This window comes from Roseicella sp. DB1501 (assembly GCF_013112485.1).
Lineage (GTDB): Bacteria > Pseudomonadota > Alphaproteobacteria > Acetobacterales > Acetobacteraceae > Paracraurococcus.
Genome location: NZ_JABFHG010000003.1, coordinates 223,117 through 279,300, shown reverse-complemented (window position 1 = coordinate 279,300; position 56,184 = coordinate 223,117). Strand labels below are relative to the sequence as shown.

The 56,184-nt window shown below is 70.3% G+C and carries 50 protein-coding genes, 1 tRNA gene, 1 pseudogene and 2 riboswitches (2 of these 54 cut by a window edge); of the genes and pseudogenes, 32 read left to right on the top strand and 20 right to left on the bottom strand.

Annotated features, from left to right (window positions below):
- From HJG45_RS07605 to HJG45_RS07570, 8 genes are all read left to right on the top strand, one after another.
- Nucleotides 1–3: the 3' portion of a histidine kinase dimerization/phospho-acceptor domain-containing protein gene (locus tag HJG45_RS07605; RefSeq protein WP_171611498.1), read on the top strand. It extends 624 nt beyond the left edge of the window; only the last 3 of its 627 coding nucleotides appear in the window; the start codon falls outside the window, past its left edge; the stop codon is at nt 1–3.
- A 272-nt stretch (nt 4–275) separates the two neighbouring features.
- Nucleotides 276–1,328, top strand: a complete 1,053-nt coding sequence (locus HJG45_RS07600; protein WP_171611497.1) for an amino acid ABC transporter substrate-binding protein — start codon at nt 276–278, stop codon at nt 1,326–1,328.
- 110 nt (nt 1,329–1,438) lie between these two features.
- Nucleotides 1,439–2,641: an amino acid ABC transporter permease gene (locus HJG45_RS07595; protein WP_171611496.1), complete on the top strand. Its 1,203-nt coding sequence runs from the start codon at nt 1,439–1,441 to the stop codon at nt 2,639–2,641.
- 84 nt (nt 2,642–2,725) lie between these two features.
- Nucleotides 2,726–3,859 carry an amino acid ABC transporter permease gene (locus HJG45_RS07590; protein ID WP_171611495.1) on the top strand — a complete coding sequence of 378 codons (1,134 nt, stop codon included), beginning with the start codon at nt 2,726–2,728 and terminating at the stop codon, nt 3,857–3,859.
- A gap of 13 nt (nt 3,860–3,872) precedes the next feature.
- On the top strand, nt 3,873–4,658 hold the full coding sequence (locus HJG45_RS07585) for an amino acid ABC transporter ATP-binding protein (RefSeq protein ID WP_171611494.1): 786 nt from the start codon (nt 3,873–3,875) through the stop codon (nt 4,656–4,658).
- Between the two features lie 106 nt (nt 4,659–4,764).
- Nucleotides 4,765–6,651, top strand: coding sequence for a potassium transporter Kup (locus tag HJG45_RS07580; protein ID WP_254452342.1), 1,887 nt, complete (start codon nt 4,765–4,767; stop codon nt 6,649–6,651).
- A gap of 66 nt (nt 6,652–6,717) precedes the next feature.
- On the top strand, nt 6,718–7,086 hold the full coding sequence (locus HJG45_RS07575; RefSeq protein WP_171611493.1) for a hypothetical protein: 369 nt from the start codon (nt 6,718–6,720) through the stop codon (nt 7,084–7,086).
- A 97-nt stretch (nt 7,087–7,183) separates the two neighbouring features.
- Nucleotides 7,184–8,581, top strand: coding sequence for an amidase (locus HJG45_RS07570; RefSeq protein WP_171611492.1), 1,398 nt, complete (start codon nt 7,184–7,186; stop codon nt 8,579–8,581).
- A 61-nt stretch (nt 8,582–8,642) separates the two neighbouring features.
- Here HJG45_RS07570 and HJG45_RS07565 read toward each other — a convergent pair.
- A tRNA-Ala gene (locus HJG45_RS07565) sits at nt 8,643–8,718 on the bottom strand.
- Between the two features lie 155 nt (nt 8,719–8,873).
- Between HJG45_RS07565 and HJG45_RS07560 the strand changes: the two genes are divergently transcribed.
- Together HJG45_RS07560 and HJG45_RS07555 are read left to right on the top strand one after the other, a co-directional pair.
- Nucleotides 8,874–9,617, top strand: a complete 744-nt coding sequence (locus HJG45_RS07560) for a CoA transferase subunit A (RefSeq protein WP_171611491.1) — start codon at nt 8,874–8,876, stop codon at nt 9,615–9,617.
- 3 nt (nt 9,618–9,620) lie between these two features.
- Nucleotides 9,621–10,268, top strand: coding sequence for a CoA transferase subunit B (locus HJG45_RS07555; RefSeq protein WP_171611490.1), 648 nt, complete (start codon nt 9,621–9,623; stop codon nt 10,266–10,268).
- A 60-nt stretch (nt 10,269–10,328) separates the two neighbouring features.
- Here HJG45_RS07555 and HJG45_RS07550 read toward each other — a convergent pair whose 3' ends face one another.
- Nucleotides 10,329–10,781, bottom strand: coding sequence for an Lrp/AsnC ligand binding domain-containing protein (locus HJG45_RS07550; protein ID WP_171611489.1), 453 nt, complete (start codon nt 10,779–10,781; stop codon nt 10,329–10,331).
- 129 nt (nt 10,782–10,910) lie between these two features.
- Between HJG45_RS07550 and putA the strand changes: the two genes are divergently transcribed.
- Complete coding sequence (gene putA / locus HJG45_RS07545; protein WP_171611488.1) at nt 10,911–14,546, top strand: trifunctional transcriptional regulator/proline dehydrogenase/L-glutamate gamma-semialdehyde dehydrogenase; 3,636 nt, start codon at nt 10,911–10,913, stop codon at nt 14,544–14,546.
- Nucleotides 14,547–14,558: 12 nt separating this feature from the next.
- Here the strand turns inward: putA and mnhG are convergent, their stop codons facing one another.
- The 8 genes from mnhG to HJG45_RS07505 all read right to left on the bottom strand — a co-directional run bounded on the left by mnhG (nt 14,559) and on the right by HJG45_RS07505 (nt 22,737).
- Complete coding sequence (gene mnhG / locus HJG45_RS07540) at nt 14,559–14,915, bottom strand: monovalent cation/H(+) antiporter subunit G (protein WP_171611487.1); 357 nt, start codon at nt 14,913–14,915, stop codon at nt 14,559–14,561.
- Nucleotides 14,912–15,193 (bottom strand): K+/H+ antiporter subunit F, encoded by a 282-nt coding sequence (locus tag HJG45_RS07535; RefSeq protein ID WP_171611486.1) that lies wholly within the window; start codon nt 15,191–15,193, stop codon nt 14,912–14,914. Before HJG45_RS07535 ends, mnhG begins: the two co-directional genes overlap by 4 nt.
- Entirely contained in the window at nt 15,190–15,675 is a 486-nt protein-coding gene (locus HJG45_RS07530; RefSeq protein ID WP_171611485.1) for a Na+/H+ antiporter subunit E, read from the bottom strand. Before HJG45_RS07530 ends, HJG45_RS07535 begins: the two co-directional genes overlap by 4 nt.
- Complete coding sequence (locus HJG45_RS07525; RefSeq protein ID WP_171611484.1) at nt 15,672–17,279, bottom strand: monovalent cation/H+ antiporter subunit D; 1,608 nt, start codon at nt 17,277–17,279, stop codon at nt 15,672–15,674. Before HJG45_RS07525 ends, HJG45_RS07530 begins: the two co-directional genes overlap by 4 nt.
- Entirely contained in the window at nt 17,276–17,617 is a 342-nt protein-coding gene (locus HJG45_RS07520) for a Na+/H+ antiporter subunit C (protein WP_171611483.1), read from the bottom strand. Before HJG45_RS07520 ends, HJG45_RS07525 begins: the two co-directional genes overlap by 4 nt.
- On the bottom strand, nt 17,617–20,505 hold the full coding sequence (locus tag HJG45_RS07515; RefSeq protein ID WP_171611482.1) for a monovalent cation/H+ antiporter subunit A: 2,889 nt from the start codon (nt 20,503–20,505) through the stop codon (nt 17,617–17,619). Before HJG45_RS07515 ends, HJG45_RS07520 begins: the two co-directional genes overlap by 1 nt.
- Before the next feature lie 105 nt (nt 20,506–20,610).
- Nucleotides 20,611–21,072 carry a PTS sugar transporter subunit IIA gene (locus HJG45_RS07510; RefSeq protein WP_171611481.1) on the bottom strand — a complete coding sequence of 154 codons (462 nt, stop codon included), beginning with the start codon at nt 21,070–21,072 and terminating at the stop codon, nt 20,611–20,613.
- Nucleotides 21,073–21,207: 135 nt separating this feature from the next.
- A complete protein-coding gene (locus HJG45_RS07505; RefSeq protein ID WP_408902013.1) occupies nt 21,208–22,737 on the bottom strand; it encodes a CoA-acylating methylmalonate-semialdehyde dehydrogenase in 1,530 nt (509 codons plus the stop codon).
- 290 nt (nt 22,738–23,027) lie between these two features.
- Here HJG45_RS07505 and HJG45_RS07500 point away from each other — a divergent pair, with 290 nt between their 5' ends.
- From HJG45_RS07500 to HJG45_RS07490, 3 genes are all read left to right on the top strand, one after another.
- A complete protein-coding gene (locus tag HJG45_RS07500; RefSeq protein WP_171611480.1) occupies nt 23,028–25,340 on the top strand; it encodes a DUF3141 domain-containing protein in 2,313 nt (770 codons plus the stop codon).
- Nucleotides 25,341–25,490: 150 nt separating this feature from the next.
- A riboswitch (glycine riboswitch) is annotated at nt 25,491–25,594 on the top strand.
- 3 nt (nt 25,595–25,597) lie between these two features.
- Nucleotides 25,598–25,693, top strand: a riboswitch (glycine riboswitch).
- 57 nt (nt 25,694–25,750) lie between these two features.
- On the top strand, nt 25,751–27,019 hold the full coding sequence (locus HJG45_RS07495; protein ID WP_171611479.1) for a D-amino acid dehydrogenase: 1,269 nt from the start codon (nt 25,751–25,753) through the stop codon (nt 27,017–27,019).
- A 130-nt stretch (nt 27,020–27,149) separates the two neighbouring features.
- Complete coding sequence (locus tag HJG45_RS07490) at nt 27,150–28,340, top strand: M20 aminoacylase family protein (RefSeq protein ID WP_171611478.1); 1,191 nt, start codon at nt 27,150–27,152, stop codon at nt 28,338–28,340.
- 90 nt (nt 28,341–28,430) lie between these two features.
- Here HJG45_RS07490 and ahcY read toward each other — a convergent pair whose 3' ends face one another.
- Nucleotides 28,431–29,834, bottom strand: a complete 1,404-nt coding sequence (ahcY, locus tag HJG45_RS07485) for an adenosylhomocysteinase (RefSeq protein WP_171611477.1) — start codon at nt 29,832–29,834, stop codon at nt 28,431–28,433.
- 318 nt (nt 29,835–30,152) lie between these two features.
- Here ahcY and HJG45_RS07480 point away from each other — a divergent pair, with 318 nt between their 5' ends.
- Nucleotides 30,153–31,340, top strand: a complete 1,188-nt coding sequence (locus tag HJG45_RS07480) for a sorbosone dehydrogenase family protein (protein ID WP_368040537.1) — start codon at nt 30,153–30,155, stop codon at nt 31,338–31,340.
- On the top strand, nt 31,337–31,927 hold the full coding sequence (locus HJG45_RS07475) for a c-type cytochrome (RefSeq protein ID WP_171611475.1): 591 nt from the start codon (nt 31,337–31,339) through the stop codon (nt 31,925–31,927). The genes HJG45_RS07480 and HJG45_RS07475 overlap by 4 nt, the downstream gene beginning before the upstream one ends.
- A gap of 155 nt (nt 31,928–32,082) precedes the next feature.
- On the opposite strand, the gene HJG45_RS07470 is transcribed toward HJG45_RS07475, so the two are convergent.
- The gene (locus HJG45_RS07470; RefSeq protein WP_217362858.1) at nt 32,083–32,724 is read right to left on the bottom strand and encodes a 2OG-Fe(II) oxygenase; all 642 of its coding nucleotides are present in this window, start codon (nt 32,722–32,724) and stop codon (nt 32,083–32,085) included.
- A 207-nt stretch (nt 32,725–32,931) separates the two neighbouring features.
- On the opposite strand from HJG45_RS07470, the gene zapE reads away from it, so the two are divergent.
- Complete coding sequence (zapE, locus tag HJG45_RS07465; RefSeq protein WP_171611474.1) at nt 32,932–34,104, top strand: cell division protein ZapE; 1,173 nt, start codon at nt 32,932–32,934, stop codon at nt 34,102–34,104.
- A 61-nt stretch (nt 34,105–34,165) separates the two neighbouring features.
- Here the strand turns inward: zapE and HJG45_RS07460 are convergent, their stop codons facing one another.
- Nucleotides 34,166–34,480, bottom strand: a complete 315-nt coding sequence (locus tag HJG45_RS07460) for a hypothetical protein (RefSeq protein ID WP_171611473.1) — start codon at nt 34,478–34,480, stop codon at nt 34,166–34,168.
- Nucleotides 34,481–34,531: 51 nt separating this feature from the next.
- Between HJG45_RS07460 and HJG45_RS07455 the strand changes: the two genes are divergently transcribed.
- The 12 genes and pseudogenes from HJG45_RS07455 (at nt 34,532) to HJG45_RS07400 (ending at nt 49,166) form a co-directional block, all read left to right on the top strand.
- Nucleotides 34,532–36,415 carry a sulfatase-like hydrolase/transferase gene (locus HJG45_RS07455; RefSeq protein WP_171611472.1) on the top strand — a complete coding sequence of 628 codons (1,884 nt, stop codon included), beginning with the start codon at nt 34,532–34,534 and terminating at the stop codon, nt 36,413–36,415.
- Between the two features lie 471 nt (nt 36,416–36,886).
- On the top strand, nt 36,887–37,840 hold the full coding sequence (gene mdh, locus HJG45_RS07450; protein WP_171611471.1) for a malate dehydrogenase: 954 nt from the start codon (nt 36,887–36,889) through the stop codon (nt 37,838–37,840).
- An 88-nt stretch (nt 37,841–37,928) separates the two neighbouring features.
- A pseudogene (sucC, locus tag HJG45_RS07445) lies at nt 37,929–39,128 on the top strand (ADP-forming succinate--CoA ligase subunit beta); the annotation flags it as partial.
- Nucleotides 39,129–39,131: 3 nt separating this feature from the next.
- A complete protein-coding gene (gene sucD / locus HJG45_RS07440; RefSeq protein WP_171611469.1) occupies nt 39,132–40,016 on the top strand; it encodes a succinate--CoA ligase subunit alpha in 885 nt (294 codons plus the stop codon).
- A 217-nt stretch (nt 40,017–40,233) separates the two neighbouring features.
- On the top strand, nt 40,234–43,101 hold the full coding sequence (locus HJG45_RS07435; protein ID WP_171611468.1) for a 2-oxoglutarate dehydrogenase E1 component: 2,868 nt from the start codon (nt 40,234–40,236) through the stop codon (nt 43,099–43,101).
- A 77-nt stretch (nt 43,102–43,178) separates the two neighbouring features.
- Nucleotides 43,179–44,450, top strand: a complete 1,272-nt coding sequence (odhB, locus tag HJG45_RS07430) for a 2-oxoglutarate dehydrogenase complex dihydrolipoyllysine-residue succinyltransferase (RefSeq protein ID WP_171611467.1) — start codon at nt 43,179–43,181, stop codon at nt 44,448–44,450.
- 294 nt (nt 44,451–44,744) lie between these two features.
- The gene (locus HJG45_RS07425; protein WP_171611274.1) at nt 44,745–45,029 is read left to right on the top strand and encodes a hypothetical protein; all 285 of its coding nucleotides are present in this window, start codon (nt 44,745–44,747) and stop codon (nt 45,027–45,029) included.
- Between the two features lie 126 nt (nt 45,030–45,155).
- Entirely contained in the window at nt 45,156–45,947 is a 792-nt protein-coding gene (locus HJG45_RS07420) for an SDR family NAD(P)-dependent oxidoreductase (RefSeq protein ID WP_171611466.1), read from the top strand.
- 258 nt (nt 45,948–46,205) lie between these two features.
- Nucleotides 46,206–46,472 carry a hypothetical protein gene (locus HJG45_RS07415; protein ID WP_171611465.1) on the top strand — a complete coding sequence of 89 codons (267 nt, stop codon included), beginning with the start codon at nt 46,206–46,208 and terminating at the stop codon, nt 46,470–46,472.
- Nucleotides 46,473–46,578: 106 nt separating this feature from the next.
- Nucleotides 46,579–48,015, top strand: a complete 1,437-nt coding sequence (locus tag HJG45_RS07410) for a cytochrome ubiquinol oxidase subunit I (RefSeq protein WP_171611464.1) — start codon at nt 46,579–46,581, stop codon at nt 48,013–48,015.
- A gap of 3 nt (nt 48,016–48,018) precedes the next feature.
- Entirely contained in the window at nt 48,019–49,065 is a 1,047-nt protein-coding gene (gene cydB / locus HJG45_RS07405) for a cytochrome d ubiquinol oxidase subunit II (protein ID WP_171611463.1), read from the top strand.
- Between the two features lie 2 nt (nt 49,066–49,067).
- Nucleotides 49,068–49,166: a DUF2474 family protein gene (locus HJG45_RS07400; protein WP_171611462.1), complete on the top strand. Its 99-nt coding sequence runs from the start codon at nt 49,068–49,070 to the stop codon at nt 49,164–49,166.
- A 27-nt stretch (nt 49,167–49,193) separates the two neighbouring features.
- Here the strand turns inward: HJG45_RS07400 and HJG45_RS07395 are convergent, their stop codons facing one another.
- Nucleotides 49,194–50,009, bottom strand: a complete 816-nt coding sequence (locus tag HJG45_RS07395; RefSeq protein ID WP_171611461.1) for an EcsC family protein — start codon at nt 50,007–50,009, stop codon at nt 49,194–49,196.
- A gap of 51 nt (nt 50,010–50,060) precedes the next feature.
- Between HJG45_RS07395 and HJG45_RS29360 the strand changes: the two genes are divergently transcribed.
- Together HJG45_RS29360 and HJG45_RS07385 are read left to right on the top strand one after the other, a co-directional pair.
- Nucleotides 50,061–50,486 carry a hypothetical protein gene (locus HJG45_RS29360; RefSeq protein WP_368040536.1) on the top strand — a complete coding sequence of 142 codons (426 nt, stop codon included), beginning with the start codon at nt 50,061–50,063 and terminating at the stop codon, nt 50,484–50,486.
- The gene (locus tag HJG45_RS07385; RefSeq protein ID WP_171611459.1) at nt 50,420–50,803 is read left to right on the top strand and encodes a molybdopterin dinucleotide binding domain-containing protein; all 384 of its coding nucleotides are present in this window, start codon (nt 50,420–50,422) and stop codon (nt 50,801–50,803) included. Before HJG45_RS29360 ends, HJG45_RS07385 begins: the two co-directional genes overlap by 67 nt.
- Nucleotides 50,804–50,812: 9 nt before the next feature.
- On the opposite strand, the gene HJG45_RS07380 is transcribed toward HJG45_RS07385, so the two are convergent.
- The 6 genes from HJG45_RS07380 to HJG45_RS07355 form a co-directional block, all read right to left on the bottom strand.
- Nucleotides 50,813–51,202 carry a type II toxin-antitoxin system death-on-curing family toxin gene (locus HJG45_RS07380; protein ID WP_171611458.1) on the bottom strand — a complete coding sequence of 130 codons (390 nt, stop codon included), beginning with the start codon at nt 51,200–51,202 and terminating at the stop codon, nt 50,813–50,815.
- Nucleotides 51,199–51,423, bottom strand: a complete 225-nt coding sequence (locus tag HJG45_RS07375) for an AbrB/MazE/SpoVT family DNA-binding domain-containing protein (RefSeq protein ID WP_171611457.1) — start codon at nt 51,421–51,423, stop codon at nt 51,199–51,201. Before HJG45_RS07375 ends, HJG45_RS07380 begins: the two co-directional genes overlap by 4 nt.
- Before the next feature lie 92 nt (nt 51,424–51,515).
- A complete protein-coding gene (gene hslU, locus HJG45_RS07370) occupies nt 51,516–52,832 on the bottom strand; it encodes an ATP-dependent protease ATPase subunit HslU (protein WP_368040549.1) in 1,317 nt (438 codons plus the stop codon).
- A 10-nt stretch (nt 52,833–52,842) separates the two neighbouring features.
- Entirely contained in the window at nt 52,843–53,418 is a 576-nt protein-coding gene (hslV, locus tag HJG45_RS07365) for an ATP-dependent protease subunit HslV (protein ID WP_171611455.1), read from the bottom strand.
- A 61-nt stretch (nt 53,419–53,479) separates the two neighbouring features.
- Complete coding sequence (locus HJG45_RS07360) at nt 53,480–55,042, bottom strand: DUF5666 domain-containing protein (RefSeq protein ID WP_171611454.1); 1,563 nt, start codon at nt 55,040–55,042, stop codon at nt 53,480–53,482.
- Entirely contained in the window at nt 55,014–55,904 is an 891-nt protein-coding gene (locus HJG45_RS07355) for a DUF6502 family protein (protein WP_368040535.1), read from the bottom strand. The genes HJG45_RS07360 and HJG45_RS07355 overlap by 29 nt, the downstream gene beginning before the upstream one ends.
- Before the next feature lie 108 nt (nt 55,905–56,012).
- On the opposite strand from HJG45_RS07355, the gene HJG45_RS07350 reads away from it, so the two are divergent.
- Nucleotides 56,013–56,184, top strand: partial view of a sensor histidine kinase gene (locus HJG45_RS07350; RefSeq protein ID WP_171611453.1) — the start only. The gene runs 521 nt beyond the window's last position; the window shows 172 of its 693 coding nt (coding positions 1–172); its start codon is at nt 56,013–56,015; its stop codon lies off the right edge, out of view.

Here is a 56,184-nt window from a genome sequence, read left to right as displayed (position 1 = left end):
TGACGCAACGCCTCGCGCCTGCCCCACTTCCCCCGGTAGAGGCGCCGGTGCCGCCGGCGTGGCGCGGCTTGCCGGCATCGGCCGGGCACGGCTCACGGCGGCGTGCGTCGCCGGATCGCGGTCATTCCGGTATCGGCCATGGGGTCCGGTGGATGCGCCTCGGCGGGAACGCATCGATGCGCATTGCGCTTCCCAGCTCTGCTGGCGCAGCATTTGCTGGGCATAACGACAGGGAACGCCGCCCCCAGGGCGGCAGGAACGGGAGACGTGGTTTGATGCAGCCCTTTGGGCTTTCCCTTGCGCGCGCCTGCCTGCAAACCCTGGGCGTCGCGGTGATCGGCCTCGGCGTGACGCTGGGCGGACCGGCGCGGGCGCAGCAGGCGCCGGCGAATACGTTGGATGCGGTCAAGGCGCGCGGCCAGCTCATCTGCGGCGTGAACACCGGCCTGGCCGGCTTCGGCCAGCCGGACAGCCAGGGCGTCTGGCGCGGCTTCGACGTGGACTACTGCCGCGCCGTCGCCACCGCCATCTTCGGCGACCCGAACAAGGTCCGCTACGTCCCGACCACGGCGCAGAATCGATTCACCGCGCTGCAGTCCGGCGAGGTGGACATGATGGCGCGCAACACGACCTGGACGCTGTCGCGCGACACCTCGCTCGGCCTCGATTTTCCGGCGGTGAATTTCTACGACGGCCAGGGCTTCATGGTGAAGACCAGCCTCGGCGTGAAATCGGCGAAGGAGCTGGACGGCGCCACCATCTGCGTGCAGCCCGGCACCACCACCGAGCAGAACCTGAGCGACTGGGCGCGGGCGAACAAGATCCGCTTCACGCCGGTGGTGATCGAGCGGCTGGAGGAGCTGGTCAGCGCCTATGTCTCCGGCCGCTGCGACGCCTATACCACGGACGTCTCCGGCCTGGCCGCCACGCGCAGCGCCCAGCCCAAGCCCGACGACCACAGCATCCTGCCGGAAGTGATCAGCAAGGAGCCGCTGGCCCTCGGCGTGCGGCAGGGTGATTCCCGCTTCGCCGACATCCTCCGCTGGACGCATTACCTGCTGCTCTCCGCCGAGGAATTCGGCATTACCCAGGCCAATGTCGACAAGTTGGGCAATGATCCGCGGCCGGAGGTGCAGCGCATCCTCGGCAAGAATGGTGGCCTCGGCCCGATGCTCGGTCTGAGCGACGACTGGGCGGTGAAGGTGATCAAGGTGGTCGGCAATTATGGCGAGCTCTTCGACCGCACCCTGACGCCGATCGGCATCAAGCGCGGGCCGAACGCGCTCTGGAACAATGGCGGGCTGCAATTCTCGCCGCCCTTCCGGTGACCTCCGCGGCCGGCCCCCGCCCCGGGACCGGCGCATCCATGGCGGCGCCGGCCCCTACCCGGCGCCGCCGGCTCTCCGCCTGACAACCCTTGCCGAGGAAGAGGGCGCCCATGTCCCAGTCCACCACCGATCCGCGGATGCTCCGGGCGCCGCCGAAACGCCCGCTGCGCCTGTCCTGGTCGGATGAACGGGTCCGCGGCATCGTCTGGCAGGTGCTCGTCGTCGGCCTGCTGGGCGCCGTCGTGTGGTGGCTCTGGTCGAACACGGTGCACAACCTTGAGGTGCGGCGCATCGCCACCGGCTTCGGCTTCCTCCGTCGCGAAGCCGGGCTGCCGATCGCCGAGAGCCTGATCGAGTACAACCCGACCGACACCTATCTGCGCGCCCTGATGGTCGGCCTGCTGAACACGCTGAAGGTGGCGGTGGTCGGCATCGTGCTGGCCACCCTGCTCGGCACGCTGGTCGGCATCGCCCGGCTCTCGCGCAACTGGCTGCTGGCCAAGCTCGCCGCGGTCTATGTCGAGGTGATCCGCGACCTGCCGCTGCTGCTGCAGCTGCTCTTCTGGTACGCCATTCTGCAGAGCCTGCCCGGGCCGCGCCAGGCGATGCAGCCCCTCTCCGGCATCTTCCTCTCCAATCGCGGCCTGAAGCTGCCCTGGGTGGAGTGGCAGGATGCGCATTCCTTCGCCCTTCTCGCCTTCCTCCTCGGCGCGGTGGGCACCTGGCTGTATCGCCGGACGGCGCTGCGGAAGCAGATGCAGGACGGCCAGCCGCGGCGGGTCTGGCCGGTCGCACTCGGCGCGATGGTGGCGCTGCCGGTGCTGGTCTGGGCGGCGCTCGGCGCCCCCTGGACAGTGGACTGGCCGGAGCTGCGCGGCTTCAACTTCCGGGGCGGCATGACGATCTCGCCCGAGTATTTCGCGCTGCTGCTCGGCCTCACCCTCTACACGGCGGGCTTCATCGCCGAGATCGTGCGCGCCGGCATCCTGGCCGTGCCGCAGGGGCAGTGGGAGGCGGCGCAGGCGCTCGGCCTGCATCCCGGCCAGGTGCTGAACCGCATCGTGCTGCCGCAGGCGCTGCGCGTCATCGTGCCGCCGATGACCAGCCAGTACCTGAACATCACCAAGAACAGCTCTCTCGCGGTCGCCATCGGCTATCAGGACATCGTCTCCATCGCCAACACGACGCTGAACCAGACCGGCCAGGCGATCGAGGGCATCGCCATCATCATGCTCGTCTATCTGACGATCAGCCTGAGCATCAGCCTCTTCATGAACTGGTACAATGCGCGCATCGCGCTGGTGGAGAGATAAGGCCATGCGCGCATTGCCTGCTGTCGGCTTCGCTGGCCTGCGGCCAGCTACGGGCGCGCATCACGCTGGTGGAGAGATAAGGCCATGAGTGACCTGACGCTCGAAACCTCCGTCGCCAAGGTGCCCGAGGCGGCGCCGCGCAGCCCGCCGGCCAGCCAGATCGGCCTCGTCGGCTGGCTGCGGGCGAACCTCTTCTCCTCCTGGCTGAACAGCGCGGTGACGCTGCTGGTGGCCTATCTGGTGATCCGCTGGATCATCGGCTTCGTCGAATGGGGCATCGTCAACGCCGTCTGGTCGGTGCCGGACAACCAGACCCAGGCCTGCCGCGACCTGAAGGGCATCGGCGCCTGCTGGGCGGTAGTGACGGAAAAGCACCGCTTCATCCTCTTCGGCACCTACCCTTATGAGGAGCACTGGCGGCCGGCGTTGTGCATCCTGCTCTTCATCGGCCTCTACGTCGTCTCCGCCATGCGCCGCTTCTGGCGGAAGGAGCTGGCGCTGGTCTGGGTCGTGGTGCTCGCCGCCATCGGCGTGCTGATGTGGGGTGGCGTCCTTGGCCTCTCCTACGTGCCGCAGGAGCGGTGGGGCGGCCTGGTCATTACCCTGATCCTGGCGACCTTCGGCCTCGCCTTCGCCTTCCCGCTGGCGATCCTGGTGGCGCTCGGCCGCCGCTCGAAGCTGCCGGCGATCAAGGCGATCTGCGTGCTGTACGTGGAGCTGATCCGCGGCGTGCCGCTGATCAGCCTGCTCTTCATGGCCAGCGTGATGTTCCCGCTCTTCCTGCCGGAGGGGATGAACATCGACAAGCTGCTGCGGGCGCAGATCGCCATCATCCTCTTCGCCGGCGCCTATCTGGCGGAGGTGGTGCGCGGCGGGTTGCAGGCCCTCTCCAAGGGCCAGTACGAGGCGGCGGATGCGCTCGGCCTCTCCTACTGGCAGAAGACCGGGCTGATCATCCTGCCGCAGGCGCTGCGCCTGGTGATCCCGCCGCTGGTGAACACCTTCATCGGCTTCTTCAAGGATACCTCGCTGGTGCTGATCATCGGCATCTTCGACCTGCTGACCGCCGGCAAGACCGCGATCATCGAGCCGGCCTGGCAGGGCTTCGGCGTCGAGGTCTACCTGACGGTCGGCGCCATCTACTTCGTCTTCTGCTTCGCCATGTCGAAATACAGCCAGCGGCTGGAGGCGGAGTTCAACCGCCACCGGCGGCGGTGAGGAGGATCAGCCGATGAGCGAGACCCTGGAGCACATCGCCTCCGCCGCCCGCGCGGACGCGCCCCCGGCCATCGTCCTCGACAAGGTCAACAAGTGGTTCGGCACCATGCATGTGCTGCGCGACGTCTCGCTGACCGTCGCAACCGGCGAGCGGGTGGTGATCTGCGGCCCCTCCGGCTCGGGCAAATCCACCACCATCCGCTGCATCAACCGCCTGGAAGCGCACCAGGAGGGCCGCATCCTCGTCAACGGCATCGAGCTGACCGACGATGTGAAGGCGCTGGACGACATCCGCCGCGAGGTCGGCATGGTGTTCCAGAGCTTCAACCTCTTCCCGCACCTCACCATCCTGGAGAACTGCACCCTCGCCCCGATCTGGGTCCGCCGGATGCCGAAGAAGGAGGCCGAGGCGCTGGCGATGGAATACCTCAACCGGGTGCGCATCCCCGAGCAGGCGAACAAGTATCCGGGCCAGCTCTCCGGCGGCCAGCAGCAGCGCGTCGCCATCGCCCGCGCCCTCTGCATGAAGCCGAGGATCATGCTCTTCGACGAGCCCACCAGCGCCCTCGACCCGGAGATGATCAAGGAGGTGCTGGACACCATGGTCGGTCTCGCCGAGACGGGCATGACCATGATCTGCGTCACCCACGAAATGGGCTTCGCCCGCAAGGTCGCCGACCGCGTCGTCTTCATGGACCGCGGCGAGGTGGTGGAGATGGGCACGCCGGCGCAGGTCTTCGAGAACCCGCAGACGGAGCGGCTGAAGACCTTCCTCAGCCAGATCCTGCGGGGGCACTGATAGGGGGCATGGCGGCGCCCCGGCCTGCCGGAGACGGGGCTGCCGCCTTGCAAGGGCCGGGGCCGCAGCCTAAGCCTGCCGGCCGACCTCCCCCCGGAGCGCCCGCTTGACCGCCTCACCCCAACCCACCCAGAGCAGGGCGGTCACCCTGCCCCTGCTGCTCGGCGTGCTCGGCGTCGTCTATGGCGACATCGGCACGAGTCCGCTCTATTCGCTCCGCGCCGCCCTGCTGCACTTCTCGGCCGATGGGATCGAGCGCTGGGAGATCCTCGGGATCCTCTCCCTCATCATCTGGTCGCTGATCCTGACGGTGACGGTGAAATACGTCCTGCTCATCCTGCGGGCGGACAACAAGGGCGAGGGCGGGATCCTGGCCCTGATGGCCCTCGCCCAGCGCATCGCCGGCAGCGACCGCTCGCGCCGGATCGTTGCGCTGCTCGGCATCACCGGCGCCAGCCTGTTCTTCGGCGACGGCATCATCACCCCGGCCATCTCGGTGCTCTCCGCCATGGAGGGGCTGAAGGTCGCCTCGCCGGTCTTCGAGCCGCTGATCATCCCGGGCTCCATCGTCATCCTCGTCGCGCTCTTCGTCGTGCAGTATCGCGGCACCGGCAGCATGGGCGCGGTCTTCGGCCCGATCATGGCGCTCTGGTTCGGCGTGCTCGGCCTCCTCGGCATCGCCGAAATCGTGCGGGAGCCGGAGGTCCTCAGCGCCGTCTCGCCGCATCACGCCATCGCCTTCTGCGCGCACTACCGGCTGGCGGCCTTCATCGCCTTCGGCTCGGTCGTGCTGGCGGTGACAGGGGCGGAGGCGCTCTACGCCGATATGGGGCATTTCGGCCGCCGACCGATCCAGCTCGCCTGGACCTTCTTCGTCCTGCCGGCGCTGGCGCTGAACTACATGGGCCAGGGAGCCATGCTGCTCAGCGACGTGCGGGCGCTCGAGAACCCCTTCTTCCTGCTCGCGCCGGAGATCCTCCGCCTGCCGCTCGTCGTGCTGGCGACGATGGCGACCATCATCGCCTCGCAGGCCATGATCTCGGGCGCCTTCTCCATCGCGCGGCAATGCATCCAGCTCGGCTTCCTGCCGCGGCTGACGGTGCGCCACACCTCCGAGACCGAGGAGGGGCAGATCTACCTGCCGCAGATCAACTTCGCCCTGCTCGCCGGCGTGCTGATCCTGGTGCTGTCCTTCCACACCTCGGACAACCTCGCCGCCGCCTACGGCATCGCGGTGACGGGCACCTTCGTCTGCACCTCGATGCTCGCGGTGCTGGTCTTCCGCCGGCAATTCCACTGGCCAGCCCTTGGCGTCGCCCTGGTCTTCCTGCCGCTGCTGGCGCTCGATGCCGCCTTCTTCTTCTCGAACGTCCTGAAGATCCCCGAGGGCGGCTGGGTACCGCTGGTGCTCGGCGCCGGGCTCTTCATCCTGATGCATACCTGGAAGCGCGGCCGCGACTTGCTCTTCTCCCGTTTCCGGCAGGACAGCCTGCCGCTGAAGAGCTTCCTCGCCCGCCTGCCGCAGAGCCGCACGCTCCGCGTCCCCGGCATCGCCGTCTTCATGACCGGCCAGGCCGACTACGTGCCGAACGCGCTGCTGCACAACCTCAAGCACAACAAGGTGCTGCACGAGCGCGTGGTCTTCGTCACCGTGCTGAACGAGGACGTGCCGCAGGCCGGCCCGGGGCGCCGGCGCGAGGTGACCGAGCTGGCCCCCGGCATCCACCGCGTCATCCTCCGCTACGGCTTCCAGGAAAGCCCGAACATCCCGCGCGAGCTGGAGGCGCTGAACCAGGACGGCGTGCCCTTCGAGGCGATGCAGGCGAGCTACTTCCTCGGGCGGGAGACGCTGGTGGCCGCCGTGGTGCCGAAGATGTCGCACTGGCGGCAGTGGCTGTTCACGCTGATGTCGCGCAACGCCGTCCCGGCGACGGAGTTCTTCCGCATCCCGTCCGACCGCGTGGTGGAGCTCGGCGTGCGGGTGGCCATCTGAACCGCCGCCGAGGACCGGCGTTCGCCCGTCAGACTGCGGCCTGGATGGAATGGGGAAGGGATCAGGATGCCCCTGGTGACGCTGGTGGTGGCGGCTGGCCCCGGATATCCGGAGGGAAGCCCCGACCACCGATACGAGATGACGGTCAGCCTGACGCCGGGCGGGCATCTGGATACCCAGGCCTGGGCCGACGACCCGAAGCCCTGGCCGGCGCGCCGCATCTGGCCCGGTGGCGTGACGCGCGAGGGCGACGTGCATTTCGACGCGGATACCGAGAGCTGGTCCATCCGCCTCTTCCCCGGCCCCGGCGAGGCGGCGGATGCGCCGCTTCATGCCCAGCTCCGCAATGCCGGCCAACTCCGCCCCGGCGCCTATGTCACGATCGCCGAGCCGGACGGGCTGGAATATTCTTACCGCGTCGTCGGCGTGGTCTGAGCCCGCCGAGCTGGGGCTAACCCTCCCTCGCTTGCCGTCGCCCGGCCCCGCGCGCAGTCTCGGCGCATCCGGATGGTCCAAGGGGGAGGAAGGCGCCATGGGCGAGCTCTGGCGGCTGCCGGCGACGGAGGCGGTTGACCTGTTGCGGCGCGGCGCCGTCTCGCCGCTCGAGATGGTGGAGGCTGCGGCCGCCCGCATCGAGGCCGTAGAGCCCCGGGTCAATGCCCTGCCGATCCGCTTCCTGGACGCGGCGCGAGAGCAGGCGCGGGAATTCCGCGCCGCCCCGGCCGAGCATCCCGGCTGGCTCGCCGGGCTGCCGATCGCGGTCAAGGACTACAACGATGTCGGCGGCCAGCTCACTACCTGCGGCTCGCCGATCTATGCCCGGCATGTCGCCGCGGCGGATGACCGCACCGTCGCCACGCTGCGGTCGCGCGGCGCCATTCCGCTCGCCAAGTCCAACGTCCCGGAATTCGCCGGCAGCCACACCTTCAACCCGGTCTGGGGCGTCACCCGGAACCCCTGGGACCTTGGCCGCACCGCCGGCGGCTCCTCCGGTGGCGCGGCGGCCACCCTGGCCGCGCATGAGGTCTGGCTCGCCAACGGCTCCTGCCTCGGCGGCTCGCTGCGCATCCCGGCGAGCTTCTGCGGCGTGGTCGGGCTGCGGCCGAGCCCAGGCGTGGTGCCGCGCGGCGACGGGCTGCCCGCCTTCGACAGCCTCTGGGTGGACGGGCCGATGGCCCGCAGCGTGCCGGACCTGGCGCTGATGCTGGACGCCATGGCCGACCTCACGCCACACGACCCGCTCTCGCGGCCGGTGCCGCCGGGCGGCTACCAAGCGGCGATGCGGGCGGGGCGGCCGCCGCGGCGGATCGGCTTCAGCGCCGATCTCGGCCTGCGCCGGGTGGACCCGGAGGTGGCGGCGATCTGCGAGGCGGCGGCGCGGCGCCTCGGCAGCCTGGGCACGGCGGTGGAGGGCGCGGCGCCCGACTTCGGCGGCGCCATCGACAGCTTCCAGGTGCTGCGCGCCCTGCTCTTCGCCGATGTCCGCGGCGAGCTGCTGCCCGCCGAGCGCGCACGCATCAACCCGGACATCGTCTGGAACATCGAGAAGGGCCAGACCCTCACCGCGGCCGAGATCATCCGGGCGCAGAGGGAGCGGCACGCGCTGTTCCACCGCGTCGCTCGCTTCTTCGAGGACTACGACCTGCTGGCCTGCCCGACCGTCGCCGTGCCGCCCTTCCCGGTGGAGCAGCGCTTCCCCACCGAGATCGCCGGCGAGGCGCTGACCACCTATATCGACTGGATGTTCCTCACCTTCGTCGTGACGCTGACCGGCTGCCCGGCGATCTCCATCCCCTGCGGGCTGACGCGGGAGGGGCTGCCCGTCGGGCTGCAGCTGGTCGGGCGGCCGCATGGCGATGCGGCGCTGCTCGGCCAGGCCCGGCTGGCGGAGGAGGCGCTGGCGTTTCCGCGGAAGGTGCTGCCGGGCTGAGGCCGCGACGGGCCGGACATGAAAACGCCGGCCCCGATCACTCGGCGGCCGGCGTTGAAACTGGTGGAGCCAATCGGAATCGAACCGACGACCTCTTGAATGCCATTCAAGCGCTCTCCCAACTGAGCTATGGCCCCCCGGTTGGGTGCGGGGCGTATAACCCCGCCCCGCGGGGGCTGCAAGAGCCCGCCGGCACGTTTTCGATGGCCAGTCCGCAGGGGCCCCGGCGTTTCCGCTTCGCGCCGTTCTGCTCTAGGGTGCGGCCAGCCGCGGACCGAGAGGGAGGATGCGCATGGGCAAGCTGTACCCGGACGCGAAGGAGGCTCTCTCTGGCCTGCTGCGCGACGGCATGATGATCCATTCCGGCGGCTTCGGCCTGTGCGGCATCCCGGCGCTGCTGATCGAGGCGATCCGCGACAGCGGCGTGAAAAACCTCACCATCGTCTCGAACAATGCCGGTATCGACGATGCCGGCCTCGGCCTGCTGCTGAAGACCCGGCAGGTGAAGAAGATGATCAGCAGCTATGTCGGCGAGAACAAGACCTTCGCCGAGCAGTTCCTGGCCGGGGAGCTGGAGATCGAGTTCAACCCGCAGGGCACGCTGGCCGAGCGCATCCGGGCCGGCGGCGCCGGCATCCCCGCCTTCTACACCAAGACCGGCGTCGGCACCGAGGTGGCGAAGGGCAAGCCCACCGCCGAGTTCGACGGCGAGACCTATGTGATGGAGCGCGGCATCGTCGCCGACCTGGCGATCGTGCATGCCTGGAAGGGCGATACCGAGGGGAACCTCGTCTACCGGAAGACCGCGCGCAACTTCAACCCGATGATGGCCACGGCCGCGAAGGTCACGGTGGCGCAGGTCGAGCACCTGGTGCAGCCGGGCGAGATCGATCCCGACCACATCCACACGCCGGGCATCTTCGTCCAGCGCATGATCCAGTGCCCGGCCGGCTACGAGAAGCGCATCGAGCAGCGCACCGTGCGCAAGCGCGAGCCGGCCGCCGCCGCGGCCGCCGCCACCGGTGAGGAGGTCTGACCCATGCCCTGGACCCGCGACCAGATGGCCGCCCGTGCCGCCCGCGAGCTGCAGGACGGTTTCTACGTCAATCTCGGCATCGGCATCCCGACGCTGGTGGCGAACCACGTCCCGCCCGGCGTCAATGTGCAGCTCCAGTCCGAGAACGGTATGCTCGGCCTCGGCCCCTTTCCGTATGAGGGCGAGGAGGATCCGGACCTGATCAATGCCGGCAAGCAGACCATCACCGAGCTGCCGACCAGCTCCTATTTCAGCAGCGCCGACAGCTTCGCCATGATCCGCGGCGGGCATATCGACCTCTCCATCCTCGGCGCGCTGCAGGTGGCGGCGAATGGCGACCTCGCCAACTGGATGATCCCCGGCAAGATGGTGAAGGGGATGGGCGGCGCCATGGACCTCGTCGCCGGGGTGAAGAAGGTGGTGGTGCTGATGGAGCACACCGCCGGCGGCAAGCCGAAGCTGCTGAAGCAGTGCAGCCTGCCGCTGACCGGGGCCCGCGTGGTGGACATGGTGATCACCGAGCTTGCGGTGTTCGAGCTCGCTCGCAAGGGCGAGACCGAGCTGCGGCTGATCGAGCTGGCGCCCGAGGTGACGCTCGAGGAGGTGCAGGCGAAGACCGAAGCGCCCTTCACCCCCGCCTTCCGGAACTGACCTCGACGCCCCCGATGCCCGGGCGCATCGGGGGCCGACCTGCGGGCCAATCCGGGGGCGTCAGATCGGCAGGTCGCTGCCGGGCTTGACCTCCTCCATCACCGTATAGGTATGGGTCTGCCGGATGCCCGGCAGGCTGAGCAGCGTGGTGCCGAGGAAGGCGCGGAAGGCGGCCATGTCGCGCACCCGCAGCTTGATCAGGTAGTCGAAGCCGCCCGCCACCATGTGGCATTCCATGATCTCGGGCGTGTCGCGCACCGCCGCGGCGAAGCGCTCGAAGATGCCGGCGCTGGTATGGTCGAGCGTGACCTCGACGAAGACCAGCAGCGCCCGGTCGAGCTTCGCCGGGTTGAGGCGCACCGTATAGCCCTCGATGATCCCCTCCTGCACCAGCCGCCGCACCCGCTCATGCGTTGCCGGCGGGCTGAGATGCGCCTGTCGGGCCAGCTCCACATTCGGCATGCGGCCATCCTTCTGCAGCAGCCGCAGCAGGCGTCGGTCGAGCTGGTCCATAAGGCCGAGGTTTCCTTGCCCATCGCGGCGTCCGGGTGCCAGGAATTCCAGATACAAGCCTGAAATACGAACAAAATTCGGCCCTTGGCATGATATTCCTGCGATCATCCTCGCCGATGGTGCCCGGCCATGCCCCGCCCGCCCGCCTCTCCCTTCGCCTGCTTCCTCGACGAGGCGTCGCCGCCGACGCCCTCGCGCGCTGCCATCACCGCCGCCACCCGGATGCCGGAGCCGGACTGCATCGCCCGCCTGCTGCCCGAGGCCAGCCTGCCGCCGGCACTCGCGGCCGAGGCCGAGGCCATCGCCCGCCGGCTGGTCGAGGCGCTGCGCCGCAAGGGCTCGCGCGGCATGGTGGAGGGGCTGGTGCAGGAATTCTCCCTCTCCAGCCAGGAAGGCGTGGCGCTGATGTGCCTGGCCGAGGCGCTGCTGCGCATTCCGGATACCGCGACGCGCGACGCCCTGATCCGCGACAAGATCGGCAGCGGCGACTGGCGGGCGCATCTCGGCCATTCGCCCTCGCTCTTCGTCAATGCCGCGACCTGGGGGCTGGTCGTCACCGGCCGGCTCACCACGGTGGCGAGCGAGACCGGGCTCTCGGCGGCGCTGACGCGCCTCATCGCCCGCGGCGGCGAGCCGGTGATCCGCCGCGGCGTCGATCTCGCCATGCGGATGATGGGCGAGCAATTCGTCACCGGCCAGAGCATCGCCGAGGCCCTTGCCCGCAGCCGCCGAATGGAGGCGAAGGGCTTCCGCTATTCCTACGACATGCTCGGCGAGGCGGCGGCGACGGCCGAGGATGCCGAGCGCTACCGGCGCGACTACGAGGGCGCGATCCATGCCATCGGCCAGGCCGCGGCCGGGCGCGGGCCCTATCGGGAGCCCGGCATCTCGGTGAAGCTCTCCGCCCTGCATCCACGCTATGGACGCGCCCAGCGCGGGCGGGTGATGGACGAGCTGCTGCCGCGGCTGGCGGCGCTAGCGGCCCTCGCCCGGCGCTACGACATCGGCTTCAACATCGATGCCGAGGAGGCCGACCGGCTGGAGCTCTCGCTCGACCTGCTGGAGGCGCTCTGCGAGGACCCGGCGCTGGCCGGCTGGAACGGCCTCGGCTTCGTGGTGCAGGCCTATCAGAAGCGCGCGCCCTTCGTGATCGAGCATCTCATCGATCTGGCGCGGCGCAGCAGCCACCGGCTGATGATCCGCCTGGTCAAGGGCGCCTATTGGGACAGCGAGATCAAGCGGGCGCAGGTGGAGGGGCTGGAGGACTACCCGGTCTATACGCGGAAGGCGCATACGGATGTCTCCTATCTCGCCTGCGCCCGCCGGCTGCTGGCGGCGCGCGATGCCGTCTTCCCGCAATTCGCCACCCACAACGCCCAGACCCTGGCGAGCATCCAGGCCCTGGCCGGGCCGGAATTCCAGGTCGGCGACTGGGAATTCCAGTGCCTGCACGGCATGGGCGAGCCGCTCTACGAGGAGGTGGTCGGGCTGGAGGCGCTGGACCGCCCCTGCCGCATCTACGCCCCGGTCGGCACGCATGAGACGCTGCTCGCCTATCTCGTGCGGCGGCTGCTCGAGAACGGCGCCAATTCCTCCTTCGTGCACCGCATCCAGGACGCCTCGGTCCCGGTCGCGGCGCTGGTGACGCCGCCCGACCGGATCGTCGCGGCCGAAGCCGCACCCGGCGCGCCGCATCCGCGCATCGCCCTGCCGCGCGACCTGTTCGGGCCGGAACGGCGCAATTCGGCCGGGCTCGACCTCAGCAGCGAGGCGGTGCTGGCCGCCCTGGCGCCGGCGCTGCGGGAGAGCGCGGCACGGGACTGGCAGGCGGCGCCGATGCTGGCGAGCCCGGTGCTGGGCGGCACGGCGCGCGAGATCCGCAACCCGGCCGACCGTGCCGACCGGATCGGCAGGGTGACCGAGGCCGCGCTGGCGCAGATCGAGCAGGCCCTGGCCGATGCGCTGGCCGCGGCCGAGGCCTGGGGACGGGCTTCGCCGGCCGGACGCGCCGCCTGCCTGCTGCGCGCGGCCGATCTACTGGAGGCGCGGCGGGCGCCGCTGCTCGGGCTGCTGATCCGCGAGGCCGGCAAGTCGCTCGCCAATGCCGTGTCGGAACTGCGCGAGGCGGTGGATTTCCTGCGTTACTATGCCGGCCAAGCGGTACGCGGCCTCGACACGACGACGCATCGCCCGCTCGGGCCGATGGCCTGCATCAGCCCGTGGAATTTTCCGCTCGCCATCTTCACCGGCCAGGTCGCCGCCGCCCTCGCCGCGGGCAATCCGGTGCTGGCCAAGCCGGCGGAGGAGACGCCGCTGATCGCGGCCCAGGCAGTGGCGATCCTGCACGAAGCGGGCATCCCGCCGGCGGCGCTGCAATTGCTGCCTGGCGATGGGTCGGTCGGCGCCGCGCTGGTCGGCGATGCCCGCATCCGGGGCGTGATGTTCACCGGCTCGACGGCGGTGGCGCGGCAGATCCAGCGGGTGCTCGCCACCCGCCTGAACCCGGATGGCGCGCCGGTGCCGCTGGTCGCCGAGACCGGCGGGCAGAATGCGATGATCGTCGATTCCTCGGCGCTGGCCGAGCAGGTGGTGGCGGATGTGCTGGTCTCCGCCTTCGACAGCGCCGGGCAGCGCTGCTCGGCGCTGCGCCTGCTCTGCCTGCAGGAGGATGTGGCCGACCGCGTGCTGGCGATGCTGCGCGGCGCGCTCGCCGAGCTCGCCATCGGCAATCCGGATCGCCTCGCCACCGATATCGGGCCGGTCATCAGCGCCGAGGCGCGCGAGAACATCCTCGCCCATGTCGCGCGGATGCGGGAGGCGGGGCACCGGCTGCACCAGACGGCGCTGCCGGAGGCCTGCGCGGCCGGGTATTTCGTGCCGCCCACCCTCATCGAGATCGACGATGTTGCCGCGCTGACGCAGGAGGTCTTCGGCCCGGTGCTGCACGTGCTGCGCTTCCGCCGCGACCGGCTGGACGCGGTGATCGATGCGGTGAACGCCACCGGCTACGGGCTGACCTTCGGCGTGCATTCGCGGCTGGACGAGACCATCGCGCGCGCCACGGCGCGGGCCCAGGCGGGGAATGTCTATGTCAACCGCAACATGATCGGCGCCGTGGTCGGGGTGCAACCCTTCGGCGGCCATGGCCTCTCCGGCACCGGGCCGAAGGCGGGCGGGCCGCTCGCCCTGCGCCGGCTGCTGGCCCGCTGCCCGCTGCACTCGCCGCTCCCCGGCGGGACGGCGCCTGAGGCGGCGCGGCTCTGGGCCAGCTGGCTCGCGGCGTGCGGCCATGTCGCGGCGGCGGCGCGGGCGGAGGCGATGCAGCGCGCGACGCCGCATGGCCTTGCGCTCGATCTGCCGGGCCCGGTAGGAGAACGCAACCAGTATGCCGCCGCGGCGCGCGGGACGGTGCGCTGCGTCGCGGCGGGCGATGCGCTGCTCGACCTCGTCTCGGCGGCGCTGGCGACCGGCAACCGCGCGGCGCTCGAGGCCGAGGCGATGGCGGGGCTGCCCGGGCTGCCGGCGGGCCTCGCGGGCTGGATCGTCGCGGCCGAGGGCATGGCCGATGCCGTGCTCGTCGCCGGCCCGGATGCGCTGGTGCTGCGCTGCGCCGGCGAGCTCGCCTCCCGCGAGGGCGCCATCCTGCCGCTGCTGCGCGCCGGGCCCGATGGCGGCTGCAGCCTCGACATGCTGGTGCGGGAGCGCTCCGTCAGCACCAACGCCACGGCGGCGGGCGGCAACGCCCATCTCATGATGATCGGCTGAGGCCGGCGCGCATCAATCCGGCCGGGCCGCCCGCGGGATCGCGTCCTTCCCCTCCAGCCGGTCGCGGTGGATCGCCGCCCGCGCGACCAGCATCAGCGTCACCGGGGTCGTCAGGATCACGAAGGCGCCGATGGCGAGCTCATGGATCACCAGCCGCGTCTGCAGCACGGAGAAGAACAGCATCGAGGCCAGCAGGATGCAGCCCATGCCGTAGGAGGTGCCGAGGGTCGGCGCATGCACCCGCGCATAGAAGCTGTTCAGCCGCAGCAGGCCGAAGGCACCGATCAGGGTCAGGCCGGACCCGGCCAGCAGCAGCAGGCAGACCGGGATGACCACGATCCAGGGAAGTTCGGCGGCCGCCGGGATCATTCGATCACCTCCCCCCGCATCAGGAATTTCGCCAGCGCCGCCGTGCTGACGAAGCCGAGCAGGGCGATGACCAGCGCCGCCTCGAAATAGACCGAGGTGCCGGAACGGATGCCGAAGGTCAGCAGCAGCAGCATGCCGCAGACATAGAGCGCATCCAGCCCGATCACCCGGTCCTGCGCCCGCGGGCCGCGCAGAACGCGCCAGGTCGTGCACAGCATCGCCGCGCCCAGCATGAGTTGCGCCAACAGCAGGGACCAGCTCAGCACCGTCATGGTCATGTGAAGATCTCCATCAGCGGCCGCTCGTACCGGTCCTTCACGAGGCGGATCCAGCTCTCCTCATCCTCCAGGTCGAGCACGTGCAGCAGCAGCCAACCCTCCTCGGCATCGTATTCGACCCAGGTGGAGCCCGGCGTCGCGGTGAGGATGCAGGCCAGCACCGCCAGGGCCTGGGGATCGCGCAGCACCAGCGGGATATGGAGGAAGCCGGCGGTGCTGCCCCTCCGGCGGCCGAGGATGATGCTCGCCACGGCGAGGTTCGACCGGGCGATGTCGAGGATCACCTGCCCGGTCAGCCGCAGCACCAGGTCGGGGCGCCGCAGCCGCGGCCGGCCCTGATCGAGCAAGGCGAGGGTCCAGCCGCCGAACAGCGCGACGGCGAGCCCGACCAGCGCCGGCCCCGGCGCCAGGGTCTGGTTGAGCAGCAGCCAGAGCAGCAGGATGCCCGCCGAGATCAGGGGATGGGGCAGCAGCCGCGTCATCGCGTCCGCCCCAGGACCTGGCGCGGGTAATCCTGCGGCGCGTGCAGCGTCGCGGCGGCCGCCTGCATGTAGCGCATCACCGGCCCGGCGGCGACGGTCATGCCGATGCAGACGAGGAGCAGCATGAGGATCGGCGCGATCTCGATGGCGCGAACCCGCGGCACGGCGCCGTCCTCCGTCGCCCAGAGGTTCCGGATGCCGGCGCGGGTCATCGCCAGGATGGTGGCGAAGCCAGACAGGAAGAGGGCGATCAGCAACGCCCAGCCGCTCCACGGAATGAGCGCCGGCCCCTTGCCGAGGCCCGCCGGGTTCAGCAGGGCGTTGAGCATGGCGAATTTGGCGATGAAGCCCGAGAGCGGCGGCAGCCCGGCGAGCAGCAGCGCGCAGCAGAGAAAGCAGATGCCGAGGATGGCCATGGTGACGGGGATGGGTACGCCGATGGCATCGTCCTCCTCATCCTCCTCCTCGCCCTCGCCATAGGCCTCGAGCGTCACGGCGAGGACGTCGGCGCCGATGTCGCGGCCACGGTCCAGCAGCTCGATCAGCAGGAAGAAGGCGCCGATCGCCAGCGCCGAGCTGACCAGGTAGAAGAGCGCGCCGCCGGTGACGCCGACCTGCCCGGCCCCCACCGCGGCGAGCAGCGTGCCGGAGGAGATGTAGACATTGGCGCCCGCCAGCCGCGGCAGGTCCTGGGTCGCCAGCACGCTGACGGCGCCGAAGGCGATGGTGGCGACGCCGCCCGCCACCAGCCAGGTGCCGCCGAAGCCGGCCGAGGCGCCGGTGCCCGTACCGAACAACAGCAGCACCAGCCGCGCCACCGCATAGATGCCGACCTTGCTCATCATCGAGAAGATCGCCGCCGCCGGCGGGCTCGCCGCCGCATAGGTCGGGACCAGCCAGAAGCCGAGCGGCCAGGCCGCCGCCTTGACCAGGAAGGCGATGCCGAGGATGGCGGCGCCGGCTTCCAGCAGCGGGCGGTTCGCCGCCGGCATCTGCGGGATGCGGGCGGCGAGGTCGGCCATGTTCAGCGTGCCGGCGACGCCATAGATCATGCTGACGCCGATCAGGAAGAGCAGCGAGGCGGCCAGGTTGACCGCGATGTAGTGCAGCCCAGCCTTCACCCGCGCGACGCCCGAGCCGTGCAGCGCCAGCCCATAGGAGGCGGCGAGCAGCACCTCGAAGAAGACGAAGAGGTTGAACAGGTCGCCGGTGAGGAAGGCGCCGTTCAGCCCCATGAGCTGGAATTGCAGCAAGGCGTGGAAATGCGCCCCCATCCGTTGCCAGCGCGGCAGGGCGTAGAGCTGGGCGGCGAGGCCGAGCAGCGCCGTCACGATCAGCAGCAGGGCCGAGAGCCGGTCGAGCATCAGCACGATGCCGAAGCTCGCCGGCCAGTTGCCGAGGCGGTAGACGGCGATGCCGGGGCCGATGCCGACATGTAGCCGGATCGCCAGGAAGACGGCGATGCCGAGCAGGCCGAGGATGGAGGCGAGGCCGAGCGCCGCCTTCAGCTTCGCCCGCTGCTCGTCCAGCGTCACCATGATCGCGCCGACGATCAGCGGCAGGGCGACCGGCGCGACGGCGAGGTGCTGCTCCCAACCGTTCATTGCCGCGGCCGCCCATCGACATGGTCGCCGCGGGTGAGGCCGCGCGCGGCCAGCATGACGACGAGGAAGAGCGCGGTGGTGGCGAAGCCGATGACGATCGCCGTCAGCACCAGGGATTGCGGCAGCGGATCGGCGAAGCTCGCCGGATCGCCCTGGCCGCCGGGGGCGAGGATTGGCGGCGCGCCGATCGGGAAGCGGCCCATGCTGAAGATGAAGAGGTTCACGGCGTAGGAGAGCAGCGACAGGCCGATGATGAGCTGGAAGGTGCGCGGCCGCATGAGCAGCCACACGCCGGAGCCGGCGAGCAGGCCGATGGCGATGGCCAGGACGAGTTCCATCAGTCCTCCCCTGCGATGGCGGGTTCGCGCAGCGCCTCGACCGGCGGGGGCGGCGGCGCGGCCCGCTGGCTGCGCACCGACTGGTGGGCGAGCACGATGAGGATCAGCACCGTCGCCCCGAAGACCAGGGCGAAGACGCCGAGGTCGAAGATCACCGCGCTGGCCAGCGGCAGCTTGCCGAGCGGCCCGAGATCGGCATAGGCGAAGTAGGAGGTCAGGAAGGGCCGGCCGAAGACGGTGGCGGCGACGCCCGTCCCGACGGCGAGCAGCAGGCCGAAGCCCATCCAGCGCAGCGGCAGCACGCGCAGGTGATCCTCCACCCAGCGCGTCCCGCCGGCCATGTACTGCACGAGGATGCCGACCGCCAGCATCAGCCCGGCGATGAAGCCGCCGCCCGGCTGGTCATGGCCGCGCAGCAGCAGGTAGATCGAGACCGCGATGATGACCGGGAAGAGCAGCCGCATCGTCACCGAGGGCACCAGCAGCCAGTCCCGCGCATCGCCCTGCTGCTGGTCCGGCACGCCGACGCTCTCCGGCGCCGGCCGGAAGCGGCGCAGCAGCGCGAAGACGGTGAGGGCGACGACGCCGAGGACGGTGATCTCGCCCATCGTGTCGAAGCCGCGGAAATCGACCAGGATGACGTTGACCACATTGGTCCCGCCGCCCTCCTTGTAGGCGCGCGTGAGGAATTCGCGGGAGATGCCGTCGGGCGAGACGCGGGTCATCATGGCGTAGGAGATGGCGGCCAGGCCGAGGCCGGAGACGGCGGCGATGACGAAGTCGCGCAGCCGGCGCAGCCGGGCGAGCGGCGCGCCCGAGCCCGCGGTCTCGATGCGGCGCGGCATCCAGCGCAGGCCGAGCAGCAGCAGCACCGTCGTCACGATCTCGACCAGCAGCTGCGTGAGGGCAAGGTCGGGAGCGGAGAACCAGATGAAGGTGAGGCAGGTCGCCAGCCCCGTGGAGCCGAGCAGCACCAGGGCGGCGAGCCGGTGGTACTTCGCCTGATACGCCGCGGCGATGGCGCAGGCCCCGCCCACCGCCCAGATGATCGCAACCACAGGATCGACCGCGGTGAGCGCCACATCGCCGGCCGCGAGCCCGTGCGGCAGCAGCGCGAGGGTGGCGGCCAGCAGCGCGGTGCAGACCATGAGCATGAGCTGGATCTGCAGCCGGTCGGTCGCCATCAGCCGCACCAGGGCGCGGGCGAAGCGCCAGGAGATGAAGACCATCACCTGCTCGAAGGCCCGTCGGCCATCGAGGAAGCCGAGCAGCGGCGTCCCCTCCAGCCCGGCATTCAGGTGGCGGTAGAGCAGGCGGTAGAGCGCGATGCCGCCGGCCAGGGCGACGAGGCTCATCGCCAGCGGCAGGTTGAAGCCGTGCCAGACTGCGAGGCTGTAGCTGGGCGTCGCATCGCCGAGCAGCGCTCGCACCGCCTTGTCGAGCAGCGGGCCGATGGTCGCCGAGGGCAGGATGCCGACCACGATGCAGAGGAAGACCAGCACCTCGACCGGCACGCGCATGAACTGCGGCGGCTCGTGCGGCTGCTTCGGCAGGTCGTCCACCGGCGGCCCGAAGAAGGCGCCGTGGATGAAGCGCAACGAATAGGTGACGGCGAGGATGCTGGCCAGCGTCGCCGCAACCGGCAGGATGCCGTGCAACACGCTCGTCGCGGTGGCGACCGTCAGCGCCTCGGAGAAGAACATTTCCTTCGAGATGAAGCCGTTCAGCAGCGGCACGCCGGCCATGGCCGCGGCCGCGACCAGGGCAAGGCGGGCGGTGAAGGGCATGGATTCGTTCAGCCCCGAGAGGCGGCGGATGTCGCGCGTGCCGGTCTCGTGGTCAATGATGCCGGCCGCCATGAAGAGCGAGGCCTTGAAGGTCGCATGGTTCACCGTGTGGAACACGGCGGCGACCATGGCGAGGTCGCTGTTCAGGCTGAGCAACAGGGTGATCAGGCCGAGATGGCTGATGGTCGAATAGGCCAGCAGCGCCTTCATGTCGTGCTGGAAGATGGCGACATAGGCGCCGAGCAGCAGCGTGATCAGCCCGACCGGGCAGAGGATGTTGAACCAGGCATCGGTGCCGGCCAGCACGGGCCAGAGCCGCGCCATCAGGAAGATGCCGGCCTTCACCAGGGTCGCGGAATGCAGGTAGGCGGAGACCGGCGTCGGCGCCGCCATGGCGTGCGGCAGCCAGAAGTGGAAGGGGAATTGCGCGCTCTTCGTCATGGCGCCGAGCAGGATCAGCACCAGCGCCGGCAGGTAGAGCGGATGCGCCCGGATGGCCTCGCCCGAGGCCAGCACCGCATCGAGCTCGTAGCTGCCGACGATGTGGCCGAGGATCAGCACGCCGGCGAAGAGCGCCAGGCCGCCGCCCGCCGTGACGGTCAGCGCCATGCGGGCGCCGTTGCGCGCCGCGGCGACGTTCTGCCAGTAGCCGATGAGCAGGAAGGAGAAGAGGCTCGTCAGCTCCCAGAAGAAGACGAGCTGGATGAGGTTGCCCGAGAGCACCACCCCCATCATCGAGCCCATGAAGGCCAGCAGGAAGGCGAAGAAGCGCGGGATCGGGTCTTCCGGCGACATGTAGTAGCGCGCGTAGAGCACGATGAGCACGCCGATGCCGGAGACCATGAAGGCGAAGAGCCCGGCGAAGCCATCCATCCGCAGCGAGAAGGACAGGCCGAGCTCCGGCGCCCAGGCGAGGTCGAAGCGCGGCAGCCCGCCGGCCTCGATCGCCGCGAACCCCAACCCCACCATCGCCAGCGTCGCCAGCGCCACGCAACCCGCCAGCCAGGCCAGCAGACGGGCATTCGCGGGCAGCAAGGCGGCGACCACAGCGCCCAGATAGGGCAGCAGGACGGCCGCAAGGAGGTAGATGGCGTCGTGCATCAGGCGCCGGGGTCTCCGTCAGCTTCGGTGGGGACGTCCCTCCCGCAATGGGCGGACCTGGGAGGCGGGGATGCGGCCGGCGTCAGCCAGGCATCCGGGCGGTGGTCAGGGGAACACCTGGTCGGCCGCCTGCAGGCTCCGCAGCGCCTCATCCGCCGAGCGCGCCTGGCGCAGCTGGCGCGGCAGCTGGTTGTCGCGCAGCGCCCGGCAGATGTTGGAGAGCGCCGGCAGGAAACCCTCCGAAGCGGCTTCCGGCCAGAGCACCAGGAAAACGAGGTCGACCGGCTCGCCATCGCGCGCATCCATCTCGATCGGCCGGGCGAGCCGGGCCAGCACGGCGGCCGGCTGGCTCAGCCAGTCCACCCGGGCATGCGGCATGGCAACGCCGCGCCCGAGCGCCGTCGAGCCCAGTTTCTCGCGTGCGAGGATGGCTTCAAGCACTTTTTCGCGTGGCTGGTTCAGGCGCCCGGCCATCGCGGCCGCCAGCATCTCGAACAGCTCGGTCTTGTCGGTGGGAGCGAGAGAAAGGATTCCATTCGTTTCCGGAAAAAGATCTGCCATCGCCATGCTGGTGTCTCCGCCTCCCGACCATGCGGTTCGACCGGGTCGTCTTAAACCTTACGCGGCGTTCATTCTACGGGTTCCGGCCCCCGTCCTGGGGAGGCGGCGCCCGCCTCCCCGCCTTCCACTGAACGATCCGCCCTATCCCAGCACGGGCATGGTGAAGCTCGCCCCCGCGCGGATGCCGGTCGGCCAGCGCAGCGTACCGGTCTTGAGCCGGGTGTAGAAGCGCACGCCCTCCGGCCCATGCACATGGTAGTCGCCGAAGAGGGAGCGCTTCCAACCGCCGAAGGAATGGAAGGCCATCGGCACCGGGATGGGCACGTTCACCCCGACCATGCCGGCCTTGACGCGCGAGAGGAAGCTCTGCGCCACATCGCCGTCGCGGGTGAAGATCGCCGCGCCGTTGCCGAATTCATGGTCGTTGGCCAGCTTCAGCGCCGCCTCGAAATCCCCGGCCCGGGCGATGGAGAGGACCGGGCCGAAGATCTCCTCATCATAGACCTTCATCCCCGGCCGCACCCGGTCGAGCACCGTGCCGCCGAGATAGAAGCCCTCCTCATAGCCCTGCAAGGTCAGGCCGCGGCCATCCACCAGCAACTCGGCGCCCTCGGCGAGGCCGGCATCGATATAGCCGGCCACCTTGTCGCGGTGCGCCCGGGTGACCAGCGGCCCCATCTCCGCCTCGGGGTCAGTGCCGGGGCCGACCTTCAGGGCGCGGACCCGCGGCAGCAGCTTGTCGATCAGCGCCGCGGCGGTCGGCTCGCCCACCGGCACGGCGACCGAGACCGCCATGCAGCGCTCGCCGGCCGAGCCGAAGGCGGCGCCCATCAGCGCGTCCACCGCCTGGTCCATATCGGCGTCCGGCATGACGATCATGTGGTTCTTGGCGCCGCCCAGCGCCTGCACCCGCTTGTTGTTGGCCGAGGCGCGGTGGTGGACATACTCGGCGATCGGAGTCGAGCCGACGAAGCTGATGGCATCCACATCCGGGTGGTCGAGCAGCGCATCCACCGCCGCCTTGCCGCCATGCACCACGTTGAAGACGCCGTCCGGCAGCCCGGCCTCGCGCAGCAGCAGCGCCAGCTCGTTGCCGAGGCTCGGGTCGCGCTCGGAGGGCTTGAGGATGAAGGCATTGCCGCAGGCGATGGCGACAGGGAACATCCACATCGGCACCATGGCCGGGAAGTTGAACGGCGTGATGCCGGCGACGACGCCCAGCGGCTGGCGCAGCGCCACGGAATCGACGCCGCGGCCGACCGCCTCGCTGTACTCGCCCTTCAGCAGCTGCGGGATGCCGCAGGCGAACTCCACCACCTCGAGGCCGCGGGTCAGCTCGCCCTTGGCGTCGGAAAGCACCTTGCCGTGCTCGGCGGTAATGATGGCGGCCAAGCGGTCGGCATTGCGCTCGATCAGGTCGCGCAGGCGGAACATGACGCGGGCGCGCACATGCGGCGGCGTCGCGGCCCAACCGGGCGCGGCCTTGCGCGCGGCGGCGACGGCGGCATCCACCTCCGCCGCATCGGCCAAGCCGAGCCGCGCGGCAACCTTGCCGGTCGCGGGGTTGTAGACCTCGGAGAACTGCCCGGTGCGGCTCGGCACCGGCTCGCCCGCGATCATGTGCGGGATCAGGGGCAGGGCATCGGTGCGGGCCGCTGTCTGCACGGTCATCGGCGTTTGTCTCCTCCGTCAGGCCGCCGGGCGGGAGTGTAGAACGCGCAGCCGGTTTCGGCATCCGGTCGCGGCCGCGCCATGCCCGGGACGCCGCCGGAACGAGGCGCGCACGAGGCAGTGATATCGGCCGGATCGGCGGATCGACAGGCAGGCTTCGCTTGCGGCGGGGCACCTCCCGGTCGAATAGTGCGGCCCCAATTGCTGCGATGCAGCGTGACCCTGCCGGGCGGCATGCCGCCCCGCGCCGCGCCGATCGCGGCGCCGCAGGCTTGGACGGGAGCAGGCTGATGGTTCAGCTCGGACAGCCGATGGCCGGCGGCGAGGCGATGCTCGATGCCTGGCGCCAGGGCTTTTCCTACATGGTCGATGCCTGGCAGCGGAGCGTGCTGACCCTCGACGTGCTGCGCGAGCGCGGCAATCGCTACGAGGCGGAGCGCAGGCGGCGGGCGCCCAATGTCCTCGCCTTCGACTACGAGGTGGTGCTGGACGGGCATGGCTTCGAGCGGCCGGTCAACTACCTGCTGCTGCGCATCCTGCCGCCGGCCGACGTGACCCTCGACCCGCGGAAGCCGCCCTTCGTCATCGTCGATCCGCGCGCCGGCCAGGGGCCGGGCATCGGCGGCTTCAAGGCCGATAGCGAAATCGGCGTGGCGATGCGCGCCGGCCATGCCTGCTACCTCGTCAGCTTCCTGCGCCACCCGGTGGCGGGGCAGACGCTCGAGGATGTGCTGATGGCGGAGATCCGCTTCGTCGAGCATGCCGGCCAGGCGCATCCCGAGGCCAGCAGCAAGCCGGTCGTCATCGGCAATTGCCAGGCCGGCTGGCAGACCATGATGGCGGCGGCGATCCGCCCCGAGCTGTTCGGCCCCATCATCGTCGCCGGCGCGCCGCTCTCCTACTGGGCCGGCACGCATGGCAAGGACCCGATGCGCTACAGCGGCGGCCTGCTGGGCGGGAGCTGGCTGACGGCCCTCACCAGCGATCTCGGCCACGGAATCTTCGACGGCGCCTGGCTGGTGGAGAATTTCGAGGGGCTTAACCCCGCCAACACGCTCTGGGGCAAGCAATACGGCCTCTATTCCAAGGTCGATACCGAGGCGCCGCGCTACCTCACCTTCGAGCACTGGTGGGGCAGCCATGTGCTGCTGAACGCCGACGAGATCCAGTTCATCGTCGACAACCTCTTCATCGGCAACAAACTGGCCACCGCCGAGCTGGTGACGGGCGACGGCATCCGCATCGACCTGCGCAACATCCGCTCGCCGATCGTGGTCTTCTGCTCGAAGGGCGACAACATCACGCCGCCGCCGCAGGCCCTCGGTTGGATCACCGATCTCTATGGCGGCGTTGAGGATATCCAGGCCAACGGCCAGACCATCGTCTACGCCATGCATGAGAGCGTCGGCCATCTCGGCATCTTCGTCTCCGGCAAGGTGGCCCGCAAGGAACACAGCGAGTTCGCCACCAATATCGACTTCATCGAGGTGCTGCCGCCCGGCCTGTACGAGGCGGAGATCGAGCGCGCCGAGCCGGGGCAGCCGGGCACCGATCCCGCGACTGGCGACTACATCGCCCGCTTCGCCGCCCGCGACCTTGCCGATATCGACGCCATCGTCGGCGGCAGCGAGGAGGAGGAAAGGCGCTTCGCCACCGTGGCCCAGGTCTCGCGCGCCAATCTCGGCCTCTACCGCAGCCTGATGCAGCCGCTGGTCCGGCCCTGGAGCAGCGCCGCCGCGGCGGAGTGGATGCGGCAGATGCACCCGCTCCGGCTCGGCTACGAGATCTTCTCCGACCGCAACCCGATGATGGTGCCGGTGGCGGCGCTCGCCACAGTGGTGCGCCGGCACCGGCACCAGGCCGCTGCGGACAATCCCTTCCTCGCCTGGCAGGCGGCGGCCTCGACGCAGATCGAGGCCGGGCTCGACCGCTACCGCGCGCTGCGCGACCGCGCCGCCGAGGCGCTGTTCGACGCCACCTACGGCAACCCTGTGCTGCAGGCGCTGGCCGGGCTGCGGGCCGATGACGCGCCGCCCCGGCCGCATCCCGGCGAGACACCGGAACGGCGCGCCTTCATCGCCCGCCGCACCGCCGAGCTGCGCGGCCGCCTCGCCATGGGCGGGCTGCGCGAGGCGGTGCTGCGCGGCCTTCTCTATGTCGGGATGTCGCAGCGCGTCGCCGATGAGCGCAGCTTCAACCTGACGCAGCGCATCCGCGCCGATATCGGCGACGAGATGCCGCTGCTCGGGATGAAGCAGGCGGTGCGGGAGCAATTCTTCCTGCTGCGCCTCGACCAGGCGGCGGCGCTCGCGGCGCTGCCACGGCTGCTGGAGGGCGCCCCGGCCCCGGTCATCCGCCGCGCCGCCGAGCAGGTCCGGCGCATCGCCCTCGCGGCGGGCCCGCTCGATGGCGAGGCGGATGAGCGGCTGCGCGCCGTCGAGGCGATCTTTGCGACGGCCGCCGCCCAGGGTGACGCGGCCGAGCCAGCCGCGGCCATCGTCGAGGCCGCGCCCCCCATGGCCGCCCTGGCCGGGCCGGATGAGCGCGGCAGGCCGCTCGGCGCGGGGGAGCAGCGGGTGCCGGCGCGCCGCCGCCGCTCCTGAGCGGCGCGCGACTGCCCGAATCCGCGCCATAAGCGCCCCTCCTGTTTGTGATCCGTGCAATCCGGCCGAGGTCGCGGGCCGGCAGCCCAGGAAGGGCGCAAATCTTCCATTGACGGCTCGCCGGCCCTTCGGCGATGGTGTGGCCGTCCGCCAAGCGATGCGGGAGAGAGCCTGTCGGTCCCCCGGGACCAGGCAGGCCGCCGAAGGAGCAACCCCCCAGGAAACTCTCAGGCACCCAGGACCGCGTCACGAGGACGATCTGGAGAGAGGCGCCATGGCGGCGCCCACCGAAGGGGATATCCCGCCGCACCCGCGAGGGACGGCCGGGTAAGCTCTCAGGTACCGAGACAGATGGGGGCAACGGGCGGTGACCAGGCCGCCGGTTGCGAACCTTTGTCCCGGAGCGTGCCATGAGCACCATCGCAGTCATCGGATCGGGTATCACCGGCGTCACCACCGCCTATGCGCTGTTGCAGCGCGGCCATCGGATCGTGGTGCTCGACCGCCAGCGCTATGCGGCGATGGAGACCTCCTTCGCCAATGGCGGCCAGCTCTCCGCCAGCAATGCCGAGGTCTGGAACAGCACCGCCACCATCCTGAAGGGGATGAAGTGGATGCTGAAATCCGACGCCCCGCTGCTGCTGAACCCGAAGCCCTCGGCGCACAAGTATTCCTGGCTTGGCGAGTTCGTCTCCCACATCCGGAACTACCGGGCCAACACCATCGCCACGACGAAGCTGGCGATCGAGGCGCGCAAGTACCTCTTCTCGATCGCTGAGCAGGAGGGCATCGACTTCGATGTCGAGCATCGCGGCATCCTGCATGTCTATCGCGACCGCGCCGGCTTCAACGCGGCCGCTCGGGTCAACGCCCTGCTGACCGAGGGCGGGCTGGACCGCCGGCCGGTGGCGCCGGAGGAGATGCGCGCCATCGAGCCGGCGCTGCAGGGGCGCTGGTACGGCGGCTTCTTCACCCCCTCGGACGCCACCGGCGACATCCATAAGTACACGCGCGGCCTGGCCGAGGCCTGCATGCGCCGCGGCGCCCGCTTCCTGTTCGAGGCCGATGTCACCGGCATCACCCATGGCGCCGATGGCATCGCCATCGCCTGGAAGCCGGTTGTTCAGGCCGAGGGGGCGCTCGCCCTGGCGGCCGAGACGCTGCGCGTCGATGCCGTGGTGGTCTGCGCCGGCGTCGCCAGCCGCCGCTTCGCCGCCATGCTGGGCGACCGCATCAACGTCTATCCGGTGAAGGGCTACTCCATCACCGTGCAGCTGGACGATGCCCGCAGCCAGGAGGCGGCGCCGACCGTCAGCCTGCTCGACGACGCGACCAAGATCGTTACCAGCCGCCTCGGCCGGGACCGCTTCCGCGTCGCCGGCACCGCGGAGTTCAATGGCGAGAACCGCGACATCCGCATGGACCGCATCCAGCCGCTGGTGCGCTGGACGGAGCAGCTCTTCCCCGGCATCAGCACTGCGCGCGTGGTGCCCTGGGCCGGGCTGCGGCCGATGACGCCGAACCTGATGCCGCGGATCGGCGCCGGCCGCCGACCGGGCGTCTTCTACAACACCGGCCACGGCCATCTCGGCTGGACCCTCTCCGCCGCCACGGCCCAGATGGTGGCCGAGGCGATCGGCGCGGCGCCGGCCGAGGCGGGCCTCCGCCGCGCGGCCTGATACCTGCGGCATAAGCCGCGGGCCTCAGACCGGTCACAAGACCGGTCCGTTGGTATAAGCCGGGGCCGTGCCCGCGCGGCCCCGGCCGCCGCCGCTCCATCCGGATGCCTGCCATGACGAAGGCGAGACCATGAGCACCTCCATCGAGACCACCGTCGAGTCCATCACGCCCGAGCTCGTGGCGCTGCGCCGCGACCTGCATGCGCATCCCGAGACCGGCTTCGAGGAGCGCCGCACCGCCGCCATCGTCGCCGAGCGGCTGCGCAGCTGGGGCCTCACGGTGACGGAGGGCGTCGGCCGCACCGGTGTGGTCGGCACGCTGACCGGCATCCGTCCGGGCCAGCGCGCCATCGGCCTGCGCGCCGACATGGATGCGCTCAACATCGAGGAGGCGACGGGCCTGCCCTATGCCTCCACCGTGCCGGGCAAGATGCATGCCTGCGGCCATGACGGGCACACCACCATGCTGCTCGGCGCGGCGCAGACCCTGGCGCGGCACCGCGACTTCGCCGGCACCGTGCATTTCATCTTCCAGCCGGCCGAGGAAGGTCTCGGCGGCGGCCTCGCCATGCTGGAGGACGGGCTGCTGCAGCGCTTCCCGGTGGAGAGCCTCTACGGCATGCATAACTGGCCGGGCATGCCGGTCGGCCGGTTCGGCACCCGCGTGAGCCCGCTGATGGCGGCGGGCGACACCTGGATGGTGACCTTCCGCGGCACGGGCGGGCATGGCGGCGCCGGTGCGCATCTGGCCACCGATGTGACGGTGGCGCAGGCGCAGTTCATCGGCGCGCTGCAGACGGTGGTCAGCCGCAACGTGCCGGCGCTGCAGCCGGCGGTGGTCAGCGTCGGCTATATCGGTGGCGGCGCCTGGGGCTCGCCCAACGTGATCCCCGCCGAGCTGGTGATCCGCGGCACGGCACGCAGCTTCGACGAGACGACGCGCGGCCTGGTCGAGCGGCGGATGGGCGAGCTGGCGCAATCCATCGCCGGCGCCTTCGGCTGCACCGCCGAGTTGCAGTACGAGCGCATCTTCGACGCGCTGGTGAATGACGCGGCGCGCACCGCCACCGCCGTCGCCGTGGCGCAGTCGCTGGCGGGTGAGGCGGCGGTGAGCCCGGCGATGCAGCCCGTCACCGGCTCGGAGGATTTCGCCTTCATGCTGGGGCAGTGCCCGGGCAATTACATCATGCTCGGCAACGGCGTGGCCGAGGATGGCAGCTACGCGCCGGTGCACACGCCGCGCTACGACTTCAACGACGCGGTCCTGCCGCTCGGCGTGCGCTACTGGGTGGAGCTGGTGCACCGCGAACTGGGGGGCTGAACGAAAGCGGGCGCCCCCGGTCGCTGCCCATTGTCCTGCCGCGGCTTCGCCGCGGCAGGCTATGACGTGCCCAGGGTCAGTGGGGATCCATCAGTACCGGTACTGGTCGGCCTTGAACGGACCGGCCTGGTCGACGCCGATATAGGCCGCCTGCTGCGACGAGAGCTTGGTCAGCTTGGCGCCAACCTTCTCGAGATGCAGCGCCGCCACCTTCTCGTCGAGGTGCTTCGGCAGCACATAGACCTTCTTCTCGTACTTGCCAGGGTTCGACCAGAGCTCGATCTGCGCCAGGGTCTGGTTAGTGAAGCTCGCCGACATGACGAAGCTCGGATGCCCGGTGGCGTTGCCGAGATTCACCAGCCGGCCCTCGGAGAGCAGGATGATCCGCTTGCCGTCGGGGAACTCGACTTCGTCGACCTGCGGCTTCACGTTGTGCCACTTGTAGTTCTTGAGCGCGGCGACCTGGATCTCGCTGTCGAAATGCCCGATGTTGCAGACGATAGCGCGGTGCTTCATCTGCCGGATGTGGTCGAGGGTGATGACGTCGACATTGCCGGTCGCGGTGACGAAGATGTCGGCGCGCGGTGCGGCCTCCTCCATCGTCACGACCTCGTAGCCCTCCATCGCCGCCTGCAGGGCGCAGATCGGATCGACCTCGCTCACCATCACGCGGCAGCCGGCATTGCGCAGCGAGGCGGCGCTGCCCTTGCCGACATCGCCGAAGCCCGCGACCATGGCGATCTTGCCGGCCATCATCACGTCGGTGCCGCGGCGGATGCCGTCCACCAGGCTCTCACGGCAGCCATAAAGATTGTCGAATTTCGACTTGGTGACGCTGTCGTTCACGTTAATGGCGGGGAAGAGCAGCTTGCCCTCCTTCGCCATGGTGTAGAGCCGGTGCACGCCCGTCGTCGTCTCCTCCGAGACGCCGCGGATCGACTTGGCCAGCCGGCCGAACCAGCCGGGCTTCTCCTTCAGCGCGACCAGGATCAGCGCGAAGAAGGCCTCCTCCTCCTCGTTCTGCGGCTTGTGCAGGAAGGCGGTGTCGCCCTGCTCGGCGCGCAGGCCGTAATGGACGAGCAGCGTCATGTCGCCCCCGTCGTCGAGGATCATGTTCGGCTCGCCGCCATCGCCCCATTCCAGGGTCTTCTGCACGTATTCCCAGTATTCCGGCAGGCTCTCGCCCTTCACCGCGAAGACCGGCGTGCCGCTGGCGGCGATGGCGGCCGCGGCGTGGTCCTGGGTCGAGAAGATGTTGCAGGAGGACCAGCGGACATCGGCGCCGAGGGCCTTCAGCGTCTCGATCAGCACCGCGGTCTGGATGGTCATGTGCAGGCAGCCGGCGATGCGGGCGCCCTTCAGCGGCTGGGACGAGCCGTAATCCCGCCGCACCGCCATCAGGCCGGGCATCTCGTCCTCGGCCATGGCGATTTCCTTGCGGCCCCAGTCGGCGAGCGACAGGTCCTTCACCTTGTAGTCGGTGGCAACGGCCATTACGCGGCATCCCTCGGTGGCTGGGGGCGCGCCCTGCGGCGAAGCGCCGACCTGCATCGGCGATGGCAGGGCCGCCATTGGGGCCTGTCGGCCGGGAGGACGACGCAGCGGCGCCGGCCTTCCCGATTCCTGCTCCCGCTCTAGCACGACCACCATCGGCTGGCCAGCATTGCCGGCAAGGCATAAGCATGTCTTTATGCTTGGCAGAAAATCCAGGAAATTCAGTCTGAAGGCCGTGATCGGCTTGCCCTTCGGGACATGCCGCCGCATCGTTTGCCGAAAGGGCCCGAGCATGCGGCCCAGGGAGGGGACCCCAAGGTGACGTCACGCCTGATCGCGCTCGGCCTCGGCGCCGCACTTCTCCTGCCGGCATTGGCCGCAGCACAGCAGCAGCCGGTGCCGGGCTGGCAGCAGGGTCGGCCGGGCGGCATGGCCGGTTCCTCGCTCGCCCCGAACGCGCCGAAGCTGACCGCGACGCCGCGCGACCAGGTGCCGGTCGACAAGCTGACCCTGCCGCAGGGCTTCAAGGCGGAGATCTACGCCCATGGTATGCCCGGCGCCCGCATGATGGCGCTCGGCTCCGGCGGCACGCTCTTCATCGGCACCCGCACCATCGGCCGCGTCTATGCGGTGAAGGACGGGAAGGTGCATACCATCGCCTCCGGCCTGCCGCAGCCGAACGGCGTGGCCTTCAAGGACGGCGCGCTCTACGTCATCGCCATCAACCGGGTGCTGCGCTTCGACGGCATCGAGGGCAAGCTCGACAATCCCGGCACGCCCACCGACCTCACCGCCGCCTTCGACCTGCCGAAGGACGAGCATCATGGCTGGAAATTCGCCAGCTTCGGCCCGGACGGCAAGCTCTACATGCAGGTCGGCGCCCCCTGCAACATCTGCAAGGTGGAGGAGGACACGCACGCCGTCCTGCTCCGCTTCAACCCGGACGGCTCCGGCCGCGAGGTGGTGGCGCGCGGCGTGCGCAACAGCGTCGGCATGGCCTTCCATCCGACGACGGGACAGCTCTGGTTCACCAATAACGGCCGCGACTGGGCCGGCGAGGACCAGCCGCAGGACACCCTCGCCGTCGTGCAGCGGACCGGCGAGCATTTCGGCTTCCCCTGGTGCCATATGGGCAGCATGCCGGACCCTGAGATCACCGGCCGCGCCTGCTCGGAATTCGCCCAGCCCGCGCTGCTGCTCGGCCCGCATGTCGCGGCGCTCGGCATGCGCTTCTACACCGGCGGCATGTTCCCGGCGGAGTATCGCAACAGCATCTTCATCGCCCGGCACGGCTCCTGGAACCGGACCCAGCGCAGCGGCTACGACGTGGTGAACATCACCTTCGACGCCCAGGGCAAGCCGCAGATGCGGCCCTTCCTTGGCGGGCTGCTGCAGGGCAACAACTTCCTCGGCCGCCCGACCGACGTGCAGATGCTGCCGGATGGCTCCCTCCTCGTCTCCGACGAGCAGGCCGGCGCCATCTATCGGATCACCTACGGTCGGTGAGGCCGCTCCTGCCGGTGGCGGCCCTGCTGGCCGCCCTCTCCCTCACCCCAGCGCGGGCCGGCGACCCGCAGCGCGGCGAGGCGCTGGCGAAGGATCGCGGCTGCGGCAACTGCCATGGCGGGGCGGGCATCTCCGGGGAGCGCAACGTGCCCTCCCTGGCCGGGCAGCAGGCGGAGTATGTCACGCTGCAACTCATCCTGTTCCGCGAGCGCCTGCGCACCGATCCGCCGATGCCGGACCTGGCCCAGGGCCTCGACGATGCCCAGGTGGAGGACCTCGCCGCCTATTATGCCGGGCTTTCGCCGGGCCCGGCGCATGACCGCGACGCGCCGCGCGAGGCCGAGCTGGCGCAGGGCGCGGCGCTGTCGGAGCGGCTGCGCTGCGGCAACTGCCACGACGCTGGTTACCACGGCCAGGCGCAGGTGCCGCGCATCGCCGGCCAGCGCGAGGAATTCCTGCAGCACGCCCTGACCGCCTATCGCGACAACCAGCGGCACGGGACGGATACCAACATGAACGGGGTGATGCACGGCGTCTCGGATGCCGAGATCGCCGCCATCGCCCATTACATGGCGCATCAGCCCTGAGCCGATGGCGGCAACGGGACAAGGTGCGCCGCCTGATTTCGAGATCAGGCCGCTAGAGCGTGATCGCTTGAGGTGGACTCACCGAAGGGCGTGCATCACGCGATCGAACAACGGCCTGGACCATGATCTGCGACCCCGTGTGAGCGGATCATGGTCTAGTGGCGGCCGAAGAGGCCCTTCAGCCGCCAGGCCAGGAGGCCGCGCCGGCGCTTGCGCTCGAGCGCCGCGGCATCGCGCAGCCAGGCCACCTGCACCACCCGCCGCTCGCCGACGAAGGGCGTGTGGCCATGCCAGGAGTGTTCGCCGCGGAGGAAGGCGAAGATGTTGCCCGCCTCCGGGCTCACCTCGGCCACCGGATCGGCGAGCGACTCACGCCGCAGCACCCGGATGCGCCCCTCCGGGCTGGCCCAGCCTGAATGCATGTAGAGCAACAGGGTCGCCACTTTGCTGGCGCTGTCGGTATGCGGCCGCCCCTCATGCGCGGCGGAGACCTGCCGCACCGTGACCAGCCGCGGCAGGGCGATGAAATCGAGGCCGAATTGCGCGCTCATCGCACGGTCCAGCGCCCCGGCCTCGATCTCCGCCAGCAGGTCGGCGAAGGCGCCCCGCGGGGTGAAGGTATCGACCGGGTGGTAGCCGGGGCGGGGCAGGACCGGGAAATCCCGCCGCAGCGCCGCCAGCGGCTGCCTCCGCCCCGGGGCGGAGGCAGCCGCTGGCGGCGATCCAGGGATAGGGATCGTCCTGCCGCCGGGCGGCGAGGAAGGGCGCGAGGTCGAGCAGGCTGAGGGGTGCCGCATGCGCCGGATGGCGGGGCGCAGGCTCGGACGCCTGGGTCGGAATCGAAAACATGAGGTGCACTTTCCGAAGTGCCCGGCACCCTTTGAAAACTTGCCTGCCACTGCCGTTGCACTAACGCGGCATGGATTGCCCGTAGGCTTTCGGGGCCGCTTGGTTAGGCATTGGTCGTTGTCGGCCAGCGCCAGCGGGGCTATCCCGGCGGCGACATGGACGCGACCCTCGGCACTCCCCTCGGCGCGGCGCGGCCGGAGGGTCCCCTGCCCGCCTATCGCGCGCGGGTGGCCGCCGGCCAGTTGAAGCCGGACCCGGCCCAGGCGCTTGCGGCGGAGACGCTGCAGGATCTCTGGCGACGGCTGCGCGGCTACGACCCGCAGCTCGAGCCGCCCGAGCCGGACGGCTTCCTCGCCCGCTTCTTCCGCCGTAAGCCGGCGCCCGAGCCGGTGGATGCGACGCCGCAGGGCCTCTACCTCGTGGGCGAGGTAGGGCGCGGCAAATCCATGCTGATGGACCTCTTCTTCGCTTGCGCCGAGGTGCCGCGGAAGAAGCGCATCCATTTCCACCAGTTCATGCAGGACTGCCACCAGCGCATCCATCGCTGGAAGCAGGCGCATCCAGGCGAGGCGGACCCCATCCCGCCGCTCGCCGACAGCATTGTGGCCGAGGCGGCGCTGCTCTGCTTCGACGAGTTCCAGGTGCATGACATCACCGATGCCATGATCCTCGGCCGGCTCTTCGAGGCGCTCTTCGCCCGCGGCGTGGTGGTGGTGGCGACCTCCAACACCGCCCCCGACGACCTGTTCAAGGGCAAGCCGGGCCGCGACGCCTTCCTGCCCTTCATCGCCCTGATCAAGCAGCGGCTGAACGTGCTGCATCTCGAGGCCCAGCGCGACTACCGGCGGGAGCGCATCCGCGGGCTGCCGACCTGGCACAGCCCGATCGGCGCCCGGGCGGAGCGGGCGCTCGACGCCGCCTTCCTCGAGCTGACCGGCCAGGCGCATGGCGAGCCCTGCCAGCTCAAGGTCCTCGGGCGCGTGGTGGAGGTGCCGGAGGTGGCGCGCGGCGTGGCGCGGGCCGATTTCGACGCGCTCTGCGGCAAGCCCCTCGGCCCGGCCGACTACCTGGCGCTGGCGACGCATTGCCACACCCTGATGCTGGATGGCGTGCCGCGCCTCGGGCCGGAGAATTTCGACAAGGCGCGGCGCTTCATCACCCTGGTCGATGCCCTGTACGAGCATCGTTGCAAGCTCGTCGCCTCGGCCGCCGCGGCGCCGGACACCCTCTATGAGCAGGGCGAGAATGCGGCGATGTTCGAGCGGACGGCGAGCCGGCTGATGGAGATGCAGAGCCAGGATTATCTCGCCCTGCCGCACCTGACCTGATGCGGGTGGTCCGGGGAGGGAGACCCGCGCTGGGGGAGAATTTCGCAGTGCGAAAGTATTTTTAGAGTATAAGCTCTTCAATCAGGTCAAATTTTGCCATCTCGACCCGTCTGCACACGGTCGATAAGAAATCCTCGTGCACAAACGATTCCGCCGGTCGCACTATCCGTTCGACACCGTCCGAATCATCGACATCGCCCGCGCCCTGGCCAGGCGAAATGACAGAGAAGCCAGCCCGCATCGGGGCGCATAACTTCGAGATTTCATGCATTTCTGCGCCGACGGGACGGCGAGACGAAAGTCCTGAGGCAATAATGAATGCCAGCCGGCCAAGCATGCGCGGCATCGGTTCAATTTGGCGCTTGTTCCCCACCATCACGAACCCGGCTTTTCGCAGGCGAAAGGCGGGATGCGAAGGAAGCAGGGCATGGATCGTCGGGATTTCCTCAAGACGGCCGGCATGGCGGCCGGCGGCGCACTCGGCACGGGCGGCCTCGCGCCGCGCCCGGCCGCGGCGGACGGGACCGCACCGGTGGATGGGCCGCAGCCCAACATCCTCTTCATCCTGGTTGACGAGATGCGGTTTCCCTCCGTCTTCCCCCAGGGCGTGAAGGATGCCGGCGAATTCCTGGCCCGCTACATGCCGAACGTCCATTCGCTCTGGAGCCGGGGCGTGAAATTCGGGCAGCATTTCACCGCCGCCTCGGCCTGCACCCCCTCCCGCGGCGTGCTGATCACCGGTCTCTACAACCAGCAGAGCTGGCTGGGCCTCACCCTCACGAACCAGCCGCTGCGGCCCGCTATCACGCCGCCGCTGAACCCGGCCTACCCAACCTATGGCAAGCTGCTCCGCCGTGCCGGCTACCGCACGCCCTATGTCGGGAAGTGGCATGTCTCCTTCGACCTCGCCGCCGGGCTCGAACCCTATGGCTTCCAGCGCCTCACCCTGCCCGATCCCGTCGGCTACAATCTGCAGGGCGCGGTCGGCCAGGAACCGCTCTATCGGAACGACAAGGACATCGCCGAGGACGCGGTCCGCTGGCTGGGCAGCCGCCGGGCGCATGACGAGCCCTGGTGCCTGACCGTCAGCTTCGTCAATCCGCACGATCAGGAATTCTTTTGGATCGGCACCGAATTCCAGACCTGCAACGACCTTTTTGCCAACAGCGGCGGCCTGCAGCCGGTGAAGGCCTATTCAACGAGCGACAACCCGCCGGTGGTGCGCTGGGACGACAACCCGCTGAAATCGCCCCCCTCCTACGGCTTCCCGCCCCTGCCGCCGAACTGGGAGAGCGTGGCGCGGGTGCAGGCCAACAAGCCCAGGACCCAGGCCCTGGCCCAGCTCGCCTCGGCCGCCGTCTTCAGCGGCTATGCCGCGCAGGACCCCGGCGGGACCAGCTTCTCGGTGGTGCCCTATCCCTACCTCGCCGCCGATGTCGACACCGAGGTCGGCTATGCCATTGCCCCCTATGGCTATTGGCAGCGCTGCCTGGATTCCTACACCTCCATCATGCAGCTCGTGGACCAGCGAATCGGCGAGGTCCTCGCCGCCCTGCCGAGCGAGGTGGCGGGGAACACGATCATCGTCTTCGCCTCCGACCACGGCGAATATGCCGGGGCGCATGGCATCATGTCGGGCAAGATCCTGACCTGCTACGACGAGGCCTTCCACGTGCCTCTGATCGTCGTCGATCCGAGCCAGCGCTTCATCGGCGACATCGACACGGTCCGGACGGAGCTGACCTCCTCGGTCGACATGCTCCCGCTGCTGGTCAGTCTCGGCCATAACGGCAGCCGCGACTGGATGACCGGGCGCCTGGAGCAGATCTATGGCGGGCGGCACAACATGCTGCCGATGCTGCGCTCGGCCTCGGCCGCCGGCAGGCCCTACCTGCTCCTTGCCACCGACGAGCTGATCCCGGCGAAGTTCAACAAGGACAACCTGCCCCTGCACATCGTCGGCCTCCGTACCAAATCGGCCAAGCTGGCCACCTATGCGAGCTGGACGCCGCGGACGGGCGAGATCGAGCCAGAGACGCTGGAGCTCGAATACTACGATTACGGCACGCCCGACGGCGCCGCCGAGCTGGCCAACACGCCGGATGCGCCGGAGGCGCAGCAGATGCTCGGGAGGCTGATGAACGACCTCATCCCCAACGAGCTGCGGGCGCCGCTGCCCGGGACGCTTGGCGCCGCGCAGGCGCTGTCGAAGCTCGCCTATCTGCTCGTCGAGGAGAAGGTGCTCGACCCGAATGCCAGCGCCTCGATCCGCGAGCAGATCGCCGATCTCGGCTATGGGCGGGAGTTCTAGACCTTCCCCACAAAACCGCTTCGCGGCTTTGCGGGGGCCCCATGAGGCCCCTCCTGCCAGGATCCGTCACAGCCTGTCGCGGCGAAGCCGCAGCAGGACAACGGGCAGCGACGGTTCTGACAGACGCTTTCGGGGCCGACCGCCGCGGGGCGCCCCTCCGGACCTGCCCTCCGGCATCCGTCACCCATCCGTGTGCTGCCACGCGGGGGGGCCCGTGCCCCGCGCGGCCAGGGGCCCCGCTTTTCAAGAGATACTGAATCGTTTCAGTCTGGCCGCGCCCTTGCCGGGACGGAGGGCGCCTGCCCTGAGGGTCCCATCCGGGACCCGTCCATCCGCCAGATGATTCCACCCGGGCGGGATCTGCTCTAGCGTTCGGCCATTCGCCTCCCGGCGCCCGCCTTGTCCCCCCGGACGGCCGGGAGTAGGAGTGCGCCGCAACATTATTCCAACGATCCTGGCGAAGGACGGCTCATGGCCCGCAAGAAGATCGCGCTGATCGGCGCCGGCAACATCGGTGGCACCCTCGCCCACCTGATCGGCCTGAAGGAGCTCGGCGACGTCGTGCTGTTCGACGTCTTCCCGGGCGTTGCCGCCGGCAAGGCGCTCGACATCATGCAGTCCGGGCCGGTGGATGGTTTCGATTCCAACATGGCCGGCACCGGCGACTACGCCGCCATCGCGGGCGCGGATGTCTGCATCGTCACCGCCGGCTTCCCGCGCATGCCGGGGATGAGCCGCGACGACCTGCTGACCAAGAATGCCGAGGTCATCGCCAAGGTCGGCGAGGGCATCAAGACCTATGCCCCGGATGCCTTCGTCATCTGCATCACCAACCCGCTCGACGTCATGGTCTGGGTGCTGCAGCAGAAGTCCGGCCTGCCGCCCGAGAAGGTGGTCGGCATGGCCGGGGTGCTGGACAGCAGCCGCTTCCGCCTCTTCCTGGCGCAGGAATTCGGCGTCTCGGTCGAGGACGTGACCGCCTTCGTGCTCGGCGGCCATGGCGACACCATGGTGCCGCTGACCCGCTACTCCACCGTCGCCGGCATCCCCATCCCCGACTTGGTGAAGATGGGCTGGACGACGCAGGAGAAGATCGACGCCATCGTCACCCGCACCGCCAATGGCGGCGGCGAGATCGTCAAGCTGCTGGAGAAGGGCTCGGCCTTCTACGCTCCAGCCGCCTCGGCCATCGCCATGGCCGAGAGCTACCTGCTCGACAAGAAGCGGGTCCTGCCCTCGGCGGTGCTGCTGAACGGCGAGTACGGCCAGAAGGGCTTCTATGTCGGCGTGCCGGTCGTGATCGGCGCCAAGGGCGTGGAGCGGATCGTCGAGGTCCAGTTCACGGCCGAGGAGAAGGCCGCCTTCGAGAAGAGCTGCGACGCTGTGAAGAAGCTGATCGAGGACTTCAAGAAGCTCGGCGTCTGAGGCGCTTCAGCCTTCGAGGCCAGGGGCCGGGACCCGCTCCCGGCCCGTCCCGTTCGGCCGGAACCGGCCAGCAGCCCATGAGGGTCAGCGGATGAACATCCACGAGTACCAGGCGAAAGAGCTGCTGCGCCGCTACGGCGTCGCCGTGCTCGACGGCCATGTGGCCTGGACCCCGGAGGAGGCCGCCGCGGCGGCGGCGAAGCTGCCCGGGCCGGTCTATGTGGTGAAGTCGCAGATCCATGCCGGTGGCCGCGGCGCCGGCCGCTTCCAGGACGACCCGCAGGGCAAGGGCGGCGTCCGCGTGGTGAAATCGGCCGAGGAGGCGAAGGCCGCCGCCGCCGCCATGATCGGCCACACCCTGGTGACCAAGCAGACCGGGCCGCAGGGCAAGCTGGTCTCCCGCGTCTATGTCGAGGCCGGCTGCGACATCAGGCGCGAGCTCTATCTCGGCCTGCTGGTCGACCGCGCCACCTCCCGCCTGACCATCATGGCCTCGACCGAGGGCGGGATGGAGATCGAGGAGGTCGCCGAGCACCATCCCGAGAAGATCCTGAAGGTCGCCGTCGACCCGGCCTCGGGCATCTCCGGCTTCCATGCCCGCAAGCTCGCCTTCGGCCTCGGCCTCGAGGGCAAGCAGGTGGCGAGCTTCACGAAATTCGTGACTGCCCTCTACAAGGCGGTGCAGGACCTCGACTGCGCCATCGTCGAGATCAACCCGCTGGTCGTCACCGGCGCCGGCGAGATCGTGGCGCTCGACGCCAAGGTCGCCTTCGACGACAACGCCCTGTTCCGCCACAAGGACCTCGAGGCGCTGCGCGACGACAGCGAGATGGACCCGAAGGAGCTGGACGCGGTCAGGAACGACCTGAACTACGTCGCGCTCGACGGCGAGATCGGCTGCATGGTGAACGGCGCCGGCCTCGCCATGGCGACGATGGACATCATCAAGCTCTACGGCTCCTCGCCGGCGAACTTCCTCGATGTCGGCGGCACCGCGACGGCCGAGCGGGTGACGGAGGCCTTCCGCATCATCACCTCGGACGCCAACGTGAAGGCGATCCTGGTCAACATCTTCGGCGGCATCGCCAAGTGCGACATGATCGCCTCCGGCATCGTGGCGGCGAGCAAGAACCTCTCCCTCTCCGTGCCGCTGGTGGTGCGGCTGGAGGGCACGAATGTCGAGCGGGGCAAGCAGATCCTGGCCGAGAGTGGGCTGGCCATCATCCCCGCCGACAACCTGGCCGATGCCGCCGAGAAGGTGGTCAACGCGGTGAAGAAGGCGGCCTGAGCCATGGCAATCCTCGTCGACGAGAACACCCGGGTCATGACCCAGGGCTTCACCGGCGCCCAGGGGACCTTCCACGCCGAGCAGGGCATCGCCTACGGCAGCAAGTATGTCGGCGGCGTCACCCCCGGCAAGGGCGGCACCACCCATATCGGCCTGCCGGTCTTCGACACGGTGGCCGACTGCGCGGCGAAGACCGGCGCCGATGCCTCCGTGATCTACGTGCCGCCGCCCTTCGCCGCGGATGCGATCCTGGAGGCGATCGATGCCGGGATCCCGCTCGTCATCTGCATCACCGAGGGCATCCCGGTGCTGGACATGGTGCGGGTGAAGCGGGCGCTGTCGGGCTCGAGCACCCGGTTGATCGGGCCGAACTGTCCCGGTGTCATCACCCCCGATGCCTGCAAGATCGGCATCATGCCGGGCCACATCCACCGGCGCGGCTCGGTCGGCATCGTCTCCCGCTCCGGGACGCTGACCTATGAGGCGGTGGCGCAGACCACGGCGGCCGGGCTCGGCCAGTCCACCTGCGTCGGCATCGGCGGCGACCCGGTGAAGGGCACCGATTTCGTCGAGGTGCTGGAGATGTTCCTGGCCGATGACGAAACGAAGTCGATCGTCATGATCGGCGAGATCGGCGGCCAGTCGGAGATCGAGGCGGCGGAGTTCCTCGGCCGGGAGAACAAGGGCGCCCGGGCGAAGCCGGTCGTCGGCTTCATCGCCGGCGCGACCGCCCCGCCCGGCCGCCGCATGGGCCATGCCGGCGCCGTCATCTCCGGTGGCAAGGACACGGCGGCGGCGAAGATGGAGGCGATGCGCTCGGCCGGGATCCATGTGGCGGAGAGCCCGGCGGCGCTCGGCTCGACCATGGTGAAGGCGCTGAAGGGCTGAGTTCCGCCGCCGGCGATCGCGCCGGCCGCCTCGGGGCGGCGAAAAAGGCGCGGCTGCCATGCGGAAGGGTCCGGAATCGCTGCCGGACCTGCCGCAGCATCGCCACAATGACTATGTTATGCGGCGCGCGGCCCGGTCCCGCCGGGACCGCGCGTTCCTGCGCACAGACCTGAAGGTTGCCGCCGGCCCCTGATGGGCGGCCGGCACGGAGATAGACATGGCCGGAGTCGATATCCTCGCCAGTGCGATGACGGGGGCGAATGCTGCCTTCCTCGCCGATCTCTATGCCCGCTGGGTGGAAAAACCGGACAGCGTCGACCCATCCTTCGCCGAGCTCTTCTCCGCCCTGAACGACGATGCCCGGGCGGTCCTGACGGATGCCTCCGGCGCCTCCTGGGCGCCGCGGCCGCGCGGCGGCTTCGCCCCTGAGCCGGAGGCGCCGGCGGCGCCCAAGGGCCGCGGCGCGGCGATCGATGCCGAGACGGTCCGCGCGGCGCAGCTCGACTCGCTCCGGGCCCTGATGCTGATCCGCAGCTACCGCGTCCGCGGCCATCTGGAGGCGCAGCTCGACCCACTCGGCCTGCAGCGGCCGAAGCCGCATCCCGAGCTCGATCCGGCCACCTACGGCTTCACCGAGGCCGACTGGGACCGTCCGATCTTCATCAACGGCGTGCTCGGGCTCGAGAGCGCCACGGTCCGCCAGATCATGGAGATCTGCCGCGCCACCTATTGCGGTCCGATCGGCGTCGAGTTCATGCACATCCAGGATCCGGAGCAGAAGGCCTGGATCCAGCAGCGCATGGAGGGCGCCCCCTGGACCGGCGCCTTCGACCGGGTGGGCAAGCGGCTCATCCTCGAGCAGCTCACCGAGGCCGAGGGCTTCGAGGCCTTCTGCGCGAGGAAATACGTCTCGACCAAGCGCTTCGGCCTCGAGGGCGGCGAGAGCACCATCCCGGCGGTGCAGGAGGTGATCGCCAGCGCAGCGAAGGCCGGCGTGAACGAGATCGCCATCGGCATGGCGCATCGCGGCCGGCTGAACGTGCTGGTGAACGTGGTGAAGAAGCCCTTCACCCAGGTCTTCTCGGAATTCGCCGGCGTCGGCGCCAATCCGGACGACGTCCAGGGCTCGGGCGACGTGAAGTACCATCTCGGCACCTCGACCGATGTCGAGATCGCCGGCCGCAGCATCCACCTCTCGCTGCAACCGAACCCCTCGCATCTCGAGGCGGTCGATCCGGTCGTGGTCGGCAAGGTCCGGGCGCGCCAGGACATGGCGGGCGACACCCGGACGCGCCGCTCGGTCATGGGCATCCTGCTGCATGGCGACGCCGCCTTCGCCGGCCAGGGGCTGGTCTACGAGACCATGGCGATGAGCCAGCTCATCGGCTACCGCACCGGCGGCACGGTGCACATCGTCACCAACAACCAGATCGGCTTCACCACCGTGCCGGCGCATGCCTATTCCGGCCTCTACTGCACCGACATCGCCAAGTCGGTGCAGGCGCCGATCTGGCACGTGAACGGCGACAACCCGGAGGCGGTGGTCTTCGTCTCCCGCCTCGCCGCGGAGTTCCGCCAGCAATTCGGCACCGACGTGGTGGTGGACATCGTCTGCTACCGCCGCCACGGCCATAACGAGAGCGACGAGCCGGCCTTCACCCAGCCGATCATGTACGGCCGCATCCGCGAGATGAAGACGACGCGGACCCTCTATGCCGAGCGGCTCGCCGCCGAGGGCAGCATCCCGGCCGAGGAATCGCAGGCGGTGCTGGATGCCTTCACCGCCCGGCTGGAGGAGGCGCACCAGGCGGCGCAGACCTTCAAGCCGAACAAGGCGGACTGGCTGGAGGGCCACTGGTCGGGCCTGAAGCCGGCCGGCGCCGGGGATGCGGTCGAGCAGCTCCACTCCACCGCGGTGCCGCTGGAGACGCTGCGCGAGGTCGGCACCGCCCTCGCTCGAGTGCCGGAGGGCTTCGCCGCCAACCCGAAGATCGCCCGCCAGCTCGAGGCCAAGAAGCAGGCGATCGAGAGCGGCGAGGGCATCGACTGGGCGACCGGCGAGGCGCTCGGCTTCGGCACGCTGCTGCTGGAGGGCCACCGCGTCCGCCTCTCGGGCGAGGACGTGCAGCGCGGCACCTTCAGCCATCGGCACGCCGTGCTGGTCGACCAGAAGACCCAGGCCGAATACGTGCCGCTGAACAACATCCGGGACGGCCAGCCGCGCTTCGAGGCCTTCAACAGCCTGCTCTCCGAGTTCGGCGTGCTCGGCTACGACTACGGCTACTCCCTGGCCGATCCGCACACCCTGGTGCTGTGGGAGGCGCAGTTCGGCGATTTCGCCAACGGCGCGCAGGTCATCATCGATCAGTTCATCTCGAGCGCCGAGAGCAAGTGGCTGCGCATGTCCGGCCTCGTGATGCTGCTGCCGCACGGCTACGAAGGCCAGGGGCCGGAGCATTCCTCGGCGCGGCTGGAGCGCTACCTGCAGCTCTGCGCCGAGCGGAACATGCGTGTTTGCAACTTCACCACGCCGGCCAACTACTTCCATGGCCTGCGCCGCCAGCTCAAGGCGAACTACCGCAAGCCGCTCATCGTCATGACGCCGAAATCGCTGCTGCGGCACAAGCTCGCGGTCAGCAGCCTCGCCGATTTCGGGCCGGGCAGCGGCTTCCGTTACGTGATCCCGGAGATCGACGCGATCGCGCCGGAGGAGGAGGTGCGGCGCGTCGTGCTCTGCAGCGGCAAGGTCTATTACGACCTGCTGCAGGAACGGCGCGAGAAGGGCGTGAAGGACGTGGCGGTGATCCGCCTCGAGCAGCTCTATCCCTTCCCTGTCAACTCGTTGCAAACGGCGCTCGCGCCCTACCGCAACGCCGAGGTCGTCTGGTGTCAGGAGGAGCCAGAGAATATGGGCGCCTGGACCTTCATCGACCGGCGGCTGGAGAAGGTCCTGCGGGAGCTCGGGATCAAGGCGCAACGGCCGGACTATGCCGGCCGCAAGGAAGCGGCGAGCCCGGCCACCGGCCTCGCCAAGGTGCATCAGCAGGAGCAGCAAACCCTGGTGCGGGAGGCGCTCGGCCTCTGACGGCCCGGCCCGGGCCATGCATGGCCCGGGCCCGCGCTGCCGGATCACCGACACCTCGCAGGAAGGCGATAAGGACGATGGCGACCGAAATCCTCGTGCCCACCCTGGGCGAAAGCGTCAGTACCGCGACCGTCGCGCGCTGGCTGAAGAAGGCCGGCGAGGCCGTGAAGGCGGACGAGCCGCTGGTGGAGCTCGAGACCGACAAGGTGACGGTGGAGGTCAACGCCCCCGCTGCCGGCGTCATCGAATCCATCGCCGCCGATGAGGGCGCCGAGGTGGAGCCGGGCGCGGTGCTCGGCAGCATCGCCGCCGGCGGTGCCGCCGCCGCGCCGGCCCCGGCCGCCAGGCCGCAGAAGGCCGAGCCCGTCCCTGCCCCGGCCGCCGCGGCGCAGCCCAAGGTGGAGCAGCCGCGCCAGCCGCAGGGCCCGGTCGCGGTGCCCGGCGCGCCAGCGGGCGGCCCAGGGGGCGGTCATGCGCCGCTGCCCGCCGCTGCCAAGCTGATGGCCGAGCGCGGCGTCGGCGCCGAGCAGATCGGCGAGGGCAGCGCCAAGGACGGCCGCATCGCCAAGGGCGACGTGCTCGACTTCCTCTCGCGCCCCGCCACGGCCCCGGCCGCCGCCGCCAAGCCGGCGACGCAGCGCGCGCTCGAGGAGGGCGAGGAGCGGGTGAAGATGACGCGGCTGCGCGTCACCATCGCCCGCCGGCTGAAGGAGGCGCAGAACAACGCCGCCATGCTCACCACCTTCAACGAGGTGGACATGGGCGCGGCGATGGCGCTCCGCACCGAGTACCGCGACGTGTTCGAGAAGCGGCACGGCGTGCGCCTCGGCTTCATGTCCTTCTTCGTGAAGGCTTGCGTCGCCGCGCTGAAGGAGTTCCCGGCGGTCAATGCCGAGATCGAGGGCGACCAGATCATCTACAAGCACTTCGTGCATATGGGCATCGCGGTCGGCGGGCCGAACGGCTTGGTCGTGCCGGTGCTGCGCAATGCCGACCGGATGGGCTTCGCCGAGATCGAGAAGGCGATCGGCGGCTTCGGCAAGCGCGCCCGCGACGGCCAGCTCAAGCTCGAGGAGTTGGCCGGTGGCAGCTTCACCATCACCAATGGCGGCATCTACGGCAGCCTGATGAGCACGCCGATCCTGAACCCGCCGCAGTCCGGCATCCTGGGCATGCACAAGATCCAGGAGCGCCCGATGGTGGTGGGCGGCAAGATCGAGATCCGCCCGATGATGTACATCGCTCTCTCCTACGATCACCGCATCGTCGATGGCAAGGAGGCGGTCAGCTTCCTTGTCCGGGTGAAGGAGAGCATCGAGGATCCGCGCCGGCTGATGCTCGACATCTGAGCCGGAGCGGCGCCGCCCCGAAGGGCCTCTTCCCAGGAGTGCCATAGGGGGTGGCGCCGGCTCCCGCCTGCCTCGCCAGCGGGGCCATCTCCGCATCCGTCAACGGTCTGGCGTTGTTTTCCACCCAAGATGCAGCGTCGCCCCGCCACGGGGCGGTGTTTCAGCGCGCGGTCGCCGCGTCCCACAGATAGCCGACGATCCGTATTTCTGCGGTGCTCGCCGCTGCATTTGCTATCATTCCTGCAAAAGGGTTCGGGGCCCGAGGAGGCGCCGCCCGCCCGGGGAGAAAGTCACATGCGTTCCTTTGAAGGCCAGTTCTCCGACAACCGTCCGCTGAAGCGCACGCGGGAGGAGAAGGTGCGCCTCCTCGCCGAGCTGAAGGAGACGATCCGGACGCTGAAGCCGCATACCTCGCCGGAGCTGCGCACCTCCATCGCCGGCAAGATCCGCGAGCTCGAGGCCGATCTCGCCGCGCCGCCGCCGCCGCCGCGCGAGCGCCGCGTCCCGACGCACCAGCAGGACCAGTTCGGCAACGGTCCGCGGACGCCGCGCCGCCCGCGCCCGCCGCGGGAGTTTTGACGCTTTCCCGCGAAACCGCTGCGCGGCTTCGCGGGAGCCCCGGACAAGGTCCTCCGAGCCGAGGATCGTCCCCTGGACCGGTGCGGCCAGGGCGGGCAGCATGCGGCGGACCGAGGGGAACGTCGCATGCGGCTCAAGGACAAGACGGCCATCATCATCGGCGCTGGGCAGAGTCCCGGCGAGGGCACGGGCAACGGCCGCGCCACCGCCATCCGCTTCGCGCAGGAAGGCGCGCTGGTGCTTTGCGCCGACCGTGACCTCGCCTCGGCCGAGGAGACGGCGCGGCAGGCCGGCAACGGCGCCGTCGCCATCGAGGCCGATGCGATGCGCGAGGCGAGCCTCGCCGCCGCCATCGCCGAGGCGGTGCGGCGCTGGGGCCGGCTCGACATCCTGCACTACAATGTCGGCATGTCGCTCGCGGGCGGCGATGCGCCGCCGACCGAGATCACCGAGGAGGCCTTCGACCGCGTCACCGCGGTGAACCTCCGCGGCTTCGTCATGGCGGTGAAGCATGCGCTGCCGGTGATGCGGCAGCAGCGGGAGGGGGTGATCCTCTCCATCTCCTCCGCCGCGGCCGTCGAGAGCTATCCTTATGTCGCCTACAAGACGACCAAGGCAGCGATGATCGCCTTCACCGAGCAGGTGGCGAACCAGAACGCCCCGCACGGCATCCGCTGCAACACCATTCTGCCCGGGCTGATGGATACGCCGATGGCGGTGGATACCCGCGTCCGCCACACCGGCAAGAGCCGCGCCGAGGTGGCGGCCGAGCGCGACGCCAAGGTGCCGCTGCGGCGCAAGATGGGCACTGCCTGGGACGTGGCGAATGCCGCGCTCTTCCTGGCCTCGGACGAGGCGGGCTTCATCACCGGGGTAGCGCTGCCGGTCGATGGCGGGCGGCTGGTGCAGATCGGTTAGGGCAGGCGAAGCCGGGCTGTCGCCGGCGCTGGCGCCAGGGCAAACTCGCCGTTGCGTGTTCGCTACGACACGCGCTTGTTGACCCCGCAAGCTGGACTGCGCCCCCCTCGCGGGGCTAGGGTAAGGGCATGTCGATGATCGGACCGCGTACCGCGCGAATTACTGGCCCGGCCGCCTGAGCCGCGTTGCCCGGAGGGCGGCGCGTCATGCAGCCGGGTTCGCCTCCCTCCCTTCGCGCCTCATCTCGGAGCCACTCCGATGTCCGACCTCGTCGCAGCCCGATTCCATGTCACGGCCGATGTTTCCCCCGGCCTCCTGCCGCGTCTCCTGCAGCCTCTCGCCAAGCGCGATCTCGTCGCCGACATGTTCCATGTGGAACGTGAGGGCGAGTTGATGCGGGCCGAGTTGGTCCTGCACGCCATGCCGGCCGAAATGGTGCATCTCGTCGCCGGCAATCTCGGCCAGGTGGTCGGCGTGCATGCGGTGCAGACCGAGCTGCCGGCGCCGTTGCGCGCCGTCGCCTGATTACGCGGTCTCCCGCTCCCGCCTTCGTGACGGGAACGCGGGATCGGCGGGCGGAACGCTGGCGACCCGGCACGACTAACCTCGCATAGCCGAGGGGCTTGGTTTGATGCTTTGGGACGTCTTCCCCACCGCGCTCGATCTTGCGCGCTTCCAGTTCGCTTTCACCGTCACTTTCCACTTCCTCTTCCCGGCCTTCACCATCGGCCTCGCCAGCTATCTCGCGGTGCTGGAGGGGCTGTGGATCTGGACCGGGCGGGCCCTCTATCTCGACCTGTTCCGCTACTGGCTGAAGGTCTTCGCCGTGAACTTCGCCATGGGCGTCGTCTCCGGCATCGTCCTCTCCTACCAGTTCGGCACCAACTGGTCGGTCTTCTCCGACCGCACCGGCCCGGTGCTTGGGCCCTTGCTCGGCTATGAAGTGCTGACGGCCTTCTTCCTGGAAGCCGGCTTCCTCGGCGTCATGCTCTTCGGTCTCGGACGCGTCGGGCGCGGGCTGCATTTCGCCGCCACCTGCCTGGTCGCCATTGGTACGCTGATCTCGGGCTTCTGGATCCTCGCGGCCAATTCCTGGATGCAGACGCCGGCGGGCTACGTGCTCTCGCCGGAGGGCCGCTTCCTGCCCGACGACTGGTGGGAGATCGTCTTCAATCCCTCCTTCCCCTTCCGCTACCTCCACACCATCACCGGCGCCTATCTGACCACGGCGATGATCGTGGGCGCGGTGGGCGCCTTCCACCTGCTGCGCGACCGGGCGAATGCGCGCGCCCGGGTGATGTTCAGCATGGCGATGTGGATGGCCACCGCCGTCGCGCCGGCCCAGGCGGTCTTCGGCGACATGCAGGGTCTCTGGGCGGTGCACTACCAGCCGCAGAAGGTGGCGGCGATGGAGGGCCATTGGGAGACGCAGCGCGGCGCGCCGCTGCTCCTCTTCGGCCTGCCCGACATGGAGCGGCAGGAGACGCGCCTCGCCCTCGGCATCCCGCGCCTCGGCAGCCTGATCCTGACCCATGAATGGGATGGCGAGGTGCGCGGGCTGAAGGACTTCCCGCCGGAGGCGCGGCCGACCAACGTGCCGCTCGTCTTCTGGTCCTTCCGCATCATGGTCGGGCTCGGTGTGCTGATGATCGCGCTCGGCATGGTCTCGCTCTGGCTGCGCTGGAAGCGGGCGCTGCACGAGCGGGACTGGTTCTTGCGCTGGGCGCTGGCGATGGGCCCCTCCGGCCTGCTCGCCGTCACCTTCGGCTGGATCACCACCGAGGCGGGGCGGCAGCCCTATACCGTCTATGGCCATCTCACCACGGCCGAGAGCGTCAGCCCGATCGCCCTGCCGGCCGTCGCCACCTCGCTCGTCCTCTTCATCGTGGTCTACTTCGTCGTCTTCGGCGCCGGCATCTGGTACCTGTTCCGGCTGTTCCGCCATCCGCCCGAGGCGGAGGAGCGCGGCGCCGAATCCGAGCCGCCGATCCGCAGCGCCGGCATCACGCCCGCGCCCTCGGTGAACCCCGACCGGGCCGCCGAGGCCCGGCCGCAGCCGGCGGAGTGACCCATGTCGGCCGAGACCATCGCCACGATCTGGGCCTTCCTGATCGCCACCGCCGTCTTCCTCTATGTCTGCATGGACGGCTTCGACCTCGGTGTCGGCATCCTCTTTCCCTGGATCCACGGGAAGGAGGACCGCGACCTCGCGGTGAACACCGTCGCCCCGGTCTGGGACGGCAACGAGACCTGGCTGATCCTCGGTGGCGGCGGCCTCTTCGCCGTCTTTCCCCTCGCCTACGCGACGATCATGCCGGCGATCTACATGCCGATCATCGTCATGCTGCTCGCCCTCGTCTTCCGCGGCGTCGCCTTCGAGATGCGCTTCCGCGCCGCGACGCCGGGGCAGCGGGTGTGGTGGGACCGCTCCTTCTCCGGCGGCAGCTACGTGGCGACGCTGGCCCAGGGCATCGCCCTCGGCGCACTTGTGCAGGGCGTCGAAGTCGAGGGCCGGGCCTATGCCGGCGGCTGGTGGGACTGGCTCTCGCCCTTCTCCATCGTCACCGGCCTCGCCCTCCTCGCCGGCTACGGGCTGCTCGGCGCCTGCTGGCTGGTCTGGAAGACCGAGGGCGAGATGCAGGAGCAGGTGCGCCGCCTGGCGCGCGGGCTCGGCTGGCTGACCCTCGGCTTCATCGCCCTGGTGAGCGCCGTGGTGCCCTTCCTGCTGCCAGCCTTCCGTGACCGCTGGTTCGATTTCCCGGCGATCCTGGCGGCCCTGCCGGTGCCGATCCTGGTGGTGGTGCTGGCCTGGCGGCTGTTCCGCGGCCTCGACGAGGCGGGCGGCGGCCGCGAGCACCGGCGCGTGGTCTGGCGCGACGGCATCCCCTTCGCCTGCGCGCTCGGCCTGTTCTTCCTCGCCTATACCGGGCTCGGCATCTCGATCTGGCCAACCATCGTGCCGCCGAGCATCACCATCTGGGAGGCGGCGGCGCCGCGGGACTCGCAGCTCTTCCTGCTGGTCGGGGCGGCGGTGCTGATCCCGGTGGTGCTGGCCTATACCGGCTATGTCTACTGGCTGTTCCGCGGCAAGGTGAAGGCAGGCGAGGGATACCACTGAGGATGGGCCGCCGCCTGCTGTGGTTCCTCGCCCTCTGGGCGGCGGGCGTGCTCACGGTGGGCGCGGTCGCCCTGGTGCTCCGGGCAGTGCTGCGGGGCTGACCCGGGCGCGCCGCCACTCCGTGGATATCACCCGATCGGCCGCTCGCGCAGCCGCTCATAGGCCGCGCGCACCATGGCCGGGCCGTGGCGCCGCTCCAGCCGCCGGACGGTGAAATGCGCCCGGGCGACTCCGCGGAAATGCTCGAGGAAAGCCAGGTTCACCGCCACGCCGCCGGCCGCGCCCACCACCGGCGCCGCCTGGGCCGAGAGCTTGAAGGCGACCGGCACCCCGAAGCGGGCGGCGATGGCGCCGAGGAAGCCCGGTAGGAACTGCGCCACGCCGCGCCCGACCGCGCTCTTCACCGCCTCGGCCAGGGCCAGGCGCAGTGCGAAATAGCCGCTTTCCGTCTCGTCATCCTCCGGATTGCGGCCGCCGAGGGCGAAGACTTTCAGGCATTCCGCCTGCACCAGCGGGTCCGAGAGGTCCTCCCCTTCCTCGGCCGCGATCGCCGCCACCTGGCGCAGCAGCAGGGTGGTTGAGACCGGCAGCTCCATCAGCGTCCCGGGCAGGCCGAGCGCCCCGCCGGCCGCGCCCGAGGCGGCGAGCAGCCCGCGATGCAGCCATTCCCCCGACAGCCGCGTCGGGTTGCGCTCCGGCCCGCTCCGCAGCGCGGTGCGCAGGGCAACGACCAGCGCCCGCCGCACCGCGCCGTCGATCATGCTCTGGGCGCCCCTGGGCAGGCGGCGCTTCAGCGCCTCCACCGTGCCGCCGACCAGGGAGGCGAGGCGGACCGGCAGGGAGGTCCCCTCCAGCACCACCACGGCGGCATCGAGCTCGGCCAGGGCCACCTCGGGCAGGGCAACCTCGGGCAGGCTGGGGGCGGGGAGACGGGTGTCGTTCATCGCGGTGGCAACAACCTTCGGGGATGGCGTCGGGTTCGCCCGACCGTCAGGATGTGGGGAAGCCCCGGGAGACGTGCCATGGATGGCAGCCTTGCTCCCGCGATGATTCGCACCGCCTGCCCGCATGATTGCCCGAGCGCCTGCGTGCTGGAGGTGGAACGGCTCTCGCCCGCCCGCATCGGCCGCGTCCGCGGCTCGGCCAGCTACGACGACACGGCCGGCACCTGCTGCGCGAAGGTCGCCCGCTATGCCGAGCGGGTGCACCATCCCGGGCGGCGGCGGTCGAGGCGGGTTTCCTGCCGGTCGCGGTCGACATCCCCTCGGGGCCGGATTTCGCCGGATTCCCGCAGCCCGACGGGCGCTTTCGCTTCCGGCCCGACTGGGCGGCGCTCGGCCCCTATGGGGCGGAGATGCCGCGCCTGCCGAGCTATTGGCAGAAGCTGGAATGGGCCGGGCCGGAGGCGCCCTTCCGCCTGATCACCCCGCCGGCCCGCAGCTTCCTCAACACCAGCTTCACCGAGACGCCGGGCTCGCGGAAGCGGGAAGGAGCGCCGCGGCTGCGGGTGAACCCGCGCGATGCGGCGCGGCTCGGCATCGCCGACGGGGCGCGGGTGCGCATCGGCAATGCCCGCGGCGCGCTGACCCTGGCGGCGATGCTGTTCGAGGGGGTGCTGGCGCTGGAGGGCATCGCGCCCAGCGACGCCTTCCCCGAAGGGATCGGCGTGAACTCATTGTGGGCGCCGGCGGGCGGCGCCTTCCACGACATCGCGGTGTGGCTGCGGCCGGCGGAGTAGGCCGGCGGCTCAGCCCCGCGGCCGCGTGTTGTCGCGAAGCCAAGCGGCGAATTCAGCCTCCGGCAGCTCGCCGGCGGCGAGGTCGAGCATGACGACGACGCATTCGGCATCGCCCGCCACCAGGTCGAGGCCGTTCAGTAGCAGGAAGGTCTCGACGGCGACGAAGGCGGTCCGCTTGTTGCCATCGACGAAGGGATGGTTGCGGGCGAGGCCGTAACCCAGCGCCGCGGCCAGGGCCGGCAGGTCGGGCGCGCCATAGGCAGCGAGGTTCCGCGGCCGGGCCAGCGCACTTTCCATGAGCCCGGCATCCCGGACGCCCTCGCCGCCGCCATGCTCGGCGAGCTGCTCCTCATGGATGGCAAGGATGACGTCGGGCGAGAGCCAGACCGGCTGGCTCACTTCGCCAGTTCGCGCAGCACGGCCCGGCGGCGTCGCATCACCTCGCGCGCCGCCTCCATCTGCCGATTGAATTCGGGATCCTGGCGGACCACCCGGAAGCCATCCGGCGTCTCGACCACCTGTACCGTGTCGCCCTCGCCCAGCCGCAGCCGGGCCAGCAACTCCTTCGGCAAGACCACGCCCACCGAATTGCCTATCGCCCGCAGCTTCAGGGTCGCCATGACACTCTCCCGCCGGCCCGGCCCACCCGGACCGTGACCACAAGAGTTATAACGCAGGGCCGGCCCGGGCCGCAAGCGCCATCCGGCCGCCGCTACAGGATGTAGCGGCTGAGATCGGCGCTGCCGGCCAGCGGCGCCACCTTCTCCTGCACATAGGCCGCGTCCACCGGCACGCGCTCGCCCGGGCGGTCGGAGGCGGTGAAGCTGATCTCCTCGAGCAGCCGCTCCAGCACCGTCGCCAGGCGCCGCGCGCCGATATTCTCGACCCGGGCATTGATGTCGGCGGCGAGGTCGGCCACGGCATCCACCGCATCGGCGCCGATCTCGAGCGTGACGCCCTCGGTGCCGAGCAGCGCCACGTATTGCTTGATGAGCGAGTGCTCGGGCTCGGTCAGGATGCGGCGGAAATCCTCGCGGGTCAGCGCCGAGAGCTCGACGCGGATCGGCAGCCGGCCCTGCAATTCCGGCAGCAGGTCGCTCGGCTTGCTCAGGTGGAAGGCGCCCGAGGCGATGAAGAGGATATGGTCGGTCTTCACCGGCCCGTGCTTCGTCGTCACCGTCGTGCCCTCGATCAGCGGCAGCAGGTCGCGCTGCACGCCCTCGCGGCTGACATCGCCGCCGCGCGTGCCGTTCTCCGAGCCGCGGGCGATCTTGTCGATCTCGTCGAGGAAGACGATGCCGTTGTTCTCGGCATTGGCGACGGCGTCGCGCGTGAGCTGCTCCTGGTCAAGCAGCTTGTCGGCCTCGTCCTTCAGCAGCACCTGCCGCGCCTCGGCCACTGTCATCTTGCGCGGCTTGGTCCTGCCGCCGAACATCTTGCCAAGCATCTCCTGCATGTTCTGCATCTGGATGCCCTGGGCGCCCGGCAGGTCGATCATGCCGAGCGGCGTGCCGCCGGCATCGCTCACCTGCACCTCGATCTCGCGGCTCTCGAGCTGGCCCTCGCGCAGCATGCGGCGGAACTTCATCCGCGTCTCGCCCGAGGCGCCCTCGCCGACCAGCGCCGTCACCAGCCGTTCCTCGGTGGCGAGCTCCGCCTTGGCCTGCACCCCGCGGCGCGACTGCTCGCGCATCTGGGTGATGGAGACCTCGACCAGGTCGCGGACGATGCTCTCCACGTCGCGGCCGACATAGCCGACCTCGGTGAACTTCGTCGCCTCCACCTTCAGGAAGGGAGCGTTGGCGAGCTTCGCCAGGCGGCGCGCGATCTCGGTCTTGCCGCAGCCGGTCGGGCCGATCATCAGGATGTTCTTCGGCACCACCTCCTCGCGCAGCGCCTCGGGAAGCTGCTGCCGCCGCCAGCGGTTGCGCAGCGCGATCGCCACGGCGCGCTTCGCGTCGTTCTGGCCAACGATGTAGCGGTCGAGCTCGGAGACGATCTCGCGCGGGGACAGGTTCACGGCTTCCACGGACATCGGTTCAGGCGGCTTCCAGGGTTTCGAGGGTGACGTTGCCGTTGGTGTAGACGCAGATATCGCCGGCGATGCGCATGGCGCGGCGGCAGATCTCCTCGGCCGAGAGGTCCGGCACCGGCAGCAGGGCGCGCGCCGCGGCGAGGGCGTAATTGCCGCCCGAGCCGATGCCGATCACCGCATCCTCCGGCTCCAGCACGTCGCCCTGGCCGGTCAGCAGCAGCGAGCGGCGGGCATCGGCGACGGCGAGCAGGGCCTCCAGCCGCCGCAGGTAGCGGTCGCTGCGCCAGTCCTTGGCGAGCTCGACGCAGGCGCGCTCGAGCTGGTCGGGGAAGCGCTCCAGCTTGGCCTCGAGCCGCTCGAGCAGGGTGAAGGCATCGGCCGTCGCACCGGCGAAGCCGGCGAGCACCTTGCCGCCGGCGATGCGGCGCACCTTGCGGGCATTGCCCTTGACGACCGTCTGGCCGAGCGAGACCTGGCCGTCGCCGGCCATGGCGACACGGCCATCCTTGCGGACCGAGAGGATGGTGGTGCCGTGCCAGCCCGCATGGTCGGGCTGGCCCTGGATGGAATGGGCAGACATGGGGGCGCATGTGGCCCCTTCCCGCCGCCAGGGCAACGGGCAGCCGCCCGGCGCTCCCGTTTCAGCGCCCGCGACCGCCGAAGCCGCCCATCGCCCCACCGCCCATCGCCCCACCGCCCATCGCCCCACCGCCCATCGCCCCACCCTGGCCGCCAGGCCCGCCCAACCCGGCGCCTGACCCAGGGGAAGACCCAGGGGAGGAACCAGTGCCGGCACCGAAGCCGCCATCCCAGCCGCCCCGCACCCCGCCTGCCCCATCCAGGCCGAGGCTGCGGTTCGGCATCGGGGCCGGGCTCATCGCGTCCGGGCCCGGCCGCATCGGGGCATCGCCGGCCGGACCTGGGCGGGACCCGCCCGGTTGGGCCTCGCCAGGGCGCACCTCGGACCCGCTGGACCGCAGCCCCGTCGCCCGCAGATCGCCGGTCGCTAGACGTTCCAGGGCGACGACGACCCGCTCAGGCCCTCGCCCGGGCAGCAGCGCGGCCCCGCCGGGCGGCGCGGCCAGCGCCAGGCCCGGCCCGAGGCGCAGGCGGCCACCCTCGGCGATGGCATAGCCCTCGAACAGGATCCGGCCGGTGCCCGGCGGGAAGAGCGCCGCCGGGTCCGTCGCCAGCGGATCGGGGGCGATGGCCGCCGCCCGCAGCGCGCCGCCGGCATAGCGGCCGGAGACCGAGACCGGGAACGGGAACGGGACCGAGGCCAGGACCGGACCGGCCGCCCCCGCCGGATGCACCGCCAGGCCGCCGACCCGCCAGCCATCGCCGTCGCGGGCGAGGCGGCCATGCACCGTCACTGGCCCCGGCCGGCGCGGGTCGAGCCGGGTCGCCTGCACCACCCCATCCGGCCGCGGCAGGCCGCTCACCGCCACCCAGTCGCCGGGCCGCGGCGCGGCCAAGCCAAGGGTCGAGGGCGTGACGGCGACGCGCTGCCCGGCCACCCGCAGCAGCCCGTCGGTGCCGACCGCCTCGACCGGGCCGGAGACCTCGTGGCGGATGCGGATGCCCTGCGCCCGCAGCGCCCGGCCCGGCCCGGCCGCCTCGACCAGCGCCACCTGCCCAGCCCGCAGGGCATCCGGCGCGGCGGCCACGCCGTCGAGCAGCACCGGCAGGCCGGCCTCCAGCGCGACCTCCTGGCCGCCGAGGCAGATGCTGGCGAAACCGGTGATGACCGCGACGATACCGGTGCCGCCGATGCCGCGATCGGCCTGGCGGATGGGCGGGGCGCCGGTGCCGCCGATGCCGCGATCGCCCTCCGCCGCCGCGCCGTCGATGCCCGTGCTGCCGATGCCCGTGCTGCCGATGCCCGTGCTGCCGATACCCGTGCTGCCGATGCCCGTGCTGCCGATGCCCGTGCTGCCGATGCCCGTGCTGCCGATACCCGTGCTGCCGATACCCGTGCTGCCGATACCCGTGCCGCCGATGCCCCGCTCGGCCAGGCGCGGCGGGAGGGTATCGGGCGGCGGACCGCCATCCGGGCCAGTGCGGCAGACGCCGCCCGTGGCCGAGGCGGCGACGGGCGGGGCTGCGGGCGGCGCGGGCGGCGTGCAGCCGGCCAGCAGCGCCAGGAGGAGCCGCGCGGCATGCCGGCGCAGCGCCTCAGCCGGCGGCACCGGGGCCTTCCTCACGGAGGGGGCCGTCCTCCTCAACATAGAGATAGACCCCGAGATTGACCCGCCGCGTCGGCGGATCGCCAGGGGCGCCCGTCCCATCCTCGGCCTCGGCCAGGCTGAGCGCGAGGCGGTTGAGCTCGAGCAGCATGCGCTGCGCCGCCTTGCGCCCCTCGGCTTCCAGCCGGGCCGCGGCGGCGGGGCCGAGCCGGTCGTAATGCAGGCTGCGCTCCAGGAAGGGCGGCCCCTCCCCAGCCAGGAGATTGCCGGCCGCCGCCGCGATGTGGTCGTGCAGATTGCGGGCGAAGTAGTAGAGCTGCGCCTCGCTGCCGGGCGGCGGCAGGAAGGCGGTGGCCCGCAGGCAGACCCGGCCGGCCGCATCCAGGGTGACGAGCCCCTGGCCGAGCCAGTCGTCCAGCACCGCGCGCGGCCGCACGTCGCGGGTGACGGAGGTCACCAGGCTCTCGAAGGACGGCGCCAGCCCGCTGCGCGGCAGGGGCAGGGGCTGCCCGGCGGTATCGGTGGTGGCCGGCGCGCCGAGCCAGCGCGCCATGATCTGGGTATCGAGCGTCACCACCGCCGGCTGTGCGAGCGGGTCCGGCGCGCGCTGGCGGCGGAGTTCCTTGCGATGGATGCCGGTCAGCAGGCTGATCCTGCTGTCGGTGCGGGTGCGCGGTTCGGTCAGCAGGTCGTGCCGCGCCACCTCCACATAGAGGCCGCGCAGCAGGCCGGAGAGCACCGGGAAGGTGATGCCGCGGCGGATCAGCAGGCGCACCAGCGGCCGCAACAGCCGCGCGAGCGGGCTGAGCAGCAGGTTCGGGGACGCCGCGGCGCGGTCGGAGGAGGTGGCGGGGATCGGAATGGGTCCTGTGGGGAGCACGAATGTAGAGTGCTTTGCGTGTGGGACAAAGACCCACATTCTGCTTGACGTGGGAAATTAGCCCACATATTTCTCGCGGGCCGACCATTCACGCTCATGACCGTGAGGATGACCCAAGCCTTGCTCAGCCTCGCCAGCGCCCTCGCCCCCGGACCTGCCCCCGGACCTGCCCCGGTCGCCGACGGCCTCTTCCCGCGACTGACGGCGACGGAGTTCCGCCAGCTCCGGCACCAGACGAAGAACGCGCTGCAGCGCATCCTCTTCATGATCGACGCGCATC

What these genes read in the sequence shown, in the direction of transcription:
- HJG45_RS07600 (WP_171611497.1), top strand. Translation starts at nt 276, where the DNA reads ATGCAGCCCTTTGGGCTTTCCCTTGCGCGCGCCTGCCTGCAAACCCTG.
- HJG45_RS07595 (WP_171611496.1), top strand. Translation starts at nt 1,439, where the DNA reads ATGTCCCAGTCCACCACCGATCCGCGGATGCTCCGGGCGCCGCCGAAA.
- HJG45_RS07590 (WP_171611495.1), top strand. Translation starts at nt 2,726, where the DNA reads ATGAGTGACCTGACGCTCGAAACCTCCGTCGCCAAGGTGCCCGAGGCG.
- HJG45_RS07585 (WP_171611494.1), top strand. Translation starts at nt 3,873, where the DNA reads ATGAGCGAGACCCTGGAGCACATCGCCTCCGCCGCCCGCGCGGACGCG.
- HJG45_RS07575 (WP_171611493.1), top strand. Translation starts at nt 6,718, where the DNA reads ATGCCCCTGGTGACGCTGGTGGTGGCGGCTGGCCCCGGATATCCGGAG.
- HJG45_RS07570 (WP_171611492.1), top strand. Translation starts at nt 7,184, where the DNA reads ATGGGCGAGCTCTGGCGGCTGCCGGCGACGGAGGCGGTTGACCTGTTG.
- HJG45_RS07560 (WP_171611491.1), top strand. Translation starts at nt 8,874, where the DNA reads ATGGGCAAGCTGTACCCGGACGCGAAGGAGGCTCTCTCTGGCCTGCTG.
- HJG45_RS07555 (WP_171611490.1), top strand. Translation starts at nt 9,621, where the DNA reads ATGCCCTGGACCCGCGACCAGATGGCCGCCCGTGCCGCCCGCGAGCTG.
- HJG45_RS07550 (WP_171611489.1), bottom strand. Translation starts at nt 10,781, where the DNA reads ATGGACCAGCTCGACCGACGCCTGCTGCGGCTGCTGCAGAAGGATGGC.
- putA (WP_171611488.1), top strand. Translation starts at nt 10,911, where the DNA reads ATGCCCCGCCCGCCCGCCTCTCCCTTCGCCTGCTTCCTCGACGAGGCG.
- mnhG (WP_171611487.1), bottom strand. Translation starts at nt 14,915, where the DNA reads ATGATCCCGGCGGCCGCCGAACTTCCCTGGATCGTGGTCATCCCGGTC.
- HJG45_RS07535 (WP_171611486.1), bottom strand. Translation starts at nt 15,193, where the DNA reads ATGACCATGACGGTGCTGAGCTGGTCCCTGCTGTTGGCGCAACTCATG.
- HJG45_RS07530 (WP_171611485.1), bottom strand. Translation starts at nt 15,675, where the DNA reads ATGACGCGGCTGCTGCCCCATCCCCTGATCTCGGCGGGCATCCTGCTG.
- HJG45_RS07525 (WP_171611484.1), bottom strand. Translation starts at nt 17,279, where the DNA reads ATGAACGGTTGGGAGCAGCACCTCGCCGTCGCGCCGGTCGCCCTGCCG.
- HJG45_RS07520 (WP_171611483.1), bottom strand. Translation starts at nt 17,617, where the DNA reads ATGGAACTCGTCCTGGCCATCGCCATCGGCCTGCTCGCCGGCTCCGGC.
- HJG45_RS07515 (WP_171611482.1), bottom strand. Translation starts at nt 20,505, where the DNA reads ATGCACGACGCCATCTACCTCCTTGCGGCCGTCCTGCTGCCCTATCTG.
- HJG45_RS07510 (WP_171611481.1), bottom strand. Translation starts at nt 21,072, where the DNA reads ATGGCGATGGCAGATCTTTTTCCGGAAACGAATGGAATCCTTTCTCTC.
- HJG45_RS07505 (WP_408902013.1), bottom strand. Translation starts at nt 22,737, where the DNA reads ATGACCGTGCAGACAGCGGCCCGCACCGATGCCCTGCCCCTGATCCCG.
- HJG45_RS07500 (WP_171611480.1), top strand. Translation starts at nt 23,028, where the DNA reads ATGGTTCAGCTCGGACAGCCGATGGCCGGCGGCGAGGCGATGCTCGAT.
- HJG45_RS07495 (WP_171611479.1), top strand. Translation starts at nt 25,751, where the DNA reads ATGAGCACCATCGCAGTCATCGGATCGGGTATCACCGGCGTCACCACC.
- HJG45_RS07490 (WP_171611478.1), top strand. Translation starts at nt 27,150, where the DNA reads ATGAGCACCTCCATCGAGACCACCGTCGAGTCCATCACGCCCGAGCTC.
- ahcY (WP_171611477.1), bottom strand. Translation starts at nt 29,834, where the DNA reads ATGGCCGTTGCCACCGACTACAAGGTGAAGGACCTGTCGCTCGCCGAC.
- HJG45_RS07470 (WP_217362858.1), bottom strand. Translation starts at nt 32,724, where the DNA reads ATGCGGCACCCCTCAGCCTGCTCGACCTCGCGCCCTTCCTCGCCGCCC.
- zapE (WP_171611474.1), top strand. Translation starts at nt 32,932, where the DNA reads ATGGACGCGACCCTCGGCACTCCCCTCGGCGCGGCGCGGCCGGAGGGT.
- HJG45_RS07460 (WP_171611473.1), bottom strand. Translation starts at nt 34,480, where the DNA reads ATGGTGGGGAACAAGCGCCAAATTGAACCGATGCCGCGCATGCTTGGC.
- HJG45_RS07455 (WP_171611472.1), top strand. Translation starts at nt 34,532, where the DNA reads ATGGATCGTCGGGATTTCCTCAAGACGGCCGGCATGGCGGCCGGCGGC.
- mdh (WP_171611471.1), top strand. Translation starts at nt 36,887, where the DNA reads ATGGCCCGCAAGAAGATCGCGCTGATCGGCGCCGGCAACATCGGTGGC.
- sucD (WP_171611469.1), top strand. Translation starts at nt 39,132, where the DNA reads ATGGCAATCCTCGTCGACGAGAACACCCGGGTCATGACCCAGGGCTTC.
- HJG45_RS07435 (WP_171611468.1), top strand. Translation starts at nt 40,234, where the DNA reads ATGGCCGGAGTCGATATCCTCGCCAGTGCGATGACGGGGGCGAATGCT.
- odhB (WP_171611467.1), top strand. Translation starts at nt 43,179, where the DNA reads ATGGCGACCGAAATCCTCGTGCCCACCCTGGGCGAAAGCGTCAGTACC.
- HJG45_RS07425 (WP_171611274.1), top strand. Translation starts at nt 44,745, where the DNA reads ATGCGTTCCTTTGAAGGCCAGTTCTCCGACAACCGTCCGCTGAAGCGC.
- HJG45_RS07420 (WP_171611466.1), top strand. Translation starts at nt 45,156, where the DNA reads ATGCGGCTCAAGGACAAGACGGCCATCATCATCGGCGCTGGGCAGAGT.
- HJG45_RS07415 (WP_171611465.1), top strand. Translation starts at nt 46,206, where the DNA reads ATGTCCGACCTCGTCGCAGCCCGATTCCATGTCACGGCCGATGTTTCC.
- HJG45_RS07410 (WP_171611464.1), top strand. Translation starts at nt 46,579, where the DNA reads ATGCTTTGGGACGTCTTCCCCACCGCGCTCGATCTTGCGCGCTTCCAG.
- cydB (WP_171611463.1), top strand. Translation starts at nt 48,019, where the DNA reads ATGTCGGCCGAGACCATCGCCACGATCTGGGCCTTCCTGATCGCCACC.
- HJG45_RS07400 (WP_171611462.1), top strand. Translation starts at nt 49,068, where the DNA reads ATGGGCCGCCGCCTGCTGTGGTTCCTCGCCCTCTGGGCGGCGGGCGTG.
- HJG45_RS07395 (WP_171611461.1), bottom strand. Translation starts at nt 50,009, where the DNA reads ATGAACGACACCCGTCTCCCCGCCCCCAGCCTGCCCGAGGTTGCCCTG.
- HJG45_RS29360 (WP_368040536.1), top strand. Translation starts at nt 50,061, where the DNA reads ATGTGGGGAAGCCCCGGGAGACGTGCCATGGATGGCAGCCTTGCTCCC.
- HJG45_RS07385 (WP_171611459.1), top strand. Translation starts at nt 50,420, where the DNA reads ATGCCGCGCCTGCCGAGCTATTGGCAGAAGCTGGAATGGGCCGGGCCG.
- HJG45_RS07375 (WP_171611457.1), bottom strand. Translation starts at nt 51,423, where the DNA reads ATGGCGACCCTGAAGCTGCGGGCGATAGGCAATTCGGTGGGCGTGGTC.
- hslV (WP_171611455.1), bottom strand. Translation starts at nt 53,418, where the DNA reads ATGTCTGCCCATTCCATCCAGGGCCAGCCCGACCATGCGGGCTGGCAC.